The following is a 55,257-nucleotide window of genomic DNA, read 5'->3' as shown; positions in this document are numbered from 1 at the left end:
GGCCGATGATCTTTATCCCTGTGTCCTGCCAGCCCAGCACCTTGCCGGCCTGATGCTCGGAAACGACGCCGGTGATGTGGTCGTCGACCACCACCACCTCGTCGACAAGGCCGCGCCATTGCGTGGCGAACATGCCGATGGTCGCCGAGCCGCAGCCGACGCGCATGCGATGTTCCTGCTTGCCGTCGATGACAGGCGCTTTGCCGGCTTCGACTGTTATGGCGGCGCCGCCGTCGATGGCGAGTTCCACCGGCTTGCGGTTGCACAGATTGAGCAGCGCGTCGCAGGTGGCGCGTCCTTCGGCCTTCGAGCCGCCGGTCAGATGATGCACGCCGCCCAGCGACAGCATCTGCGAGCCATACTCGCCCGTCGTGACATGGCCGATTGCCTCGCCTTGCGATCGCACAATAGCCGTCTCGGGTCCGATATGCCGGTCGGTGTCGATCTTCACCTTGACGCCGCAGTACGAAAAAATGCCTTCCGTGACGACGGTGACGAGATCGACGCCTTCGACTTCCTGGCTGACGATGAACGGCGCCGGCTTGTAGTCGGGATAGGTGGTGCCGGCGCCGATTGCGGTGACGAAGCGACGGCCGGTGTTGACCAGTTCGCCGTCCCATTGTTCGCCCTCCGCGACGAAGGGCACGATTGCCGCGCCGGCCTCGGCCGCATGGTCGAGGATGGTCAGCGGGTCCATCCGCACGATCCTGCCGCCGACATTGCCGTAGCGGTCGCAGGCGCCGGTGCGCCCATCTGATATGTAGCACATCACCGGGCAGGCATCGCAGCGGATCTTCTCCGCCACCAGCTTCTCGCCGGGATCATGGGTCTCGAAGCGTTCGGCAAGCTCGCTCATCGGCGTGCCTCCTTTTCGCGGATGCCATCTTTTTCGCGGATGCCAGCGCGGATACGCGTCGGCGTCGCCGGAACCTTGGTGATCAGAACGCCGGTGGCGTGGCGGATGGCGTTGAGGATCGCCGGCGCAGTCGGGATCAGCACATGCTCGCCCAAACCCTTGGCGCCAAAGGGTCCTTCCGGATCCGGAACTTCTATCAGGATGGTCTCGATCGGCGGCACGTCGCCAATGGTCGGGATGAGATAGTCGTGCAGGTTCTCGGTGCGGCCGGGGATGTACTCTTCCATCAGCGCCATGCCGATGCCTTGCGCGATACCGCCCTCGATCTGGCCTTCGGCCAGCAGCGGGTTGATCGCCTTGCCCACATCATGCGCGGCGGTGATTTTGATCAGCTTCACCGTGCCGAGCTTGAGATCGACCTCCAGTTCGGCGATCTGCGCGCCATAGCCGTAAACGGCGTAGGGTTTGCCCTGGCCCTTGGCGTCGAGGGGCAGCGTCGGCGGGTCGTAGGTCTCCTCGGCGCGGAAGACGAAGCCTTCGGCATCCAGGTCCAACGTCGTGAGATCGATGCGGCGGGTGGCTTCGCCTTCGCGGATGACGATCGCCGGGCCGTCGAGTTGGAGAGCGGCTTTTTCCGAAACATTGGCGAAACGCAGGATCTTTTCACGCAAGGCGCGGCCGGCCTTTTCGGCCGCCTTGCCGGTGACGAAGGTCTGGCGCGAGGCCGATGTCTTGCCGGCATCGGGAGTAATTGATGTATCGGCGCTCTTCAGCTGGAATCTCTCCAGCGGCAGGCCGAGCGCGTCGGCGCAGATCTGGGCGATGACCGTGTTCGAACCCTGGCCGATATCGACCGCGCCCTGGTGCAGGATGACCGTGCCGCCGGCCGCGATGCCGACCCGAATGGTCGACGGATTGGGCAGCGAGGTGTTGCCGCAGCCATACCAACAGGACGCGATGCCGACGCCGCGCTTTCTATCTGTGTTGGCACTGTTGAATGCCTCCGCATCGGCCGCCGCGCGCGCCCAATGCGGCTGTAGCGATTCGAGGCATTCGGCAATGCCGACGCCGGAGTCCAGAAGCTGTCCTGTGACCGTTTCGGAGCCGTTACGAAGGCAATTCTTCAAGCGAAAATCGAGCCTGTCCATGCCGAGCTTGCCGGCCAGCTCATCATAGAGGGTCTCCTGCATGATCGTCGCTTGCGGCACGCCGAAGCCGCGGAAGGCGCCGGAGATCGGCCCATGCGTATGGATGGCGCGGCCTTCGGCGCGGTAGTTCGGCGTCGCGTAGGGTCCGGAGGCGTGCACCGGCACGCGGTTGGCCACGGTAGGGCCCCAGCTTGCATAGGCGCCGGTGTTGAAATCGCCTTCAAAAATCATGCCGGTGACAAGGCCGTCGGCATCGGCGCCGATGGTCGCTTTCATCTCGGCCGGATGGCGCTTGGTGGTCGACATCATCGATTCGGTGCGGGTGTAGGCAAGTGCCGCCGGCCGCCCTGTCTTCATCGCCACTAGGCCGATCAGCGGCTGCAGCGAGACGTCGAGCTTCGAGCCGAAACCGCCGCCGGTCGCGGTCGGCACGATGCGCACCTTGTCGACGGCAAGGCCGAGCACCTTCGCCGTCTCGTCGCGGTCCATATAGGGCGCCTGGGTGCAGGCGACGACGACCAGCGTGTCGCCGTCCACATAGGCATAGCCGGCTTCCGGTTCGATATAGGCGTGCTCGACATAGGAGGTGTCGATGACGCCGGAAACCGTGAACGCTGCACCGGCAAGGGCCCCTTCCGGATCGCCGCGTTCGACGAAGCCGGAGGTCAGCAGGTTTGCCGGTCTGTTCTCATGGATGAGCTTGGCACCGCCGGCGCGCGCTTCGCAGGATTGGAGAACATGCGGCAATTCGGTCCAGCGGATCGGAAAATCCGAGAGGTCGATATCGAGCATCGCCTCGCGCTCGCCAGCGACCAACGCCACCGCCTCACCGCGAAGGCGGGCAAACCCTTCGGCCAGTGCCGGCTGGTCGGCGAAGGGGCCGATGACGCCGAAACAGTTTTTTCCCGGAATGTCGGCTGCGGTGAAGACGCCGGCGACACCGGGCTGTGCCTTCGCCCAGCCATCGAGGTCACCGAAGGCGAAGCTGGCGTGATAATGCGGAGAGCGGATCACCAGTACCGCCAGCGCATCGGCGGGGAAGGAATCGCTGCCGAATTTCTCAGCCCCGGTGACTTTCGGCACGCCGTCGAGCCGGATGGGCGAGGAACCGATCGCGTGGCCTGACCGGGGCAAGCGGAAATCCAGGCTTGCTGCCTGCAGGGAGGCATCCATCACTGCGGCAATGATCTTCCGGTAGCCGGTGCAGCGGCACAGAATTCCGCCGAGCGCGTCCTGTACCTCGACCTCGGTGGGGCTCGCCTTCTTCTCCAGCAACGCCGTCGCCGCAACCAACAGGGCGGGCGTGCAAATCCCGCACTGCGCCGCGCCGTGGGCAAGGAAAGAGGCCTGCAACGCCGACAGCCGGCCGTTGGCAAGCCCTTCAACTGTCGTCACCGATACGCCGGCAGCGGACGCCGCCGACATCAGGCAGGCGCAGACGGGATCGCCGTCGACCAGCACCGTACAGGCGCCGCAATCGCCGGCATCGCAGCCGACCTTGGTGCCGGTCAGCCCCAGTTCGTCGCGCAGCACCAGGGACAGTCGGCGCAGCGGCGGCACATTGACCGATACGGCGCTGCCATTGACCTCGAAGGCGATGTCAACGCGCTCCGGGCCGCGAGCAGGCCGAACGGCGCCCAGGTCGGGCACTGCTTCACGCACGTCAGGTTGAACCTGGCTCATGCCGCCACCTCTTCGCCAGTCGTCCGCCCCACAGCCGCAAGCACGGCGCGGGCAACAATCTCGCGCACTGCATCGAGCCGGTATTCGGCGCTGCCGCGCACATCGGCGATCGGCGACAGTTCGCTCATCGGCGCGGACAGGACCGCATCGGCAAGCTCGCCATCCACCGGCAGCCCGCACAACGCGGCTTCGACGCCGGCCAGCCGCTTGGCCACCACCGAACAGGAGCCGGCCGCGACCGCCGCTTGCCGGACGGTGCCATTGTCGATGGCCAGACGTGCCGCCACCATGGCAATGGAAATGACGAGGTAGCGCCGGGCGCCGAGCTTGACGAAAGCCGACGTGCCGCTGGGCTTCGGCACGCGGATCGCCGTGACCATCTCACCGGGCAGCAGAGCCGTGCGGCGATTGCCGAGAATGAAGTCCTGCAACGGCAGGTGCCGCGTCGCTGCCACCGAGCGCAGCTCGACCTCGGCGTCGAGGACGAGCAGGGCCGGCACGCCGTCGGCGGCAGGCGAGGCGTTGCAGAGATTGCCGGCGACCGAGGCGACGTTCTGGATCTGCGCCGAGCCGACCTCTCGCGCCGCCTGCTTCAGCGCCTCGAAGGCCGGCGGCAAGGGATGGCGGACGATGTCGGTCCAGGTCGCGCGCGCGCCGATGACGAAATGGTCGCTCGTCTCGGCAATGCCGCAAAGCGCCGCCAGGCCGTTAATGTCGAGAACATTGTCGCGGATCGGTTTGCTGCCCTGTGCCGGATAGAAATCGGTGCCACCGGCAAGGATGCGCCAGGCGCCCTCGCCAAGCAAAGCGAGCGCTTCGTCGACCGAGGTGGGTTTCGCGTAACGGATCACGCTTTGCCTTCCCGAAAAGAGGCCTTCCAGAGCTGGTACTTCGAAAGATCCTTCCAGCACAGGGGTCGGAAAATTCATTCGTATGCAAATGATATCAAGCTGGCAGGATTTGTCAAAGCCGGAGTTTGCCGCGGCGCCGCCGGCACGCATTTGTTATGGCTTGAGAGGTTGACGCGGCCGGCCATCTGGTCAAGTTTCTGCGTCCGGTCGCGTCAGCGGCATTTTCCACTGGAGCCTGCATACGGAAGAGGAAAGCCCATGGCCGACGAAGCGCTTGTCGTCATCGACCTGCAGAACGATTTTTGTCCCGGCGGCGCGCTGGCGGTTGCCGGCGGCGACGAGATCGTGCCGCTGGTCAACGACCTGATCCGGCGAACCGACCATGTCGTGCTGACGCAGGACTGGCATCCCGCCGGTCACTCCAGCTTTGCTTCCAGCCATCCGGGCGCGCAGCCCTTCACCATGATCGAAATGCCTTACGGCCAGCAGACGCTGTGGCCGGACCACTGTATCCAGGGCAGCCTGGGCTCGGATTTCCATTCCGGCCTCGCCTGGACCAAGGCCGAGCTCGTCATTCGCAAGGGATTTCGGCCTGATATCGACAGCTACTCGGCCTTCTTCGAGAACGACCGCACGACCCAGACCGGCCTTGCCGGCTACCTCCGGGAGCGCGGCATCGACACGCTGACCCTGGTCGGGCTGGCGACCGATTTCTGCGTCGGCTTTTCGGCGCTGGATGCCGTCAGCCAGGGCTTCAAAACCACAGTGCGGCTGGATGCCTGCCGCGGCATCGATCTCAACGGTTCGCTCAATGCCATGCTGCAGCGCATGCGCGACGCCGGCGTGAGGCTCGAAGACCCTTTGTCGGACTGACGGATCGTGAGGCGCAAGAGGGGCTTTTTGTGGGTCGCGACGAAGGCGGCAATCGTTGTGGCCGTGCTGTTTCCGGCACAGGCTTTCGGGGCGGAGGAACACGGCCTGCCCGGCGCTTCGATGTCGCTGTGGTGGGCGCTGCCCTTTGCCGGGCTGCTGTTGTCGATCGCCACTGGTCCGCTGCTGTTTCTTCATGTCTGGGAGCATCACTACGGCAAGATCGCGGCCCTTTGGGGCGCTCTGGTGGTCCTGCCGCTGGCGGTTGCCTTCGGTGTCCCCACAGCGACCGAAGCGGTGCTGCATGCGTTGCTCACCGAATACATGTCGTTCATCATCCTGCTGTTTGCGCTGTTCACCATTTCCGGCGGCATTCTCCTTGCCGGCAACATTCACGGCACGCCGCTGGTGAATGCCGGCCTGCTGCTGGTCGGCGCGCTGCTGGCCTCGGTGATCGGCACGACCGGTGCCTCGATGATCCTGATCCGGCCGATCATCCGCGCCAACGATAACAGGCCGTTCAACGCCCATGTCGTCATCTTCTTCATCTTCCTGGTGTCCAACATCGGCGGCTCGCTGACGCCGCTTGGCGATCCGCCGCTGTTCGTCGGCTTCCTGCGCGGCGTCGACTTCTTCTGGACGACGACGAACCTCTGGCGCGAGACGCTGTTCGTCGGCGGTGTCGTGCTGGGCATTTTTCTGGTGATCGACAACATCCTGCACCGGCGCGAGGCTGGCGCGCCGAAGATCAAGGACCCGACACCGGATACCAAGGTGCGCCTGCGCGGCCTGGCCAACCTTCCGCTGCTGGGGGGGGTGATCGGCGCCATCCTGCTATCGGCGGCTTGGAAGCCGGGCGTCAGCTTCTCCGTGTTCGGCGTCAGCCTGGAACTGCAGAATCTGGTGCGCGACGCCATGATCCTGGCGCTCGCCCTCGTTTCACTTGTCATTTCGCGCAAGGAATACCGCGAGGCCAATGGCTTCAACTGGGGTCCGATAGCAGAGGTGGCCAAATTGTTTGCCGGCATCTTCATCTGCATCGTGCCGGTCATCGCCATCCTCAGGGCAGGCCATGAGGGTGCGCTGGCGCCGCTGGTGTCGCTTGTGAGTTCTTCCTCCGGCCAGCCCAACGATCTCGCCTATTTCTGGCTGACCGGGGCGCTGTCATCCTTCCTCGACAATGCGCCGACTTATCTGGTGTTCTTCGAGCTTGCCGGCGGTGACCCCCGGCACCTGATGACGGAGTTCGCTTCGACGCTTGCCGCGATCTCGGCCGGTGCGGTGTTCATGGGCGCCAACACCTATATCGGCAATGCGCCGAACTTCATGGTCTACGCCATCGCCCGACATCGCGGCGTGAAGATGCCGGGCTTTTTCGGCTATATGGCATGGTCGGGCCTGATGCTGATCCCGACATTTTTGGCAGCGGGTTTTCTGTTCTTCGGCTGATCAACCCACGCCGACATAACGGCGCACCGCTGACGGATCGGCGCGCAGTTCTTGGACATCGACCGTCTCGCGGTTGCGGCCGTTTTCGATGAAGGCGACGCGGTCGGCGACCGAAAGCACCGCATCGACACGCTGTTCGACGAGGATGGTCGAGACGCCCATGTCGCGCAGCTTCGCCACCGTCTCGCGGATCTTGGCGATCATCGACGGCATCAGCCCTTCGGTCGGCTCGTCGAGCAGCAGCACCTGCGGTTCAAGGCAGAGCGCACGCGCCATCGCCAGCATCTGCTGCTCGCCGCCGGACAGCGTACCGGAGCGCTGCCGCAGCCGTTGGCGCAGTAGCGGGAACAGGTCGAGCACGTTTTCACGCGTCGCCTTGCCCTTGCCGCGCGCCATCAGGCCGATCTCGATGTTTTCCGCCACCGTCATCTCGGCGAACAGCCGTCTTCCTTGCGGCACATAGGCAATGCCGGCCTTGGGCACCTCGTGCGCCGGCAACCCGGTCAACTCCTGGTCATCGAGCCTGATCGAACCGGCACTTGCGGGAACCAGCCCCATGATGGCTTTGAGCGTCGTCGTCTTGCCAGCGCCATTGCGGCCGAACAGGCACAGCACCTCGCCCTTGTTCAGCACCAGGTCGAGGCCATAGAGCACCTGGACCTCACCATAGAAGCAGTCCAGCCCCGCGATGGTGAGTGCTTGAGACGTCGCCTCGGCCTTGTTTGTCTCGGTCATGGGGCCGTCCCCAGATAAGCTTCCTGCACCGCGGCGTTGTCGCGGATCGCTTCAGGCGTGCCTTCGGCGAGGATCTTGCCGGCGTTGAAGACGGTGATGCGGTCGGCCAGTTGCATGACGACAGGCATGTTGTGCTCGATCAGGAGCACAGTGGCGTTTTTGGCGATATCGCGCACCAAGCTGATGAAATTGTCGATCTCGCTGTCGGCCAGGCCTTGCGTCGGCTCATCGAGGATCAGCAGGCGCGGCTTCAGCGCCAGGCCCATCGCCACTTCCAGCAGGCGTTGATGGCCGTAGGACAACTGCCCGGCCGGCATGTGGGCACGATCGGCCAGGCCGGTGCGTTCGAGCGCCGACATGACGCCAGCCCGCACCGCACCCTTCGAGCGACCATCGCTCAAGGTCCGCTGCACCGGCAGCGCGACATTGTCGTAGGCCGAGAGATTGGCAAACACGCTGGTGATCTGGAACGTGTAGGCGATGCCCCGGCGCACCCGGACACAGGCCGGCTGGGTGGTGATGTCGGTCCCGTCGAAGACGATCATGCCGGAAGACGGCTGGATGCGGCCGCTGACCAGGCTGACGAAAGTGGTCTTCCCGGCCCCGTTGGGGCCGATGACGGCGCGGATTTCGCCCGGCATCAAGGAGAAATCCACACTGTCGACGGCACGCAGGCCGCCGAAGTCGCGAGAAAGGCCCTTGGTTGTCAGCAGCGGCATCATGGCAGCCACCCAAGCCAGCGCTGCCTAATGCTGCCCAGAATGCCTTTGGGGAAGAACAGCACCAGAAGGATCAGCGCGATGCCGACGATCAGCAGATAGGCGGAGGTGTAGCCGCTGGTGATATCGATGACATAGTACATGAACAGCGTGCCGATCAGCGGCCCGAGCGTTGTTGCAGCACCGCCCAGCAGCACCCACAGCAGCGGCAGGATCGAATACTGCACCGACGCGAAGCTCGATCCGACATAGCCGAACAGCAGCGCATAGGCGGCACCCGAGGCCGCGCAGATGATGCCGGAGATGACGACGGCGGCGAGCTTGTTCGAAAACGTGTCGTAGCCGAGCATCTTCGTGCGCTCCTCATTCTCGCGGATGGCGACCAGCACGCGGCCATACCGGGAGCGGACGATGGCCAATGTGACGAGAAGCACGATCGAAAACAGCGCCAGCGCCGTCATGTAGCGAACGGTCGGATTGGTGAGCTCGAGCGATGTCGCGCCGAAGCTGAGCACCCGCGCCGGCTGCGGCACGACCATGCCCTGGTCGCCGCCGGTCCACGTCGCGAAGTAGAGGATGAGGAGGTAGAACACTTGCGCGAACATCATGGTGACGATCATGAAGGCGACGCCCGTGGTGCGCAGCGCCAGCAGGCCGATCACGAGTGACACAACAACACCACAGGCAAGCCCCGCGGCGAACGCCGCTGGTACGCTCCAGCCGAGCTGGATGACGGCAAGGCCGGCGCCATAGAGCCCGGCGGCAAAGAACATGGCATGGCCGAGGCTGAGCAGGCCGACATAGCCGAACAGCATGTTGTAGCCCATGGCGAACACTGCCAGCACCATGATGCGGGCGAGCAGGCCGTGATAGTATTCCGGCAGAAGGAAGCTCAGCACGAAAAGCAGCCCGACGACGCCGAGATGCAGGGCATAGGCTTTTACCGGCGAAGCTTCGCTCATCGCGACCTCGTCCCGAACAAGCCTTGCGGACGGAACACCAGCACCATGGCGACCAGCAGCGTGGCGATGATCTTGGCCAGCGTCGGCGAGAAGAACATCGAGATGATGCCGTCGGAGAGACCGATCAGCACGGCGGCGACGACCGTGCCGCGCAGCGAGCCGAGGCCGCCGATGATGACGACGATGAAGGAGAGCAGCAGCGGGTCCTGCCCCATCAGATAATGCGCCTGGCTGATCGGCACGATCAGCACTGCGGCAATGGCCGCCAGCATGGCGCCAAGCGCGAAGACGCCGCCATAGACGCGGCCGACGGGGATGCCGAAGGCCTGCGCCGTCTCGCTGTCATACTGCGTGGCGCGCATGACGAGGCCGATCCTGGTGCGCGTCAGCACCAGCCATGTCGCGGTGAGCAGCAGCGCGGAGGCGGCGATGACAGACAGTTTGTAGCCGGAGTAGCCGAACCACGGCAAAAGGATACGGTAGCTGAACGGCGGCTCCACCGGCCGCGCCTCCGGACCGTAGAAGGTCAGCGCCAGCTGCTGGATGATGTAAAGCATGCCGATGGTGGCGACGATGGTGGCTTCCGGATTGTAGTTGAGCCGGCGCAGCACCAGCCGTTCGGCGACCAGCGCAATGGCGCCGACGATCAGCGGAGCAATCACAAGTGCGGCCAGGAAGCCGAGCGCGGGGTGGCCGCCAATGGCTGTGGTGATCGCCCAGGCGAGCACGGCGCCCAGCATGAAGAACTCACCATGCGCGACATTGACGACACGCATGACGCCGAACACCAGCGATAAGCCCAGCGCCGTCAGAGCCAGCACGGCGGAGGTGACAAGGCCTTCGAGGGCGGCGAGGAGGAGGTGGGGTCCGAAGTGCATCGGCTAGACACCAGCGGATGCGCGAGGCACCCCCCTCTGCCCTGCCGGGCATCTCCCCCTCAAGGGGGGAGATCGGCTGACATCGCGGTTTTCGCCAATCTCTGCCGTAGCAAGACCGGGCGAAACGTCAAAACTGCCAATCTCCCCCCATGAGGGGGAGATGTCCGGCAGGACAGAGGGGGGCGGCTTGGCGCTCACGCTGATTGGCGCAGCTAAACCTACAGCGCCTGCGTCGTGTAATCCCCCTCGGCCTCGTAAAGTCCGTCCTCGATCTTGGTCTTGTGCACGACCTTGAGCTTGCCGCCTTCGATCTTGGAGATGTTCTGGATGCCAAAGCACTGGTGGATCTTGCCGTTGAAGGTCTTCGGTCCCTGCGGATGTTCCGGACCTTCGGCGAACTCGGTCAGCGCCTCGGTCGCCTCGACCAGCTTGGCGCGGTCTTCCGGTCCCTTGTAGCCGGCGTCCTCCATCGCCTTCTTGACGACGTAGAGCGTTTCCCAGCAGCCGAACATGTGGGCTGCGGTGGAGACGTCCTTGGGGTCGCCGACGGCGGCGCCATTGTCGTCGATGCCGACAGCAGCGCGATAGGCCTTCTGCGCCTCGGAATCATCGGCCTGCGCATAGCGCGGCGAACCTTCCCAGAAATGGCTGCCGTCGAGGAATTCGAGGCCGGGGCTGTTGATGTCGGTGGCCTCGAGCGAATCGATGAAGCCGAACAATTGCGGCCGGTTGGAGCCGTAGAACTCACCAAGCTCCTTGACGAAGGTGAGCACGGCCGGGCCGACCATGACGTGGTAGATCACCTCGGTCTCGGCCGGGATCTGCGGAAAATACTTGGTGAAGGACGATTCCGTCGGCGGGATGGCGATCTGCGCGATGACCTCGCCGCCTTGCGCCTTCAGCGCCGGCGGCAGGTAGTCGCGGTGGTCGTAGCCGAAGGCGAAATCCGGGAAGATCTGCGTCACCTTCTTGCCGGCGTTAGCCGCGATCCACGGCGCCATCGACTGGATCTGACTCTTCACGTCGGTGATGCCGGGCTGGAAGACATAGCGGTTCAGCTTGGTCGAGGCGACGTGATGGCCTTCGCTGACGACGAAATAGGGCATCTTGTTTTCGCCGGCGGCGGGCGCCGAGCCGATGACGACATGCGAGAACAGCGTGCCGAAGACGATGTCGGTCTTGTGCTGGGTGGCGAACTTGCCGACCACCTCGGCGCCACGGCCGGGATCGGTGCCGTCATCCTCGATGATCACCTCGACCTGACGGCCATTGATGCCGCCGGCGGCATTGATCGCCTTGACCGCGGCAGCCGTGGTCTTTTCGTACCAGCGGCCATAGGCAGCGCCGATGCCGGTGCGGTGCGACTGGAAGCCGATCTTGATCGGCGCCGAACTCTGCGCCTGGGAATAGCGGACGAAGCCAGGGGCAAGGCCGAGGCCGGCGCCTGCGGCCAGACCTTTCAGTGCGGTGCGGCGGGTGAGCGTGGATCTGGAGAGATCGAAAAACCCATTCTTGTCAGTCACGGCAGTTCCCCTGTTTTTGAGTTTTGACTGGCTGCAACGAGGCAAAAAATCGCATGTGTACAAACTAAATCACCAAAGCCCCGACGTGGCAAGCGGGCTTTCCCCGAAGGCATACTGGTCGCCTTTTCTCATCCGACAGTCGGCGTGGCAAGCAACCAGAGGCCGAAGACGGTGTAGGCGATCATCAGCAAGGTAAGCGGGAACTGGCTGAGGGCCGCGCGGGAGGGCTGTGGGTGCAGGCGCCAGGCGAAGCCGTGAGCGACGAGGACGGCGAGCACATGGCCCAGGATGATGGCGCCGGCCTGGATATTCCACAGCCACCACGCAGAGTCCGCCCCCGCAACGATGCCGGCCTCGATCTGCATATCGGCGGTGCCGAACAGGTTCCAGCCCATCGCGAACGGATCGGAAAGTGCCGCAAGCGCATATTGGCCGTCGACGAGCAGCGCCGTCAGATAATGCGCAATGTGATAGGCAAGCGCGATCGGCACGATCGACCACACCAGCTGACCGGCCGCCTGGTTAAGAATGTGGTCGCTGCCGGCAAGACGTTGGCCGAGCCAGACGGCAAGCAGGAACACCGCCGCCAGCAGCGCGAATGTCAGGATCAGCCCGAAAGTGCCGCTGCCGATCACCGCCGTGCGGCCGGGAAATTCGAGCGGGTTGATGCCGAACAGGCCGAGCCAGAAGAAGGTTTTCGACAGGCCGTCGAAGGACACCGACGACAGGGCGAGCAGCAGGAAAGCCATGCCGCTGGCCGGCAAGGGCTCCGCGGCCAGCAGCTTGGCGCCCGGCCAGCACAGGGCAAGCCGGCCATGTTCGTTCCGTACCACAATTGCGAAACGCGCCACCATGGAGAAGAAGACCGTCAGGAATTCGCCGCTGCGGCTCCAGCCGCGATAGCCGAACGCCAGCATGGCAATGAGGGTGAGCAGCCAATAGAAGCCGGCAGCATATGCCAGCCGCGCCGGATCGTCGGGCGCCGGATCGATGAGTTCGAACCAGGCAAAGGCGAAAAACAGGATGAACGCTGGCCAGCAACCGAGCCATCGGGGAAGCCGCGGTATCCCTTCATCGCCCGCGCGCAAGAGACGTGAGATCAGACGCCAGGGCCCGTACCAGGGATTGAGCCACGACCAGAGGTCGCCGAAGACGCCCTGCAGCAGCGTGAGGCCGGCCCACATCAGTGTCCAGATCAGCAGCGGCAGCGGATTGGAGAGTGGGTCGCGGCTGCCGAACAGGCCGGCGGCAATGAGATTTGCAAAGCCGGCAAAGGATATCAGACTGACGGCGGTGCGGGCGCCGTCGCTGATGGTGAAGAGTTGCAAGCGCCGACGCCAGAATTTGTCGAGAGCCACGGGCGGCAGCAGGGCCAGCACGAGGAAGCTGACGGCCACTGCAAAAGCGCCGCCGGCGAGATAATAGCCGGTCGGCAGCAGCAGGACATGACCACGGTCGGAGGCATGGGCGAAGGCTGGGGTGGGGAGGAGGGCAAACAGCGCCGCAGATAATAACGCCAACAGCTGATGGCAGTGCTCTACGAGGCCCCCCTCTGTCCTGCCGGACATCTCCCCCTCAAGGGGGGAGATCGGCAGAACGGCCTGTTGGCGCCATTCTTCAAGCGTTGGAGATTGGCGAAAGCAGAGACCAAGTCCAATCTCCCCCCTTGAGGGGGAGATGTCCGGTAGGACAGAGGGGGGCGCCAAGGAACTCGGCCTATCCAAGAACCCCGGCACCCTCACACCTTGACCAATTGCTCCACCCGGTCCTTCTCGCCAAAAATCCTGAGATACCGCTCGATCTCTTTCACATCGCCGGTCGCCTTGGCCGGATTGTCCGACAGCTTGACCGCTGGCCTGCCATTGGCCTCGGTGACCTTGCAAACCAGCGATATGGCGTCGAGGCTGTTGGTTTCCGTCGGCGCGCAGCCTTCGAAATCATTGGTCAGATTGGTGCCCCAGCCGAACGACATGCGCACCTTGCCCTTGAAGTGGCGATAGGTCTCCTCGATGGTCTCGACCTCGAGCCCGTCGGAGAAGATCAGCAGTTTCTGCTTGGGGTCCTTGCCCTTGTCGCGCCACCAGGACAGGATTTTTTCGCCGCCTTCGATCGGCGGCGCGCTGTCGGGGCGAAAGCCCGTCCAGTCGGCCACCCAGTCCGGCGCATCGCGCAGGAACGATGCTGTGCCGAAGGCGTCGGGCAGCACGATCAGCAGATTGCCGCCATAGTAGCGCTGCCAGTCCTGCAGCACCTTGTAAGGCGACTGTCTCAGCTCTTTTTCCGAGTCGGCAAGCGCGGCAAACACCATCGGCAGCTCATGTGCGTTGGTGCCGAGCGCTTCGAGGTCGTTGTCCATGGCCAGAAGCACGTTGGAGGTGCCGGTGAACGCCTCGCCGATGCCTTCCTTCAACGCTTCGACACACCAGCGCTGCCATAGGAAGGAATGGCGCCGGCGCGTGCCGAAGTCAGAGATGCGGATGCCGGGCAGCGCCTTCAGCCGCTCGGTCTTGGCCCACATCTTGGATTTGGCGCGGGCATAGAGCACGTCGAGCGCGAAAGGCCCGAACGCCCGCATCGCCGCGCGAGATCGGAGTTCATTGATGATGGCGAGCGCCGGGATTTCCCACAGCGTGGTGTACATCCACGGCCCGCTGAAGGTCAGTTCATACTGCCCGTCGCACTTCGACAGCTCGTATTCGGGCAGCCGGAAGCCTTCCAGCCAGGCGAGGAATTCCGGTTCGAAGATCTGCTTGCGGCCGTAGAAATTGTTACCGCCGAGCCAGATCATCTCCTTCTTGGAGAAGCGCAAGGTGCGGGCATGGTCGAGTTGTTCGCGCAATTCGCCCTCGTCGATCTCGTCGGCAAGGCGCACCGAGGTCGTGCGGTTGATCAGCGAGAAGGTTGCGTCGACCTTGGGATACATGCCCCAGATCATCTGCAGCATCAAAAGCTTGTAGAAATCCGTGTCGAGCAGGCTGCGCACGATCGGGTCGAGCTTCCAGGTGTGGTTGTAGACGCGCCGCGCAATATCGGTCTTAGCCATGTTTCAACACCGCCTTCGCTGCCTGCCATCCACAATTGCGACAGGCCTCATAGCATCGAATCGGCCGCAACGCTGCCCGCTTTCAGGCTGGCCCGACAAAAAGAGCTGCCTGCATGCGGCGGCGCGCAGCCCGGCATCAGCTTGCGGATTTGCCGCCCATCACCCTGAGCGCCGGACGCTTGCGGCGGCTGACGATGCGGCCGGCCACAGGGGCGTCGGCGCGCCCGTCGTCCGCCGCTTTCTCGGCAAACAGCCAGTCGATGAACACCTGCACGATCGGCGTCGCCCGCATCTCGTTGCGGCAGACGACATAGAAATCGTCGACCGCCGGCACCGACAGGCTGAATGGCGCGACCAGCATGCCCCTGGCCAGCAGCGCGCTTGCCGTCACCGAGTCGCCCAGCGCCACGCCATGGCCGTGCACCGCTGCCTCGGTCGCCATACGCGCATCGCCGAGGTGATGGCGGCGGCCCCGCTCCAGGTCCAGCGCATCGGCGGCAGCCAGCCAGGTGTGCCATTCGCGGCCGTCATCGCCATGCAGGAAGACATGATCGGCGAGATCCCTGACGCTGCGGATCGGCCGGTTGTTGATCAAGGTCGGGCTGACCACGGGGAACAGTTCGAGGCCCGACCATTTGCGCATCCAGCAATCGGTCCAGCTGCCGTCGCCATAATGCACGCAGACATCGATATTGGGCGCCCGCAAATCCTTGGGATCGTTGGACGGAATAAGCGTCAGCCTTATGTCGGGATATTGCGCCATGAAACTGCCGAGCCGCGGTGTCATCCACAGCAACAGTAGCGCCGGCACGCAGGAGACCGAAAGTGTGCCGCTGCTCGCCGGCCTTGTCATGCGCTGGGTGGCGGCGGCGATGCCGTCGAACGCGGTCGACACCGCCGGCAGAAGCTCCGCGCCATGCGGTGTCAGCTTGACCCGCTGGCCGACCCGCTCGAACAGCTTGACACCGAGCGACTGCTCGAGCGCCTTGATCTGGTGGCTGACGGCGCCATGCGTGACGTTCAGCTCAGTGGCCGCCTTGGTCAGTGAACCATGGCGAGCCGTTGCCTCGAAGGCGCGCAGCGGATTGAGCGGTGGCAGGCGCTTGGTCATGGTACCACTTTGTTGTGAGATTTTCTCACAGAAAACACCCTAACAATATCAATTGATTTTTCAATGCCACTGCCAGACACTCGAGTTCAGAACAGCATCAAGACATGAAATCTGCAGGCAGCCAGCGGGACAGCGGCCCGGCCGGATGACGGTCGGTTCGCAGGCGTCACCCGCGCCGGCACTGCATCAGCCCAGGAGGAGCGGACATGGGATACGATCGCGGCAAGCTCGATGCGTTGCGTCGCAAATATGGTGAAAGCCATGGCGGCGAGATGTTCGACCCGAAATTCCGCAAGGTCGCCGACAAGATCTTCTCCAAGAGCGGCACGCGGCTGGCGCCCTATTCAGGCATCCCGACCTTTCTCGCCGCGCCCTACCGCGAAATATCGGCCGACAATCCGGATTTCGGCGATTTGCAGGTGGCGATGATCGGCGTGCCGATGGATCTCGGCGTCACCAACCGCCCAGGCTCGCGCTTCGGGCCAAGGGCGTTGCGCGCCATCGAGCGCATCGGGCCCTACAATCACGTGCTGGAATGCGCGCCGACGCATGAGCTCAGGGTCGCCGACATTGGTGACACGCCGTTCCGCAGCCGCTACCGGCTCGAGACCAGCCATGAGGATATCGAGCGCCGCACCAACCAGATCGTCGATGCCGGGGTCATTCCGCTGTCGATCGGCGGCGACCATTCGATCAGCCATCCAATTCTGAAGGCCGTCGGCAAGAAAGCTCCGGTGGGGTTGATCCATATCGACGCCCACTGCGACACCAGCGGCCTGTTCGACATGACCAAGTTCCACCATGGCGGCCCGTTCCGCAACGCGGTGCTTGACGGCGTGCTCGACCCGACGCGCACGATCCAGATCGGCATCCGCGGCTCGGCCGAATATCTGTGGGAGTTCACCTACGAGTCCGGCATGACCGTGGTGCATGCCGAGGAGGTGACCGGCCTCGGCATTCCGGCGATCATCGAGAAGGCGCGCAAGATCGTCGGCGACGGCCCGACCTATGTGTCCTTCGACATCGACAGCGTCGATCCGGCCTTCGCGCCGGGCACCGGCACGCCGGAGGTCGGCGGGCTGACGACGCGCGAAGTGCTTGAACTCCTGCGCGGCCTCAAAGGTCTCAACATCGTCGGCGGCGACGTCGTCGAGGTGGCGCCGCAATACGACTCGACCACCAACACGGCGCATGCCGCCGCACAGGTGCTGTTCGAGATACTGAGCCTGATGGTGTTCAGCCCGGCGATAACAGGCAAGGGCGCCTGACGTCTAGAAAAGCAAAGGCAGCCGCCGCGCTGGAGCCGGCGGCCGACCCGAACAAACAAAGCTTCCAGACAGGGGAATGACAATGACAATCCGTAAGACATTTGCCTCCATCGCCGCCGTGCTGATGCTCGGCACGGCCGGTTTCGGCCTCGCAGTTCAGGCCGCTAGCGCCGATGCGCTGGCGGACATCACCAAGGCCGGCACCATCAATGTCGGCGTCTTCGCCGACTTTCCGCCCTTCTCCTCGGCCAGCGCCGACATGAGCCTCAAGGGCTATGACATGGATGTCGCGCAATACATCGCCGATACGCTCAAGGTGAAGCTCAATCCCATCGCCGTCACCGGCCAGAACCGCATCCCGTATCTGAACGATCATCGCGTCGACCTGCTGATGAGCGTCGGCTATTCGAAGGAACGCGAGCAGGTCATCGACTTCGCCGCTGCCTACGCGCCCTACTACATCGCCGTGATCGGTCCGGCAGCGCTTGCCGTCAAAGGCAAGGAAGACCTCGCCGACAAGTCGATCGCCGTCAATCGCGGCACGCTGGAAGACACCTCGCTCACCGAGGCAGCACCGGCATCGGCCGACATAAAGCGCTTCGACAACTACAATTCGGTGATCCAGGCCTTCATCTCCGGCCAGACGCAGCTGATGGTCGTCGGCAACGACGTCGGCGCGCAGGTGCTGGCCAAGCAGGACGCACTGAAGCCGGAGCAGAAGTTCCAGCTTCTGACCTCGCCTTCGCATATCGGCCTCAACAAGAACGAAGACGGCCTGAAGAAGGCCGTCAACGATGCGGTCGCCAAGATGCTGGCCGACGGCAAGCTGGACGAAAGCTCGAAAGCCTGGCTGAAGACGCCGCTCAATCCCGACAATCTCAAGGATTGAGTTTCCGTGGCCTTTGGCTGGCTCCCGGGTGCCCTGGGCGACATCGCGCATGGCGCGGCCACGACGATCCTGCTGATCGCCGTGACCACGCTGGCCGGAACGCTGCTCAGCATCCTGGGTGCCGCGGGGCGGCGAAACGGCCCGGTGCTGCTCAAGCGGGCAATCGCCTGCTATGTCGAGGTGATGCGCAACACGCCGTTCCTGGTGCAGTTGTTCTTCATCTTCTTCGGGCTGCCCAGCCTGGGCGTCCGGCTCGACCCGCTCCTGGCCGCGATGCTGGCGATGACGCTCAACATGGCGGCCTACACCATCGAGATCGTCGGCGCCGGGCTTGACGCCGTGCCCGGCGGGCAGACGGAAGCAGCGCTGGCCCTTGGGCTGCGGCCACGCCAGGTGTTCGTCAAGATCGTGCTGCCGCAGGCGCTCAAGATCATCTACCCCGCGCTCACCAGCCAGATCGTCATCATGATGCTGGAGTCCGCCGTCGTGTCGCAGATCGCCGTGCGTGAGCTGACCTACGAGGCCGACATGCTGCAGGCACGCACCTTCCGCTCCTTCGAGACCTATTTCGTCGTGACGCTGGTCTATCTCGCTCTGTCGATGGCCTTGCGCCGGCTGCTGATGTCAGGCGGGCGCCGCGCGCTCGGAGCCGGTGTGTCATGATCGAGTTCACCTTCTGGGACATCGTCCGCAACCTACTGCTCGCCGCCCGGTGGACGGTGCTGCTATCGCTGGCCGCCTTTATCGGCGGCGGCATCGTCGGCATGATCGTGCTGTTCTTCAGGATCGCCAAGAATAAGTGGAGCAGGCGTGTCGCCTCCGGCTACATCGCCCTGTTCCAGGGAACGCCGCTCTTGATGCAGCTGTTCCTGATGTTCTTCGGCCTACCGATGCTCGGCCTGCGCATCGAACCCTGGACGGCGGCGGCGCTCGGCCTCACCTTCTTCGCCAGCGCCTATCTTGCCGAAATCTGGCGCTCCGGCGTCGCGGCGCTGCCCCTCGGCCAATGGGACGCCGGCGCCAGCCTCGGCTTGCACTATCTGCAGGAGCTGAGGCTGATCATCCTGCCGCAGGCGTTTTCGATCACCCGCGCACCCACGGTCGGCTTCCTGGTGCAGCTCATCAAATCGACGGCGCTGACCTCGATCATCGGCTTCGAGGAGCTGGTGCGGACCTCCAACGCCATCAACAATGCGACCTTCGAACCGTTCAAGGTATACGGGCTGGTGGCGCTGATCTTCTTCGTCATGTGCTTTCCGCTGACGCAATACGCCCGCAGGCTCGAGAAACAGGCGGCTGCTCGCTGACGCGCCAAGGCAGCGCCCGATTTCAGACCGGCAACCCAAGCTGCTTGCGCAGGCTCTTGTCGAATGCGGATGCGGGGACGAAACGGCGCAGGAAACTGACCTGGCGCGCCATTTTTCCCGCCGCATAGCGTTTCTTCGGCGCGGGATCGGTCGCTGCTGCCAAAATGGTCTTGGCGACCACTTCGGGCGCATCGCCTTTTTCCATCGATTTCCGCACTGACATAGTCATCCCGGCGCGCGCGGAGTCGTAGATTTCGAGCGACCGGTCGGGGGCGGCAAGATTGTCCTCGAATGATGTGCGGGTATAGGCGGGCTCCACCAGCGAAACGCGAATGCCGAAGGGGCGCAATTCGTGATCGAGCGACTCGGAATACCCTTCGATGGCGTGTTTGGTCGACGAGTAAAGCGCGAAATAGGGAGCGGGGATGAACCCCTGTACCGAGCTCAAATTTACGATTCTGCCCTTCCCTTGGCGCCGCATTGCCGGCAGCACCGCGTTGGTCACGCGCAAGACGCCGAAGACGTTCACGTCGAACAGCGCCTTGGCCTGGGCGGTCGAGGACTCCTCCGCGCCGCCAAACAGCCCCATGCCGGCATTGTTGACAAGCACGTCGATGCGTCCGGCCGCGGCCAGAACGTCATCGACCATTGTCGCGACGGACGCGTCGTCGGTCACGTCGCAGGTCAGCATGGTCACGCCGGCGGATTGCTGTGAGGCCGTGCGACGGCTGGTTCCGAAGACGCGAAAGCCGGCGCCTAGCAAGGCGTCGGCGGTAGCGCGCCCGATGCCGGAGGATGCCCCTGTGACAAGGGCGACGCCGGGATTGGTCTTGTTCATGGATTCATATCCTTCTTTGCGTTGGATCGGATTGGGAAAAGCATTGAGAGAGGCCGGGGCAAAGGGCGTCGGTCATGACTGCGTCTGGCCACCGGTTAGTTCCAGCGTCTGAACAGGGCGCTGGCATTCACGCCGCCAAAGCCGAAGCCATTGGAGATCGCGTACTCCATCTCCATGGGCCGGGGCGCGTTGGCGACGAAGTCGATTCCGTCGCCGGCCGGATCGGCCTCGCCCAGGTTGAGGGTTGGCGGGGCGACCTGATCCCTGAGCGCCAGGATTGCGAAGATCGCACCAAGCCCGCCGGCCGCTCCGAGCAGGTGTCCGGTCGCCGATTTCGTGGCACTGACAGCTATCGCGAAATCGCGCCCGAACACGCTCTTGATCGCTTCGATCTCACCCAGGTCGCCGACTGACGTGGAGGTCGCATGCGCATTGAGATGACGAACGTCGCGTGGCGAAATCCCTGCCTGGGCAATCGCGATCTGCATGGCCCGGCGCGCGCCGTCGCCGTCCTCTGGCCCGGAGGTGACGTGATGGGCATCCGCCGTCGTGCCGTAGCCGACGAGCTCAGCAATCGGTTTTGCGCCGCGCGCCAACGCGTGGCTCAACGCCTCGATGACCAGCACGCCGGCCCCTTCGCCCATGACGAAGCCGTCCCGCGATGTGTCGAAAGGGCGCGAGGCTTGGGCCGGCGCCCAATTGAAGCCGGTTGAAAGAGAACGAGCGGCGGCGAAACCGCCGAGACTGACGGTATTGATGCACGCTTCCGTTCCGCCGCACACGGCGATGTCGGCTTCGTTGGCGCGGATCAGGCGGGCGGCGTCGCCGATCGCCTGGATGCCCGCCGCGCACGCCGTCACCGGTGCGCCGAGTGGACCTTTGAAGCCATGACGGATCGAGATGTGGCCCGCCGCGAGGTTCACCAGGAAGGACGGCACCGTAAAGGGAGACAGGCGGCGGGCGCCACGCAGGTCCACCGTGCGCACCGCCTCGGTGATGGCCGGGAACCCGCCGACACCTGAAGCGATGATCGTGGCCGTGCGCAGGCGATCCGTCTCCAAGGCAGGCTTCCATTGCGCCTGCGCAAGCGCCTCTTCCGCCGCCGCCAGCGCGAAGAGAATGAACCGGTCTACCTTGCGCTGATCCTTCGCGGACAGGACGGCATCGGCATCGAAACCAGCCTCGGGGTCTTCGCCCAGGGAGGGAACCACGCCGCCAATCTTAGCCGGCAGCTCTCCCACCACATCGTCAGGAAGCCTGCGAACGCCAGACCGGCCGGCAAGCAGGCGTGACCAGGACGCTTCGACATTGGCGGCAAGGGGCGTGACCGCACCCATGCCCGTGACGACAATCCGTTCCATCTGCTCTCCTATCCTTGCTGTGCTGGCGCTGCTCGCGCCGTTCAAGTAGCGACTGCTTCGCGAACCTGATCGGCCGCCGCATCCAGAAAAGCCTGCGCAAGGTCGGGGTCGTTGACGACCCGCGACAACACGACCGCGCCGACCATCGTCGAGAGAACGGCCATTGCCTTGTTGCCGGTCTTTTCGCTGTCGCCCTCGCCAACCCAACCGCCGAGCATCCCGAGGTACGCCTTGATGCCGGCTTCGAATGATGCCTTCACCTCGGCACCTTGCCTGGCCGCATCCGAGCCGAGCGCAACGACCGGGCAGCCGTCCATCTTTTCTCCGCGATGATCCATGCTGAGGTAGAATGAGATCACCCCGTCGAGCGGGTTCCCGGGATTTGCCGCGGTCGCGGCCGACCATTTGTGGGTGGCGCTTTCCATAGCCCGCCTGGACGCCAGCGCCGCCAGATCGTCCTTCGACTCGAATTGCTTGTAAAAGGCGCCCTGGGTCAGCCCGGCCCCTTTCATCAGATCCTTGAGGCCGATGCCGTCGAACCCGCGCTCCCGAAAAAGCCGGCTTGCCACATTGATCACGGTCTCACGGTTTTCCGCGGCCTGAGTGCGACTTACACGCATCGTCATCTCCTTTTTTAGATTGCATTCGTAATCTATACCCTATATAGAGGGTGAACGCAATCTAAAAAAGGACAAATGAGATGATCCGCAAAACCTTGGGCGCCTCGCTGCTGGCGGCGCTGTTTCTTGCAACCCCGGCTCTTGCCGAGGAAGCCACCATCGGGCGCCCGATCGAAGGCGGTAGCCTGCACCAGGGACACCTGGACATGGTGGCCTACTACGTTCCGCGCGGCGACCTGCTTGAGGTCACCGCCACTTTCGCACCGAAGGCCGGGGGTGATCCGCTGCGGGTTGTCATGGGCCTCGCCAACAGTGACTCCGTGGCGTTTTCCATACCTGGCCACCCGGGCTCGCTCTACGCGTTCTCAAGGTCCGGTGAGGAGGTGACGGTCTCGACCGAGACGGACACATCCCTGCGAGCCGACGCGACAATGCCCTGACCTGACGCGCAGGCCGCGGCCGAGCGATGCTGGCCGGGGTCTCGCGTCGGAACGGCGCGCCACCGATAAGTTTGGAGAGAGGTCACATGCTTTACAGCTATTTTGTCGAGAAATCGATCCGGCAGAGCTTCGACGACGTCAACAACCATCGCTGGGATGCGGCGGTGAAGGCCATCGCGCCGCATGTCCATCACCGGGTTGGTGGCGCACACGCGCTTGGTGGCGAGCGTCACGACAAGCAAGCCCTGCGCCGGTGGTTCGAGCGCCTCGGCCGTGTTCTGCCCACTCTCCATCTCACGGTCAACCACGTGTGGGTGAAGGGCTGGCCCTGGCATACCACCGTGTTTGCCCAGTGGGATGGCACCGCTACCCTGCTCAATGGCGATACGTCCTACGTCAACCGTGGTCTCCACGTGTTCACGCTGCGGTGGGGCAGGGTTCATGCGCTCGAGGAATTCTACGATTCACAGGCGGCGGCGCGCGCTCTCGCCGCCCAGGCCGCAGCCGGCCTCGAAGAGGCTGTCGCCGAACAGATAACAAGCTAGCACAAGCGCGGTCCGAGGACGCCCAAGGTCTACGGGCCGGTGGCGCCGATCGTCTTCGTCTCGTGCCTTGCGCCCACGCACTATGCGCGCAGGCTCGAGAAGCGAGCGCTGGCGCGCTGGACTGCAGGCCCTGCATCGATGCCGGTGCTGTCGCGGCAACGGTCGAGCCGAGGCAGGCATACAGCTTTCCTCTTGGGAATAGGACTTGACATCTTGCCGTTCGAATTGTCCATTTGAAGCTTGACCGGGCCGAACGGGGCGGCGAGGGACAGGGGCAAACCGGCGGGTGGATAGACAGTCGAGTCGAGTGCTGTTGAGGACGGTCGGGCTGACAAAAGCCTTTCGAGGGCTAGTTGCCCTGCGTGATCATTCCATCGAGCTCCACGAACGTGAAATCATTGGGGTAATCGGGCCGAATGGCTCGGGCAAGAGCACGCTTTTCAACCTGATCACCGGCTTCTCCCAGCCGAATTCCGGTAGCATCGAGATGGAGGGCCGGTCGATCGTCGGCCTGCGCACATCGCAGATCGTCGCGATGGGCATCGCCCGCACCTTCCAGGGCTCTCGCCTGTTCGGCAGCCTCAGCGTCGCGCAGAACGTGCTGACGGCGGCGCAGTTGCGCCATCCTGTCGGCGCCGCCGATACCGTGCTGCGCGGTCGGCGTTATCGCGAGCGGGTGGCCGCGACCCGGCAGAAGGCCGACGAACTCCTCGACCTCATGGGCCTGACAGATCAGGCCGGCAGGGTCGCCGCGGATCTTCCCTACGGCGATCAGCGGCGGCTGGAGATTGCGCGTGCGTTGGCGACCGGCCCGCAACTGCTGTTGCTCGATGAGCCCGCTGCCGGTCTTGATTCCAACGAGACCAAGGTGTTGGCAGCGCTGATCCGGACGATCCGTGACCGCTATGGCGTAACGGTGGTCGTTGTCGAGCACGACATGGACCTGATCATGGCGCTGTGCGAACGCATCCAGGTGCTGGCGACTGGCGAGGTGATCTGCGTCGGAACACCGGAGCAGGTACGCGAACACCCGAAAGTGCGGGAGGCGTATCTTGGCCACGCCTAGCCCCGTTCTGCTCAGTGTCGAGAACCTCGAGGTCAATTTCGGCGCGGTGCGTGCGCTGAAGGGCATTTCGCTCGACGTCCATGCCGGCGAGGTGGTGGCGTTGGTGGGCGCCAACGGCGCCGGCAAGAGCACGACCTTGCGCACCATTTCCGGCCTGTCGCGGCCGCGCGGCGGCAGGATCATCTTCGATGGCAAGCCGATTGGAGGTGTCGCTCCGTCGCGCATCGTAAGTCTGGGCATCGCGCAGAGCCCGGAGGGCAGGCGCCTGTTCGGCGGCCTGACGGTGGCTGACAATCTGCGGCTCGGCGCCTGCACCCGCACCGACAAGGATGCCATCCTCAGAGACAGCGAGCGCATGTTCATGCTGTTCCCGATTCTCAAGCAGCGGCTGAAGCAGCTGGCCGGGACGCTGTCGGGCGGCGAACAGCAGCAGCTTGCTTTGGCGCGCGCGCTGATGGCGGCGCCGCGCCTGCTGCTGCTCGACGAGCCTTCGCTCGGCGTTGCGCCGCTGCTGGTGCGCCACATCTTCAGCGCGCTTGCCGAACTGAAGCGCCAGGGCATGACGATGCTTCTGGTGGAACAGAACATCACGCTCGCGCTGGACCTCGCCGACCGCGCCTATGTGCTGCGCACGGGCCAGGTGGCGCTGTCTGGCCGGTCCGCGGAACTGCGCGACAGCGAACGCGTGGCGCAGGCATATCTCGGGGCGGCAACATGACCCAGCTGGACTATATCCTGCAGCAGATCGTCAATGCGGTGAGCCTCGGCAGCCTCTACGCACTGGTGGCGGTCGGTCTGTCGATCGTCTTCGGCGTCCTCAAGCTCACCAATTTCGCGCATGGCGACGTCATGATGGTAGGTGCCTTCGGGGTTGCCTTGCTGGTCGGCATCGGCGTTCCGTTCCCGGTCGCCGTGATCTGCGGCATCGCCGCGGCCGCCGTCGCCGGCTTCCTCATCGAACGCATCGCCTATCGCCCGATCCGCGACGCGCCCGACGTCGCGCGACTGCTGACCAGCCTCGCCGTCACCTACATCATCGAGAATGTCGGCATCCTGGTGTTCACCTCCTCGCCGCGCAATTTTCCACTCCCCGATATTCTCAACACCTCCTGGGAAATGTCGAACGGCGCCATCACCTTCACCAGCATCAATCTCCTGACCATCGCGCTGACCTTCGTGTCGCTGCTGCTCCTCGGCTGGTTTATCACGCGCACCACGACTGGGCTCGGCATGCGCGCCGCAGCCGAGGACATGTCGGCGGCACACCTTGTCGGTCTGAACGTCAACCGGCTGATCATCGTCGCCTTCATCGTCGCATCCGCCTATGCCGGCCTCGCCGGCATTTTGTGGGCGGCGCAGGCCGGCGTGGTGCAGCCGCAGATGGGCTTCACGCCGCTCCTGAAGGCTTTCGTGGCGGCAATCATCGGCGGCTTCGGGTCGATCGCGGGCGCCCTGGTCGGCGGCTACATATTGGGCGCGCTGGAGATCTTCATCGTCGCATTCCTGCCGAGCAGCGTCTCGTCTTATCGCGACGCAATCGTCTTCGCCGTGCTGATCGCCTTTCTCCTGGTGCGCCCGGGCGGGCTGCTCCAGCCAAACCGGGAGATAAAGCTGTGAGCCGGGAAGCGCGGATCACACTCCTCGTCCTCGTCGCCGTGGTGGCGGGAGCAGTTGTCGCTTTCGGTGCGCCGCACGTGCTGAGCGACTATTTCGTCCGGATTATCCTGCTGATCGCGCTGAATGCAATCCTGGTGCTGGCGCTGTCGCTGAGCAACGGTTTTACGGGCGTGTTTTCGCTCGGTCATGTCGGCTTCATCGGCGCCGGCGCGTATATTTCGGGGATCCTGTCGATCCCGGTGCAGCAGAAGATGGCACTGCTGCCGCATCTGCCGGGGTTTCTGCATGCTTTCAGCCTCCCCTTCCTGCCGGCGACGCTGGTGGCAGGCGTTCTGACGGCACTGCTTGCGGTGGTCGTCGGTTATCCCTTGATGCGCCTGTCGGGCTATTTCGTTTCGGTGGCGACGATGGGATTCTTGATTATCGTCAACGTGGTGCTGATCAATGCGTCGGATTTCACCCGAGGCGCCCGCACGTTTACCGGCGTGCCGCTGGAGACGACGTTGCCCTGGGTGATGGGTTGGCTCGCCATCACGGTGTTCGTTCTGGCACGCCTGGTTTATTCGCCTTTCGGGCGCGCCATGAAGGCGGTGCGCGACGACACGATCGCGGCCAGCGCTGTCGGAATCGGCGTGTTGCGGACCAGACTGATCGCCTTCGTCATCGGCGCGTTCTTCTCGGGCGTCGGCGGGTCGCTCTATGCGCATTATCTCGGCTCGTTTTCGCCGAACACGTTCTACTTCGCGCTGACGATGAGTCTGATCACAATGCTGGTGCTGGGCGGCATGGGCTCCCTGACCGGCGCGGTGGTCGGCGTCATCTGCGTTTCGCTGTTGTCGGAGGTCCTGCGCTCGGTCGAACGCGGCTTCACGATCGGCGATTTCGCGGTGCCGGCCCTGTTTGGCGCCAGCCAGATCGTGCTCGGCTTCATCTTCATTCTAGTCATGATCTTCCGGCCGAAGGGGATCATGGGGGACCGGGAACTTACGTTCGGATCAACCCAAAGATCGGCAACGGTGAACCAGACAGAGGAACGAAAACGATGATCAAACTCACTCGACGCGGTACCATCGGCCTGGGACTGGGCGCATTCTTCGCGCTTGCCTCGGCCAGCACGGCACTTGCTGCCGACACCATCAAGATCGGCTATCCGGCAAACCTGACCGGCATCCAGGCCTCGCTCGACGGTCCGATGCTGAATGGCGCCAAGCTGGCAGCGAGCGAAATCAACGCCGCCGGCGGCGTGCTCGGCCAGCAGATAGAACTGGTGATCTACGATTCCAAGAGCGATTCGACGACGATCTCGACCGTCGCCAGCCAGTTGATCGACAGCGACAAGGTCGTCGGCATCATCGGCTTCGCCGATTCCGACTCGGTGCTGGCCATCGGACCGCAGGTCCAGACGGCGCAGATACCGTTCATAACGCCAGGCGCGACCTCGCCGAAATTGCCTAGCCAGCTCGGCAACGAGATCTTCCTCGCCGCCTTCGGCGACAACGTTCAGGCTGCGGTTGGCGCGGAATTTGCGCTGAACAAGCTGAACGGCAAAACCGCCTACCTGCTGACCGACATCGGCACTGAATACACAACGCTGCTGTCGGACTACTTCGTCACCGCCTACGAGCATGGCGGGGGCAAGATTTTGGAGCGCGACACCTACAAGATCGGCGACAAGACCTTTACCGCGCAGATCGCCAAACTGAAGGCGCTGTCGCCGCAGCCCGACTTCGTCTATGCCTCGTCGAATGCCGAGGAAATCGGCCTGATCTTGAAGCAGATGCGCCAGGCCGGCATCAACCTGCCGGTGGTCGGCGGCGACGGCTACGACACGCCCTTGCTGATCCAGGTCGGCGGCGACGCGGCCAAGGACACCTACTTCACCACCCACGCCTACATCGGTGAGGGCGCCACCCCGAAGGTGCAGGCCTTTATCGACGCCTACACCAAGTCGGTCGGCAATGCCCCGGAGAACGCGTTCGCTGCGCTCGGCTACGACTCGGTCAAGCTGATGGCCGACGCGATCAAGCGTGCCGGTGCGCCGGATCCGGCCAAGATACGTGACGCGCTGGCCGCTACGTCCGGGCTCGACGGCGTGACCGGCACGATCACCTACCGCCCGGGCATTTCGGTGCCGGACAAGTCGGTTTCGGTCATTGGTGTCAAGGACGGCAAGCTTGTCCTGGCAAGTGAAGCGGCACCGACCTTCGTCGCGGAGCCGTGATCTTGTCCACTCCGGGCTCGCTTTGGGACATCTACAGGTCGCGGCTCTCCGCCGCGACCTTCACCGACCTGACGCATGCGTTTCATCCGGGTCAGCCGCATTTCCCGGCCTTCCCGGACGAGGAGCGCAGTGCGTTGCTCGATTTTTCGAAGGGCGATGCCTTCCAGGTCCACCACTACGCCTTCGTCGGACAGTGGGGCACCCATGTCGATCCACCGGTGCACTTCATCGACGGCGGCCGCTCGATCGACCAACTGCCGGTGGCGGAGATGCTTCTGCCGCTGGTCATCCTCGACATCAGCGACAGGGTCGCCGCCGATCCCGACGCGACGCCGACGCTCGACGATATTTCGGCCTGGGAGACGCGGAACGGCCGTATCCCGGAAAAGTGTTTTGTCGCACTTCGCACCGGCTGGTGGCCGCGCTGGCCGGACCCCGTGGCATTTCGGAACAAGTCGGCCGACGGTATCTCCCATGCGCCGGGTTGGTCGAAGCCGGTGCTGGAGGAACTTTTGGAACGCCGCGGTGTCGCTGCGATCGGGCACGAGGGCATGGACACTGATCCCGGCCGTGCCACTTCCGCAGGTGACGCAAGCCTGGAATACTATGTGCTGTCGCGCGACTGCTGGCAGATCGAGCTCTTGGCCAATCTCGACAAGGTGCCCGAAGCCGGCGCGTTGATAATGGCAAGCTGGCCAAAGCCAAAGGCCGGATCTGGCTTCCCGGCTCGCGCTGTCGCCATCCATGAAGCGGCCGGCTGAACGCGTGAAGCCGCTGCTGGCGACGGTCTAGGGGCCGCCGCACAACGATCATCAGACACGGAATTCAGACATGGATATAGATACAGTCCGCGATGCTTTTCCGGCGATGGCGAGAGGTGCCGAGCCGAAGAAGCGGATTTTCTTCGACAATCCCGCGGGAACCCAGATGGCGAGCCGTTCGATCGAGCGTATGACGCGTGCCATGATCGAAACCAACGCCAATCTTGGTGGCTATTTCGAAACCTCACTCGCGGCCCAGGCGATGGTCGACGACGCGCATCAGGCGATGGCCGATTTCTTCAATGCCGCCGACCGGCGTGAGGTGGTGTTCGGCCAGAACATGACAACTCTGACTTTCGCCGTCTCGCGCGCCATCGGCCGCGATCTGAACGCCGGCGACGCCATCGTGCTGACGCGCATGGATCATGACGCCAACGTCGCACCCTGGCTGATGCTGGCGGAGGATCGGGGGCTTGAAGTACGCTGGATCGACCTCGATCCAAAAACCTTCGAACTCGACCTGTCGACGCTGGAGGCGACTATCGACGAGGACGTCAAGCTGGTCGCTGTCGGCTATGCCAGCAACGTTACCGGCACGATCAACGACGTGAAGCGGATCGCGCAGCGCGCCCGCGCGATCGGGGCGCTGAGCTATATCGACGCGGTGCAGTTCGCGCCGCATGGGGTGATCGACGTCCAGGAGATCGGCTGTGATTTCCTGGTTTGCTCGGCCTACAAATTTTTTGGACCGCATCACGGGGTGTTGTGGGGCCGTTTCGATCTGCTGCAGGCGCTGACCGCCTATAAGGTGCGCGCGGCTTCCAATACGCCACCTGGAAAATTCGAGACGGGAACGACAAGCCGCGAGGCGCTTGCCGGGGTGCTTGGCGCCGTCGAGCACTATGCCTGGCTCGGACAGTCCTTCGGCAACGTCCACCCGCAGGCGACGCGGCGGGAGCGAATCGTCGCCGGCATTGAAGTCGCCGACCGTTATGAGCGTGTCCTGACAGCACGGCTGATTGCCGGATTGTCCAGAATTGATGGCGTCTTGATCCAGGGCATATCCGATGTGGCGGCGCTGGCGCGCCGTGTGCCTACCGTGTCGATCACCGTTGACGGAACCGATCCCGCGGACATCGCCAAGGCGATGGCAGAGGAAGGCATCTATCTCTGGCACGGTCACAATTACGGTTTGGAGCCAATCAAGCGGCTGGGGCTTGCGGACCGCAACGGTGTCGTCCGCATCGGGCTGGCTCATTACAACACCGAGGCGGAAGTCGATTTCCTGCTGGCGAAGCTGGCGGACTGGATGAAGACGCGGACCTGACATGCGCGACAGAAACGGAACCCCGAGGATCGGCGTCAAGCTGCGCCATGCCAGACAGGTGCTTGGCCTCAGCCTGGAAGAGCTCGGCGCCCGCATCGGGCTGACAGAGGGTTATCTCTCGAAGATCGAAAACGACCGCGCTACGCCGTCCATGGCGGCTCTGCACCGGCTGGTGCAGGCACTGGGCATCAACATGAACGCGATGTTCGGCACGCTGCAGCACAATGCCTCGGAAGTATTCGTTTTGCGGCAGAACGAGCGTCCGCACATGGAGACGGGACATCGGCGTTCGGGCAACCATGTCGTGCTCGAGCAATTGGTGCCGTCCGGTCCGGAATATCTGCTGCAGATCAACGTTCATGTGATCGAGGCCGGCGGCGGCAGCCCCGAGTTGATCAGCCACAAGGGACAGGAGTTCGGCTACGTGCTCGAAGGTTCCGTCGAATTGCTGGTCGAGGCGAACGTGGTGGCGCTCGAGGCAGGCGACGCGTTCTATTTCAACTCCGAACTCGGCCACGGCTACCGCAATATCGGTTCGACCACGGTCCGCATCCTCTGGGTCAACACGCCGCCGACATTCTGACCGCCTCCAGCGCGGCGCCGGATTTCGAGGGAGTTCTGAAGACGTCGTTCAATGAGCCAACGTCCACAGGACAACAGCCGCCGAGCCCAACCGTCCTGTTCAATGCCCGAACGCGAGCGGCGGCGCCAGTCGGTCGCGCCGCAGCCAGCGCGCCAGCAGCAGCGCGGCCACCACGGCCAGCCCCGTCGACAGGCCGATCCAGATGCCGACGCCATGCAGGCCGAAATGGAAGGCGAGCAGCACCCCAAGCGGCAGGCCGACGCCCCAATAGCCGATCGCGGCATAGATCATCGGCACCTTGGTGTCGTGCAGGCCGCGCAGCATGCCGGCGGCCACCGCCTGGGCGCCGTCGAAGACCTGGAACAGCGCCGCGAAGACCAGGAACGACACGGCAAGTTCGATCACCCTGGCATTGGCCGGATTGCTCAGATCGATGAAGGCGCTGATCAGCGGATGCGGCCACAGGATCATCACCAGCCCCATCAGCGCCATGAAGGAAACGCCGATGACGAAGGCGGTCCAGCCGGCGCGCGACACGCCTTGCGGATTGCCGGCGCCATGCGCAAGGCCGACGCGCACCGTCACCGCCTGGTTGAGGCCAAGCGGCACCATGAAGGAGATCGAGGCGATCTGGATGGCGATCGCGTGCGCGGCCAGCGAATCCGCGTCGATCAGGCCCATCAGCAGGGCGGCCGCATTGAAGATAGTCACCTCGAAGGCGAGAATGCCGGCAATCGGCAGGCCGAGCCGCAACAGGCCCTTGAAGCGTGGCCAGTCCGATCGCCAGAACCGTCCGAACAGACGATAACGGCGGAACTTCTTCTCCAGCATCACCACGGCAGCCAGGCCGATGAACATCAGCGTTGAGGACAGCGAGGTGGCAAGGCCCGACCCGGCAATGCCCATCGACGGCACGCCGAGATTGCCGAACATGAACACCCAGTTGAAGAAGGCATTGCAGGCGACGGCAACAAAGACGATGACCAGCGCCCAGCCCGGCCGCTCCAGCGCCGAGATGAACGAGCGCAGCACGATATAGAAGTAGAAGGGCAGCACCGCCCATTCGAGCCAGCGCAGATAGATGCCGGCCTGATGCGCCAGTGCCGGTTCCTGGCCCATGGCCAGCAGAATGCCTTCGCCGTGCCAAAGCACGAGCCAGATCGGGATCGAGATCAGGATCGCCAGCCACAGGCCCTGGCGCACGGTGCGGCGCAGGTCGCGCACCGAATAGCGGCGGCGGCCAAGCTCGGTGGCGATCATCGGCGATGTCGCCAGCATCAGGCCGAGGCCGAAGATCAGCGGCATGAAATAGAGGTTGGCGCCAAGCGCGCCACTGGCCAGCGTATCCGGCCCCAGCCGGCCCATCATCATGACGTCGGTGGCCGTCATCGCGGTCTGACCGAGATTGGTCAGCACCATCGGCCAGGCGAGCGCCAGCGTCGCCCTGATTTCCTGACGCCAAAGATTTTCCGGCGCGCGAGCGCCGGCTTCGATCGCAGACATTGTTCCGCTCTTTCCAGCTACGGCGCGTCGGCCAGAGCCGGAAGCCGCATGTCAAACGGCAAAACCTTCGGTTTCGCGGCGTTTGCGTCAGCTTCTGGACGAAACGCGACATGAAGGCAAGAGAGGAGGGACGGGAACGGATTGAGCCAGGGACCGGCCCCGATGCTCTAGCGGATCGCGTCCAGCATCCGCCGCTGGCGGTGCATCTCGAGGAAAACCTTGTAGTCGCGGTCGAAACGCCCTGATGATTTCGGGTTCGACGCGCGCTTCCTGCCGCCTTGCTGCATGGCAAGACAGGCCGCGTTGAGGTCGGGAAACAGCCCGGCCGCGGTGGCGGCGATCATGCCGGTGCCGAGCAGCACCGCCTCGTCGGCCAGCGGCTCGATCACCGTGCAGCCGGTGGCGTCGGCATAGAGCTCCATCAACAGCGGGTTCTTGGTGTGGCCGCCGGTGACGTGCAGCGTATCGATCAGATAGCCGTTCTCGTTCAGCGCCTCCAGCACGTGGCGCACGCCGAGCGCGATGCCGACGGCGGTGCGCCAGTAGAGCTTGCACAGGCTGTCGAAGGAGGAGTCCAGCGTCAGCCCGCTGACGACGCCGACGGCATGCGGATCGGCGAGCGGTGAGCGGTTACCATGAAAATCGGGCAGCACATGCAGCCGCGCGGCAAGGTTGTCGCCCTCGGTGGCGCGCAGCTCGGCGACACGCCTGGCGATCTTCGCATGCATGGCGGCATCAGGCTCGCCGCCGGCGCCGTGCCAGCGGATGATGTGGTCGAGCAGGGCGCCGGTCGCCGACTGGCCGCCTTCCGACAGCCACAGCCTGGGCAGCGCCGCGCCGTAATAGGGACCCCAGACGCCGGCGAAGGGCTGCGGATCCGGTGACATCGCCATGACGCAGCTCGACGTGCCGGCGATCAGCGCCAAATGCCGGCCGATGTCCTGTTGGTCGCCGGCAAAGCCGCCGAGCACGCCAAGCGCACCGGCATAGGCATCGATGACGCCGGCGCCGACCCGGCATTTCTCGCTCAGCCCAAGCTCGGCCGCTGCCTGGGCGGTCAGTTGGCCAATATAAGCGCCGACCGGGCTGGCCTTTTCCGGCAAATTGCCGTGCTCGAAAAGATCGCCGAGGCCGACGAGCGCAAAGAAGTCGCGCCGCCAGCCGGCCTCTTCATGCGCCAGATAGGTCCATTTGGCGGTCAGCGTGCATTGCGAGCGGGCCAGCGAACCTGTCGCTTGCCAGGTCAGGAAATCGGTGAGATCGAATAAATAGCCGGCTTCATTCCAGGTCTCCGGCAAATTGCGCTTCAGCCACATCAGCTTCGGTGTCACCATTTCCGGCGACATGACGCCACCGACGTAATTCAGCACGGCATGGCCGCTTGCCGTGCATTCGTCGGCCTCCGCGATGGCGCGGTGGTCGAGCCAGACGATGGTGTCCCAGCGCTTGTCGCCCGTGGTCGAGACGCTGAGCTGGCCGCCTTGCCGGTCGCGCACCACCAGCGAACAGGTGGCATCGAAGGAGATGCCGACGACCTCCTCGGCAGCTATGCCGGCCTTTTCGCGGGCAGCGCGCACGGCGGCGCAGACGGCCGACCAGATATCGCGCGAATCATGTTCGGCGTGATCGGGCTTCGGCTGGTTCATGGCGATCGGCCGCTCGGCGCGGCCGAGCAAGGTGCCGTTGGTGTCGAGAATGCCCGCGCGAGCGCTCCCGGTGCCGACATCGACCGCGCAAACGAACTGTTTCGTCAAGATGCTCTGTCTCTCGCTCCCAGGCCTGCAATCAGATCGGGCAATTGCAGCATGTCAGCGAATATAAAGTCCGGTTCACTCGACGCAAGCCGCGCTTTCAAGGTTGGGTTGCCGGCATGCGAGCCGCCGGTGAAGGCAAACACGCGCATCCCCGCCGCCCGCGCGGCAATGATGCCGGCCGGGCTGTCCTCGATGACGAGGCATTTGCGTGGATGGGCCCGCATGCTGGCGGCGGCATGCAGGAACAGGTCCGGCGCGGGCTTTCCCTTGGCCACCATGGTGGCACTGAACAGATGCGGTTCCATCAGCCCAAGCAATCCGGTGACGTCGAGCGCGTAGCGGATGCGGTCGAGCGTGCCCGAGGACGCGACACAGAACGGCAGCCCAAGCTTCGGCAGCATCTTCTTGACACCGGCGATCGGCTTCAGCTCCTCGCGGAATTTGCGCATCAATTCGACGCGCATCTCGGTCAGGTGCAGGTCGGTGATATCGAGCCCGAAGTCGCGGCCGAGGATCTCGCGCACGCTTTTCATGCTCCTGCCGAGGAAATGCTCGTAGGCGGCATCCTCACTGACGCTGCCGCCGGCAAGCCTGACCATGCCGAGCAGCGCCGAGACGGAGAGCGCCTCGCTGTCGACCAGCACGCCATCGCAGTCGAAAATGACCAGTTCAGGCGTCATGGCCGAGAATGGCTCTCAGAGCTTGCCGGCGAGGTAGCGCGTCAGCGTGGCGCGCGCGCCATTCGCCCACAGCACGTTGAGCGCATGGGCAAAGGCCTCGACAAACGCCGTTGCGCGGCCGACATCGCCATAGATGTCCTCCATGGCGAGCCAGGCGGCGGGAGCGTCCTTTGCTGCCTTTGCCGTCGCCTGCAGCCGGTCCCAACTCGGGTCGTTGGGCTCGATGACGGCGCCGCTGTCCGTCGTGCCGAAGCAATAGCGGCACCACAATGCCGATTCCAGCGCCAGGCCGGCGACGCCTTTCCCGACCTTCAGCCGGTCGGCGATGGTCGGGATGATGAACTTCGGCTGGCGGTTGGAGCCGTCGAGGCAGAGCCGGCGCACCGTGTCGCCGATCTTCGGGTTGGAGAAGCGGCTCTCGATGAGCTGGTAATAGTCTTCCAGAACCGTGTCCGGCACCGGCGGCACCGTCGGGATGATTTCGTCCCGTTCGAGCTTGGCCAGAAAACCGCTCACCAGCGGCTCCTGCATCGCCTCATGCACGAAATGAATATCCATCAGGCCGGCCGGATAGGCGATTGCTGCATGGCCGCCATTGAGGATGCGGATTTTCATCAGTTCATAAGGCGCAACGTCCTTGACGAACTGCACGCCGACCTTTTCCAGCGGCGGCCGGCCATCGGTGAAATGGTCCTCCAGCACCCACTGCCGGAACGGCTCGCAGAACACCGGCCAGTTGTCCTCAAGGCCGAAATCCTTGGCCAGGATGCCGCGCTCGCGGTCGGTGGTGGCCGGCGTGATGCGATCGACCATGCCGTTCGGAAAGGCGACATGCTCGCTGACCCAGTTCGCCAGATCCTCGTCGATCAAACGGGCCAGGCCGATGACGCCATCCGAGGTGACATGGCCGTTGTGGGGAATGTTGTCGCACGACATCACGGTGAACGGCACGGTGCCTTCATCGCGGCGGCGCATCAGCCCAGCAAGAATGATGCCGAACACCGTCTTCGGCGTGGCGCCGGCCTGCGCGTCGGCGACGATGTCGGGATGGATCGGGTTGAACACGCCGGAGGCCGGATCGATAAAGTAGCCGCCTTCGGTGATGGTCAGCGAAACGATCTTGATCGCCGGGTCGGTAAGCCGTTCGATGATAGCGGCCGCATCGCCGGGCATCAGGAAGTCGATCATCGCGCCGGTCACACGGGCATTCATATGGCCAGAGTCCTGCTCGACCACCGTGGTCAGCCAGTCCTGCTCTTCCAGCTTGGCGCGGCCGATCTTTTCACCGTCGAACACGCCGGCACCGATCAGCGCCCAGTCATGGCCGATGCCCGCATTGAACAGATCGTCGAGATAGACGGCCTGATGCGAGCGGTGGAAATTGCCGACGCCGAAATGCACGATGCCGGCCTTCAGCGTCGCGCGGTCATACTTCGGACCTGCGACGTTGGCGGGCAGCTTGGAGAGGTTAGAGGACGAGAGTTTCACGGTCATCTGTTTTACCCTTTGGCCGGGTTTCGGCCTTCGTTACGCTCCTCTCCCCGTCGGGGAGAGGATAAGGGGTGGCACTTGCTACGCGCCCGCTGAAGTCGGCCTCTGCTCCCCGCGGAGGGACGAGGAGCAGAGGCCGTCCCCCGCCCTCAACTCATCCACTGGCCGCCATCGACATTGTAGGTCTGGGCGACGATGTATTCGGCGTCGCTGCTGGCGAGAAACACAGCCATGCCGGTGAGGTCCTGCGCCGTGCCCATGCGGCCATACGGCACTGCCTCGCCGACCAGTTTCTTCTTCTCGCCCCTCGGCCGGTTCTCATATTTGGCGAACAGCGAATCGACGTGATCCCAGTGCTCGCCGTCGACGACGCCAGGGGCAATCGCGTTGACGTTGATGCGGTGCTTGATCAGGTCGAGCCCCGCCGACTGGGTCAGCGAGATGACGGCGGCCTTGGTGGCGCAATAGACGCCGACCAGCGCCTCGCCGCGCCGTCCGGCCTGGCTCGCCATGTTGATGATCCTGCCGCCCTTGCCTCGCGCGATCATCGAGCGGGCGGCTGCCTGCAGCATGAACAGCGTGCCGGCGACATTGACGGAAAACAACTTGTCGTAGCTTGCCCTGGTGATTTCGACGATCGGCGCCAGGTCGAACAGGGCGGCGTTGTTGATCAGGATATCGAGGCCACCGGTCTTCGTCTCGACGGCTTTCACTGCCGCCTCGATCGAGGCGAGGTCGGTGACGTCGAGCTTGACCGCATAGGCCTTGCCGCCAATCTCTGCGGCGGTCTTCTGCGCAGCCTCGAGATTGATGTCGGCGATGGCGACGGTTGCGCCTTCGCCGGCATAGGCTTCGGCGAAGGCTCTGCCGATGCCGCGGGCCGAACCCGTGATCAGCGCGGATTTGCCGGCCAGTCGCATGTTCAGATTGCCTTTCCGTCGGCGCCAAAGCGATGCAGCTTGGCCTTGTCTGGTGTCAGGTAAATGGTGTCGCCGTGATGGACGCCGAGTTCGCCGTCGGCGCGCACGGTCAGCGGACCGACGCCGTCGGCCTGGACGTGCAGGAAGGTGTCGGAGCCGAGATGCTCGGCGACGCCGACGACCGCCTTCCATTCGCCCGCCGTGGTCGAGATCTCCAGGTGTTCGGGACGGATGCCGATGGTCTTGGCGCCGTTTTTGGCAGCCGGCGCGCCCTCGATCAGGTTCATCTTCGGCGAGCCGATAAAGCTGGCGACGAACAGGTTCTTCGGCGTCTTGTAGAGCTCCATCGGCGAGCCGACCTGCTCGATGTTGCCGGCGTTCAGCACGACGATCTTGTCGGCCATGGTCATCGCTTCGACCTGATCGTGGGTAACGTAGATCATGGTGGTCTTGAGCTGATGGTGCAGCTCGCTGATCTCCAGCCGCATGGTGCCGCGCAGTGCCGCATCGAGATTGGACAGCGGTTCGTCGAACAGGAAGGCGGTCGGCTGACGCACGATGGCGCGGCCGATCGCGACGCGCTGGCGCTGGCCGCCTGAAAGCTGGCCGGGCCGGCGTTCGAGATAGTTGGTCAGGTTGAGCACGCGCGCCGCGTCTCCCACCTTCTTGTCGATGGTCGCCTTGTCCTCACCGGCCATCTTCAGCGGGAAGCCGATGTTCTTGGCCACCGTCATGTGCGGATAGAGCGCGTAAGACTGGAACACCATGGCGAGCTTGCGCTTGGCCGGTGCCTCGCCGGTGACGTCGCGGCCGTCGATGTTGATGGAGCCGCCGCTGGTGTCCTCGAGCCCGGCGATCAGGCGCAGCAGCGTTGACTTGCCGCAACCCGACGGGCCGACAAAGACGACGAACTCGCCATTCTCGATCACCAGGTCGAGACCGGGGATGATGGACGTCGCTCCGAAGGATTTCGAGACGTTCTTGAGCGTGATGTTTCCCATGGTTTCCTCCCCGAGGGGTTATTTCTGCCGATTGCTTCGGGCAATTCCGTTATTTCACCGCACCAAATGTCAGGCCGCGCACCAGCTGCTTCTGGCTGAACCAGCCCATGATCAGGATCGGCGCGATGGCCAGCGTCGAGGCGGCCGAAAGCTTGGCCCAGAACAGGCCTTGCGGGCTTGAGAACGAGCTGATGAAGGCGGTCAGGGGTGCGGCTTCCGTCGTCGTCAGCCGGATCGTCCAGAACGCCTCGTTCCAGGCCAGGATGATGTTGAGCAGCATTGTCGAGGCGATGCCCGGCACCGCCATCGGCGTCAGCACATAGACGATCTCGTTCCACAGCGATGCGCCGTCCATGCGCGCCGCTTCCAGGATCTCGCCAGGGATTTCGCGGAAATAGGTGTAGAGCATCCACACCACGATCGGCAGGTTGATCAGCATCAGCATGATCATGAGGCCGATGCGGCTGTCGAGCAGGCCTGTGTCGCGGAAGATCAGGTAGATCGGGAACAGCACCGCGACCGCCGGCATCATCTTGGTGGACAGCATCCACATCAAGATGTCCTTGGTCCGCTTGGTCGGCGAGAAGGCCATCGACCATGCCGCGGGTATGGCGACCAGCAGGGCCAGGATGGTCGAGCCGACCGAGAGCAGCACCGAGTTGAAGAAGAACTTGAAGTAGCCGCTCTGTGCCTGGACCTCGGTATAGCTCTCGAACGTTCCCGACGGGATGATGCTGAAGCCCTGGATGGCTTCCTGCTCCGACTTGAACGAGGTGATGATCGTGTAGAGGATCGGGAAGAAGATCAGCAGGGCGACGATCCAGGCGGCAACCGTCGCGATCGTCTTGTGCCGGGTGGTGACTGAGCGTGCCATCGTAGCCTCCCTTACTTGTCCAGGTTCTTGCCGACGGCGCGCATGGCGAAGAAGGCAACGATATTGGCGAGAATGACGGCGATCACACCGCCGGCGGATGCCTGGCCGATTTTGAACTCCAGCAACGCCTTCTGGTAGACGAGGAAGGGCAGGTTGGTGGAGGCGTATCCCGGGCCGCCATTGGTGGTGACGAGGATCTCGGCATAGACCGAGAGAAGGAAGATCGTCTGGATCAGGATGACGACCGTGATGGCGCGCGACATGTGCGGCAGCGTCAGATAGATGAAGCGGCTGATGAAGCCGGCGCCGTCCATCTCGGCGGCTTCCTTCTGCTCGCCGTCGAGCGACTGCAGCGCGGTCAGAAGAATGAGCGTCGCGAAGGGCAGCCACTGCCAGGCGACGATGATGATGATCGCCAGCATGGGATGTTGCCCGAACCAGTCGATCGGCTGGGCCCCGAAGAAGCGGGCTATGTCGGCGAACACCCCGTATTGCGGGTGCATGATCATGTTCTTCCAGACCAATGCGGCCACCGGCGGCATGACGAAGAACGGAGAGATGACGAGGATGCGCACGATGCCCTGGCCCCACATCGGCTGGTCGATCAGCAGCGCCAGAAGGATACCGCCGATCACCGTGATCAGGAGCACGCTGACCACCAAGGTGAGCGTGTTGAGGATCGACTGCAGGAAGGCCGGGTTGGAATAGAACAGCGCGTAATTCGAGAAGCCGACGAAGCCGTCGCGGATCGGATTGAGCGGGTTGTACTGCTGGAAGGAGAACCAGATGGTGATGACCAGCGGCACGATCATCCAGACGAACAGCAGCACCACGGATGGCGCCATCATGAAACGGGCAAGCGAACGGGTCTGCTGAGTAGCCATGACGGTCACCCTTCACTGGTCAGACGGAATTTTCAAAGGCGTTAAAGGCGGCCGCCCGAACTGGGAACTCGGGCGGCCGTTGCCGGTCAAGGAGGCGACCGGCAGTCGGCACCGGGAGGAGCCTTACTTGATGTATCCGCCCTCGGTCATTGCCGCGGTGGCAGCGTCCTGGGCCTGCTTCAGCGCGTCGTCGACGCTCGACTGGCCGGCAAGAGCCGCCGAGAAGAGCTGGCCGACCGTGGTGCCAAGGCCCTGGAACTCAGGGATGGCGACGAACTGGACGCCGACATAGGGCACCGGCTTGACCGTCGGATGCGTCGGGTCGGCGGCGTTGATGGAGTCCAGCGTCATCTTGGCGAACGGAGCCGCCTTCTGGTACTCGGCATTGGCGTAGAGCGAGGAGCGCGTGCCCGGAGGAACGTTGGCCCAGCCTTCCTTCGAAGCGACGAGCTCCGCATAGTGCTTGCTGGTCGCCCAGGAGACGAACTTCTCGGCGGCATCCGCTTTCTGCGTGCCGGCGGGGATGGCCAGCGACCAGGCCCACAGCCAGTTGCCGCGCTTGCCCAGGCCATTGTCGGGCGCCAGCGCATAGCCGACCTTATCGGCGACAGTCGAGTTCTTCGGGTCCGAAACGAAGGACGCGGCGACCGTGGCGTCGATCCACATGCCGCATTTGCCCTGCTGGAACAGCGCCAGGTTTTCGTTGAAGCCGTTGGAGGAAGCCCCCTCGGGGCCGTCGGCCTTCATCAGGTCGACATAGAACTGCAACGTGTTCTTCCATTCCGGCTGATCGAACTGCGGCTTCCAGTTCTCGTCGAACCAGCGGGCGCCGAAGGAGTTCGACATGGCGGTCAGGAAAGCCATGTTCTCGCCCCAGCCGGCCTTGCCGCGCAGGCACACGCCGTTCACGCCATTGGCGCGGTCGGTCATCTTGTCGGCGGCCTGCTTGATGAAGTCCCAGGTCGGCGCGTCGGGCATCTTCAGCCCGGCCTTGTCCATCAGGTCCTTGCGGTACATGACGAAGGAGCTTTCGCCGTAGAAGGGCGCGGCATAGAGCTTGCCGTCGACCGAAAGGCCGCCAGCAATGGCCGGGATGATGTCCTTGGCGTCGTAGTCGTCGCCGAGCTTGTCGAGCGGCAAAAGCCAGCTCTGCTTGGCCCAGATCGGAACCTCATAGGTGCCGATGGTCATCACGTCGTACTGGCCGCCCTTGGTGGCGATGTCGGTGGTGACGCGCTCGCGCAGCACATTCTCTTCGAGCGTAACCCAGTTGAGCTGGATGTCGGGGTTCGCCTTGGTGAAGTCCTCGGTCAGCTTTTGCATGCGGACCATATCGCCATTGTTGACGGTGGCGATGGTGATGGATTCGGCATGTGCGGCGAACGCAAGCGTGCTGGCCGACAACAAGCCCAGGGTGAGCGTGCGAAGTTTCATCAAATTCCTCCCTTGAACCAAGATGAGCATTTGCCTTGGCTTTGGGCAATTACTCACTTGGCGTGAATTATGTCAAGTCGGATTCGATGCTGCAGCGCAGCACCCGGGCGACACCGCAGGCCGGGACGAGCGGAAATTGCCAGGACGAAGAGCGTCCCGGCCGGATACAGTGCGGCAACAGCGGATAGATCTGTGAGGCCAGGTGCAGCCCGCAAGCCTGCCGGTCAGCAGGCGATCTCGGCCAGCAGCCAGTCGCGGAAGGCACGGATCTTCGGCACGTTGCGGCGCGCTTCGGGGTAGACCAGCCAAAAGGCATGGCCGTCGTCGCCAACCAGATCGAAAGGCTGGATCAGGCGCCCACCGGCAAGTTCCGCCTTGAACAGCGCCCTGGTCAGGATCGCGACGCCATGACCGGCGATCGCCGCATTGGCCTCATAGGCCTGCGCGCCCATGCTGCTGCCGGGCCGTTTGGCGAGATCGTGCGAGTGCACGCCGGCAGCCTCGAACCATTGCGTCCACCAGATGTCGCCGGGATCGAGGATCGGCAGCCGCAACAGGTCCGCCGGTTCCCTGACGCCGCCGATGCTTGCCGCGAGCTTCGGGCTCAGCATCGGCGTGAAATCGGCATCGAGCAGCTTGTAGGCTTCCAGCCCCGGCCATTTGCCGCCGCCCGACCGGATGGCGAGGTCGACATCCTCGCGGGCGAAATCCGTCAGCCGGCTCGATGTTTCGAGCCGCACGGCAAGGGAGGGATGAGCGATCTGGAATGAGCCCAGATGGTGCGCCAGCCAGTTCGAGGCAAAGGTCAGCACCGTCGTGACGCACAGCAATCCGTCGGCGCCGCCACGCGCCGCCGCATAGGCCTGGCCGAGAATGGCGAAGGCCTCGCTGACCGCTGGCGCAAGGCGCTGTCCAGCCTCGGTGAGTGCGATCTGGCGCGGCCGGCGCAGGAACAGCGGCGCGCCGACCCGTTCCTCCAGCACCTTGATCTGATAGCTGACCGCCGCTTGCGTCATGGCAAGTTCCTCGGCCGCCTTGGTGAAGGAAAGATGCCGCGCCACCGCTTCGAACACCCGGATCGCCTGCAGCGGCGGAAGCTGTGAAACCTGCCGAGAGCTGAGGTCCGGCATAAAGCCTCCTTATGGGTCCTTATCGACGTTCGATTGGCAAAGGCCGCCGTCAAGACCGACATTTCCAGTCAACCCGTCATTCGGGTTCAGGATAGCGAAGGTTGACGATCATGACCATGGCGCAGCAAAAATGCACTTCCGCACCCGATCATCGCTGGTTTTCGTGGCTGACGGATGGATTCGGCTGGTTCGCAGCCAAAAAACGGGCACATCTCGACATCAGGGACCTGTCGCCGCATCTGCAGCGCGATCTCGGTTTTCTCGATGGCAACGACCCTTTCGGGCGGCACAGCTAGCGCGGTTGGTTTTATCGCAGATCAGTTGTGCTTCCGGTCAGATGCTGGCGAGCAGCGCGGCGGCGGTCCGTTCATCGGTGATGAGGCCGTTGATCAGCCGCCGGTTCGCGGCCGCCAGAATGCCCGGCAGCTTTCGTTCTCCCATCGCCAGTGCGATGACCAGCGATTTCTCGCGTGACGGCAGCGACGCCGACGACACCCGGTCGTTGGTGATCCCCTCGATCATGCGGCCTTCCCTATCGAACACCCAGCCGACGATCTCGGCGATGCCGCCGGCCTTCTGCAGCGCCTTCAATTCGCTCTCCGAAATGAAGCCGTCCTCGTAGAGCGGCGCCTTGGGGCCGAGGTCGCCGATGCCGATGAAGGTGACGTCGGCCTCGGCCGCAAGCGCAAGCGTCGGCTGGATCATCGGCTGGTTGAGCAGCATCTCGCGCTCCTCCGGCGACGAGGCGATGACCGGCAGCGGCATCGGGAAAGAACGTGCCTTGACCCTGTCGGCCATGGTGAAGATGACGTTGTAGAAGGCGGCCGAGCCGTCCGGCGAGATGTTGCCGGTCAACGACACCACCTTGTGCTGCGGGCATTCCATCGGCGGCAGCTGCTCGATCGCCGCCTTCAGCGTGCGCCCGGTGCCGATCGCCATGACGATCGGCGTCGGTGAACGCAACCGTCGCTCGATCTCGGCGGCAGCCGCCTCGGCGATGCCGATCGTGGTCGAGGACGAGTTGGGATCGCTCGGCACCACTTCGACCAGATCGAGCGCAAAGCGCGATCTCAGCCGTGCCGCCAGATCGAGGCAGTTGGCGATCGGATGGTCGACGCGAACCTTGATCAAGCCCTCCGACACCGCCAGCGATACCAGCCGCTGCGCCGTTTGCCGCGAGATGCCAAGCGTCGAAGCGATCTGGTCCTGTGTGTTGCCGGCAACATAATAAAGCCAGCCGGCGCGTGCCGCATCGTCCAGCCTGTTGCTGCCACCATCCTGCCGGCTATTCAAAGTACTGCCTCCCGAGACCGCCGGTCATGAGAGCGGCCCATGCCCACTTTCGCAGGGAACGGCCTGCTGCGCAATTGTCAAATCTCGGGGGCAATTGCTTGCTGTCCCTCGGCGTAGGCACGGCCCAGTTTCTCGTCTCCCCACGATGTCTGTCTCGCCAAGAGACTTGGCTGCGGTCCCGGCAGGCGGCACGTTCTTGCGCTCCGAAGGTTTATCTCCCGGCTCAAACCCTTTAAGGGATGGCAAAAAGGAGCCTCGCATGACGCCGAAAGCGGTTTTCTGGGACATGGACGGCACGCTGGTCGACAGCGAACCGCTGCACGAAGCTGCCCTGGTGGCGGCGATGCGCAATGTCGGCCTTGTCCCGCCGGACGATCTGCATGAGCGCGTGCTCGGCGTCGCCGCCTGGCCGGTCTACGAGATGATGCGCGACGAGTTCGGCCTGAACCTGCCTTTCGACGACTGGATCCTGCGCAAATACGAACACTACCTGCCGCTGGTGGAGAGCTTGAAGCCGCGCCCCGGCGCGATCGAGATCTTCAACGAACTGCGTACAAGAGGCATCCAGCAGGCCGTGGTCTCGAATTCGGACCGGATGATCGTCGACGCCAATTTGAGCATGGTCGGCCTGATCTACCCCGGCATGAAGACGATCAGCCGCAACGACGTGCGCGAAGGCAAGCCGCATGCCGAGCCATTCCTGCGCGCCGCGTATCTGGCCGATGTCGACCCCGCGCAGGCGGTGGCGATCGACGATAGCTGGCCGGGCGCCATGGCAGGGCTGGCGGCGGGAATGAAGACGATTTTCTGGCCGGAAAAGCCGATGGAAGGCCCGCCCGGCGCCGTCGTCATCAACAGCGCCGAGGAATTGGGGAAAGAGCTGGGGCTCTGAGGAAAACCGCCCAGGTCGGCGCCGTCCCTCATCCGCCTGCCGGCACCTTCTCCCCGTATAGTGACGGCACGGGGAGAAGGACGCTCAATTCCGGTAGACCGGTTCCTGCTCGTCGAGGATCGCCTTCAACTCGCTGAGATGGCGTTCGGCCTGGCCGGGATAATCGTCCATCTCGCTCGCCGCCTTTTCGGCGATCGCGTCGGACAGCGTGCGCAGCGGGCGGCCGGTCCACAGCGCCTTGATGTAGGTCTCGGCGGCGCGTTCGAAATAGAACATGCGGTTGAAGGCATCGGCGACCGTGTCGCCGATGACCAGCACGCCGTGATTGCCCATCACCATCACCTTGACCTTGGGATCGACGAGAAGCTGCGAGCAGCGCTCGCCCTCCTCCTCGAAGGCCAGCCCGCCATAGTGCGCGTCGACGACATGGCGGTTGAAGAACATAGCCGAATTCTGGTCGATCGGCGGCAATGTCGAGTCAGCGAGCGATGCCAGCACCGTGGCGTGGATCGAGTGCACATGCATGACACAGCGCGCGTGGCGCACATTGCGATGGATGGCGCCATGCAGCCCCCACGCCGTCGGGTCGGGCGCATTGGGGCCGGAGAGCGTTTCCGAATCGTTGGCGTCGATCATCAGAAGGTCGCTCGCCTTGATGCGCGAGAAATGCACCTGGTTGGGGTTCATGAGGAATTGTGTGCCCTCATCGTTGACGGCCAGCGAGAAATGATTGGCCACCGCCTCGTGCATGTTGAGCCGCGCCGTCCAGCGGAAGGCGCAGGCGAGATCGACGCGCTCCTCATAGTAGGGCAGGTTGGTCAGCGTTTCCTTTTGCAGGCGGGCGATGCTCATCGAAAAATCCTCCGGTTTCGGCAAGAATGCCGTGGCCAGTCGATCCCCGCAACCGGTTTTGGTTGGTGCAGGGATGCTCACGCCGCCGTGCTGGCAGCGGCAGCGCCGGCTCGCAGGCCGCCATGCTCGATGATGAAATCGATCACCTCCTGCAGTCCCTTGCCGCGCGACAGGTCGGTGAAGCCGAACGGCCGCTTGCCGCGCATGCGGCCGGCGTCGCTCTCCATGACATCGAGATTGACGTTCACGTAGGGAGCCAGATCGCTCTTGTTGATGACCAGGAAATCGGAGCGGGTGATCGCCGGCCCGCCCTTGCGCGGAATCTCCTCGCCCTGGCAGACCGAGATGACATAGAGCGTCAGGTCGGCGAGATCCGGCGAGAAGGTGGCGGCAAGGTTGTCGCCGCCGGATTCGATGAAGACGATGTCGAGGTCCGGGAACTTCCTGTTCATCTGCGCGATCGCCTGCAGATTGATCGAGGCATCCTCGCGGATCGCGGTATGCGGGCAGCCGCCGGTCTCGACACCCATGATGCGGTCCTCGGGCAGCGCCTGCAGCCGCGCCAGCATCATGGCGTCTTCCTTGGTGTAGATGTCGTTGGTGACGACGGCGATGGAAAACTCGTCGCGCAGCGCCTTGCACAGTTTTTCGGTCAGAGTCGTCTTGCCCGAACCGACCGGGCCGCCAATGCCGACGCGCAGCGGACCATTTGTCTGTGTCATGCGGGAAACTCCGTGATGGCGAGGATGGCAAAGCCGAGCCCGATCAACAGGCACAGCGGCGAATAATAGCGGACATCGAGCCGCGCGAAAGGCTGTTCCGGCGTCAGCCGCTGCCACCATGGCGTGAAGCCGGCTATGCCGCGCCCCAGGAACACCAGACCGATGAGCAGCGACGTGGCGGCGAGACCCTCCTTGGGGAAGGGTGAAGCGAAGACTCCCATGAGCGCCAGCGGCCATAGTGTCGCCAGGCACAAGCACGCGGCAACGGCGAAACTGGCAAACGGCGTTGGCATCTCATCGACGCCGCGAAAGCCGACCACGGCGCGAGCGCAGGAGGCTGCGTCCTGGCCCGGCCAGATGCCGCCAAGGCCCCAATAGACATGCAGAACGGTGATCAGCAGCAGGACAAAGGATAGCGAGAAGGCGAGAAACATCATGAGCGGAACAGTCGCGAATATTGGGTTTCATGCTTCATCGCCATGACATCGGAGACGAAGGCGCAGCCACCGAGATCGTCGAGTGTCGAGCGCGCGGCGCGGCTTGCGGTCGCCAGGGCCAGCGGCTCGAAGCCGGCTAACAACGTGGTCGCGCCGCTCTGGCCGACGATGCCAAGCCGGATCGCTGCCTGCACAAGGTTGGAGAAGAAGGTTTGCAGGAAGGCTGACAGCGCATCCTGAAGCGCGATGCCGTTGCCACCCGCAATGGCGCCGACGGCGACGCAATAGGCGCATTCGGCCGGCAGGCGCTCCAGCACCGGATTAGGCCAGGCGGCCGCCGCTTTGAGGAAGGCTCCACCCTGCAGCATGGTCTCGGTATGGCGTTCGCGCGAGCCGGCCAGGGCTTCGGCGAGTGCCGCCACTTCATCGAGATCACCGGTGCCGCATGCTCGGCGCCAGCTCTCGGCGAACAGCACGGCGTCGTTCCAGCCCGAGCCCATCTCGACCAGCGTCTCCAGCCAGCCGGCGAGGCTCCCGGCATCGGCAACCAACCCGTCATGCACCGCCCGCTCGAGACCATGGCTGTAGGAAAAGCCGCCGACCGGAAAGGCAGGCGACAGCCACGCCATCAGCCGCAGCAGGGCGATGTTCGAAGGCTGGTCAGTCATGATCGTGGTGATGGCCGGCATGACTGTGCGAATGGGAATGCGCTTCGCCATGAGAATGGCTGTGCGCTTCGGCGTGGCTGTGGGCATGCGCATGGCCGTGATCGTGGCTTTGCCCGCCATGCCCGGAATAGGCGCCGCGCACCGGCTTGAACGGTTCGGAAACGTCGCTCACCGTGGCGCCCAGCCCCTCCAGCATCGCCTTGATGACATGGTCGCGCAGGATGAGGATGCGTCCGGCCTCGATGCCTGCCGCGAGATGGCGGTTGCCGATATGCCAGGCGAGCTCGGCCAGATGCACGCCATCGCGGGCGCGGATGTCGTAGACCTCTTCCGGTGCCGCGATGATCTCGATATGGCCGCCATTCTCCAGCACCAGCCGGTCGCCATCGTTCAAGGCGACGGGTTCGGGCAGGTCGACCAGCACCTTGCCGCCGTCGGCAAGTTCGATGGCCCGGCGGCGCAGATGCCGCTCGTCATGGGCGAGAATGGCCCGGCCGGACGGTAGGGTGGTTCCGGCAGCGCCGGCGGACAGCACCGAGACGGCGCGCGGGAATTTGGTGAAGTCGGTGTTGAGGTTGAGTTTCATTTCATGGATTTCCCATTTGCTTGTGCCCGCACACGCGCAGGCCGCGCCAGCGGTCGAAATAAGCGTTGACGCGCGGCTGACCCGGGATCCACGCGGATCCAACGGCCTTGTACATGTCGAACCCTGCCTTTCCCCAACAAGCTAGATCATCGCGTTCGTTCAGACGATGGTGTCGAAGAGCCGCAGGATGAACGATATCTGGTAGATAAGCGCCGCCGTGACAAAGGCGATGTGGAAGCGGCGGTCGCGCACCAGGATCGCGATGATGCAGAGCGCGACGAAGACCGGCGTGCGGAACAGATACTCGCTGCCGAAGCGGGCGAAATGCTCCGGACCCTTCAGCAGCGTGTCGACCACGTCGAGCAGATAGGTCGCCGCCAGCAGGCCGAAGAACCACGCCCGGCGCGAATAGAAGAAATCCTCGTAGCTGGTGTAGTCCAGCATCGAATCGGGAAACAAAAGCGCGCACAGCAGGAACAGCGTGATCGCGTAGAAAATGATGAACAAATATTTGCCGAAGGTCCAGGTCTCGACGGCGTAGAGGCCGAACTCCCACCACCAGAAATGCACCAGCATCAGGAGCACCGAGACGACCCAGGCCAGATGCACGGTATAGAGCTTGTACTGGCCGGGATGCTGGACGATGCGCGCCACCCCCGACAGCAGGCGGGCGACACCAAGCCCGATCACCATGCCCATGACGATGCGGATGTGCGGGAAGATGTCGTGGGCGGAAGCGATTTCGGTGGTCATGCTCGATCACAATGCAGCTGTTGGTTGGCCGCATAGTGCTGCCTTCCACCAAGGGCTGCAACGGATAATGCTCGCCCGGTGGAAGCGCCGCTTCAAAACAGAAAATACCGTTGCGCCATCGGCAGCACCGTCGCCGGCTCGCAGGTCAGCAACTCGCCGTCGGCGCGCACCTCGTAGGTTTCCGGATCGACCTCGACATGCGGCGTTGCGTCGTTGAGCACCATCGAATGCTTGCCGATGCCGCCGCGGGTGTTTTCGACGGCGACGAACTGCTTGTCGACACCGAGCCTGCCATGCAGTCCCGACTCGAGCGCTGCTTTCGAAACGAACGTCACCGACGAGTTGGTCCTGGCCTTGCCATAGGCGCCGAACATCGGCCGGTAATGCATCGGCTGCGGCGTCGGGATCGAGGCGTTGGGGTCGCCCATCGGGGCTGCGGCGATCATGCCGCCGATCAGCACCATGTCCGGCTTGACGCCGAAGAAGGCCGGGTTCCACAGTACCAGGTCGGCGCGTTTGCCAACCGCGATCGAGCCGATGTCTTTCGACAGCCCATGCGCGATGGCCGGGTTGATCGTGTATTTGGCGATGTAGCGGCGGACGCGGAAATTGTCGTTGTTGCCGGTCTCCTGCGGCAGCGAGCCGCGCTGGCGTTTCATCTTGTCGGCGGTCTGCCAGGTCCGGATCGCGACTTCGCCGACGCGGCCCATGGCCTGCGAATCCGACGAGATGATCGAGAAGGCGCCGATGTCGTGCAAAATGTCTTCCGCCGCGATGGTCTCCTTGCGGATGCGGCTTTCGGCAAAGGCGATGTCTTCGGGGATCGACGGCGACAGATGATGGCAGACCATCAGCATGTCGAGATGCTCGGCCAGCGTGTTGACCGTGTAGGGCCGCGTCGGATTGGTCGAAGACGGAATGACGTTGGGCAGGCCGCAGACCTTGATGATGTCGGGCGCGTGGCCGCCGCCGGCGCCCTCGGTGTGGAAGGCGTGAATGGTGCGGCCCTTGATGGCGGCGACCGTGTTCTCGACAAAGCCGGATTCGTTCAGCGTGTCGGTGTGGATCATCACCTGCACGTCGTAATCGTCGGCGACCGACAGGCAGCAATCGATGGCCGCCGGCGTCGTGCCCCAGTCCTCGTGCAGCTTCAGCGAGCAGGCGCCGCCCAGCACCATTTCCTCGAGCGCGGCGGGCAGCGAGGCATTGCCCTTGCCCGACAGGCCGATGTTCATCGGAAAGGCGTCGAAGGACTGGATCATGCGGGCCATGTGCCATGGCCCCGGCGTGCAGGTGGTGGCCAGCGTGCCGTGCGCCGGACCGGTGCCGCCGCCGAGCATGGTGGTGATGCCTGACATCAGCGCTTCCTCGATCTGCTGCGGGCAGATGAAGTGGATATGCGCGTCGAAGCCGCCTGATGTCAGGATCTTGCCTTCGCCGGCGATGATCTCGGTGCCGGGGCCGATGATGATGGTGACGCCATCCTGCGTGTCCGGATTGCCGGCCTTGCCGATGGCCGCGATGCGCCCGTCCCTGAGGCCGATGTCGGCCTTGAAGATGCCGGCGCTGGCGTCGACCACCAGCGCGTTGGTGATCACGGTATCGACGGCGCCTTGCGCCCTGGAAACCTGGCTCTGGCCCATGCCGTCGCGGATCACCTTGCCGCCGCCGAATTTCACCTCTTCGCCATGGATGGTGAGATCCTTCTCGACCTCGATGAACAGTTCGGTGTCGGCAAGCCGTACTCTGTCGCCGACCGTCGGGCCGTACATCTGCGCGTAGGCGGCGCGGGTAATTCTGGCCATCAGCGATTGCTCCCGAAATGCGGTTTGCCGAAATGCGGTTGGATTGAAGCGCGGCTGCACATTGCTGCCATCCTATGGTCACGCAATGACCTGCTGGGCGACACCTTCTGATCCCATTTGGCGGTTGAGGTTAGGGGGTCACCCCAGACCGACCGTTTGCCAATCGATGGAAAGGAAAATCCATGCGCAAAACGATAGTTCTTGCCGCCGCAGCCAGCCTGATGCTGGCGGGCGCCGCCAGTGCCCAGCAGCAACCCGCGCCACAGCCCGCTCCGGCGCCGGCAACGCCTGCTCCAGCCACGCCCCAGGCTCAGCCGGCCGTTCCGACGATCCAGAGCGTCAACATCGTCGACATCACGGAGCTGCCAAAGGACACCCAGACGCAGGTCAACCAGGTGATCGCCCAGCGCGGCGATGACGGCTTGAAGAAACTGCGCAGCTCGATCGACGCCACACCCAAGGTCAAGTCGGCGCTCGAAGCCAAGGGAATGACCTCGGCGCAGGTGGTCGCAGCCAGTATGGAACCCAATGGCGCACTGACCCTGATCACCAAGAAGGCGAGCTAACGCCACGGCATGGCGGGCCGGCATCCGGCCGGCCGGCCGCATCGGGAAAGGAACCTTCGCCGGGCCGGATTCGTTTTGTTCTTTTCGCGCTAACCCGCGCCCCGAAACGATTTCTCTCAGGAGCGAGCGATGGCGATCTCTTCTTTCTCGACCAGAATGCAGGCAGTCGCCGCCGTGGCGTTCCTGGCGGCGGCTGGTCCTGCTGCCGGACTGAAGGCGCAAGGACTGGAAAGCACGGAGACCGTCAATCGCATCGTTGGCTCGCAGGTCAAGCAGGAAGAGGCCAAGGCCAACACTGAGGCCGGCAACGTCAACACGGCGATCGACCGCACGCGTGAAAACATCGGCACGGTGCGCAAGACATCCAAGCTCGACAAGGTCGACATCGTGTTCCTCACCGACGCCGCGCGCAGCGAAGGCGGCCCGCCGCCGGAGATCGAGGCCAAGGTCAAGCAGCATCAGGACGACATTACGGAGCTGCGCAAGGAGATCGAGGCCAACGCGCTGCTGTTCAACGCCATCGAATCGCGGCGCGTGCAGGCGCAGGATGTCCTCGCCGTCGAATTCGACAATCCCGGAAAGATCGTCATCTACGCCGCGGCCAAGCCATCGAACTGAGCTGAGCGCGCCGGAAGATTTCACAGCTTGCCCATCACCTTCTGCTGAAATCCGTAGACCTCGCGCTTCCCGCCGAGCGGCACCAGCGTGACGTCGCGCTCCTGGCCCGGCTCGAAGCGCATGGCCGTGCCCGCGGCAATGTCGAGGCGCATGCCACGCGCCCGTTCGCGGTCGAATTTCAGCCCCTCATTGGTTTCGAAGAAATGGTAGTGGCTGCCGACCTGGATCGGCCGGTCGCCGCTGTTGGCGACTTTCAGGGTGACGGTCTGCAGGCCCTTGTTGAGCTCGATGTCGCCGCCCACCGTGATGATTTCACCGGGGATCATGGTCACCCTCACACGATGCCGAAGGCGAGACCGATGCCGATCGCCGCGCAGGCGGCACCGGCAGCGCGGGCCAGGCCACGAAACCGGATGCCGAGACCGAGACCGGCGGCGATGCCGGTGGCATGCAGCAACAGCGTGGCGATGGCAAAGCCGGCCATGTATTCAAGCCCGCCGGCATTCTCCGGCACCTCGGTGCCATGCGCGTGGCCGTGGAAAAGTGCGAACAGGCCGATGATGGCGACGCCGGCCGAGACCGGCAGATCGATCGCCAGCGCCACCAGCAGTCCGAGTGTCACGACCGATGCCAGTATGCCCGGTTCGACGAAGGGCAGCGGCATATGCAGCATGCCCAGCGCGCCGCCGACCAGCATGACGCCGACAAAGGCAGCCGGCCAGGCAAGAACCGCCTTGCCGCCCTTGAGCGCCGCCCACAGCCCGACCGCGATCATCACCGTCATGTGATCGAGGCCGGAGAGCGGGTGCATGAAGCCGGCCGTGAAGGAGGAGGTGGTACCCAGGCCGACATGGGCATAGGCCGGCAGGGCGGCGGCCAGCAGCAGGATCGCCGACAGGCAGAGGCGTTTGGCGGATATCATTCTGTTTGCCTTTCGTTTTGCTCGGTCTGGTGTTCACGCCGCCTTGCGGGGGCCGCAGCCTTCGGCCTTGAGAACGCGTTTGGCTGACGCCGGATATTTCTTCAGCATCGCTGCCGGGCGGATCGGCCGCGCCGAAAAACCACCGCCGCAATTGGGGCAGATGCCGCCCAACACCTGTTCCACGCATCCGGCGCAAAAGGTGCACTCGAAGGTGCAGATCAGCGCATCCGTCGCCTCGGGCGGCAGGTCCTTGTCGCAGCATTCGCAGTTGGGACGCAGCTCCAGCATCCTGTCCTCCTCAACGGATCGGTTCGTGCACGGTCACCAGCTTGGTGCCGTCGGGAAACGTCGCCTCGACCTGCACGTCATGGATCATCTCGGCGATGCCTTCCATGACTTGCGCGCGGCTGACGACATGAGCGCCGGCTTCCATCAGTTCGGCAACCGGACGGCCGTCGCGGGCGCCTTCGACGACGAAATCGGTGATCAGCGCAATCGCTTCCGGATGGTTGAGCTTGACGCCGCGTTCGAGCCGCTTGCGCGCCACCATCGCCGCCATGGCGATCAGCAGCTTGTCCTTTTCCCTCGGCGTCAGGTTCATGCGTTTCCCTGGATTGGTAGAGGCAGGCCTATAGTGACCATAATTTGGGCAACCCCGCCCTTCCGTTGAGCAATTCGACGAGTGGAACCAGCCGCTGGCGCAGCCGGTAGCCATCCCCGGCGTAGAGCCTCGCAAGAAGCTTGCCAGATTTCTTCACGCGCCAGGCGCTGGCGCTGCCCTGGTCGCCGACGATCTCCAGAACCGGATCGAGCAGGGCTTCGGCGCGCGGCGACACCAGAAGCAATGTCGCCACCGCGATCGCGCCGCCGGCAACCGCCGGGCGATCGAGCGTTGCGGCGATATCGGGCCCGATGCGGAAATCCTCGGCATGAACGAGGGCGCCATCCTGACGCACACGCCAGCGGTCATGGAAGTTGCCCTGCGTGGCGCGTTCGCCCATCGCCAGGCGGCCGAAGACGGCGGCTTCCAGCACCAGCGCCTCGGCGCCGACGGCAAGCTCGACGTCGAGCGTGCGGGCAAAGGCCGCCCGGTCGAAGACGATGGTTTCCTGCGGCAGCCAGGCGATGCGGCCGTTTTCGCCTACCGACAAATTGACCCGCACTTCGGCATGGTCGGATGCCGCCCGGTAGATCTTCTCGCAGGCCTGCGTGGTGATCGATGCCGAAGCGGCCGCGCCGACATTCACGTCCCAGGCGATACGGTCGCCGCCCGTCATTCCGCCGGCGGTGTTGATCAGCACCGCTTCGAGCGGATCGGCCGAGACGGCCGGCATTCTTATCTTGGCGGCGCCGTCCTGATAGAGGCGCCGCAGGCGCGTGCGGCCCTCGCCAAGCGCACAGGAAAGCCGCGCCACGCCCGCAACGCGCTGCGTCGAAATCCCGCCATGTTCGCCCATATCCATGCCTGCACGTTAAGCACTCCGGCGGCTTTGTCGATATGGAGTTCGATATAGCTTGTTGCTTGACAACGTTTCGGTTTCTATAGAGGGAACCACCTTGGTACGGTCATGCTGCGCTTGGCGGGGGTATTAAACGACGACGGCGGCTTGATACCAGGAGAAAAAGGGGCGCTGCTCAGTCGGCGTCGGGAAACGCGAGATAGTGGGGAAGGAACCGAATGGCCGACCAGCTGGCAACGGATATCATCGCGAAGATCAAGGCTCATGCCGAGCCGGGCGGCGAAGAAATCACCACCACCACCGAATTGACCTCGCTTGGCATCCATTCGCTCGAGCTGACGGAGATTATCTTCGATCTTGAGGAAGAGTATGGCATCGAGATCGAGATGAACACGGTCGACGCCTGGAGCAATCTGAAGAACGTCGGCGACATGGTCGAAGCTGTGCGCGCGCTGATCGCGAAAAAAGCCTGAACTGAATGCGGCAGCGCGTTGTCATCACCGGCATGGGCGGCATTTGCGGGCTCGGCACCAGCGCGCCCGCGATCTGGAATGAGATGCGCGCCGGCCGCTCGGCCATAGGCCAGATCACAAGTCCCCAACTGCATGATTTGAAGGTCAAGGTCGGCTGCGAAATCAAGACGCTTCCCGATCACGGCATCGACCGCAAGCAGACCGTGTCGATGGACCGCTTCAGCCTGCTGGCGACGATCGCAGCCAGGGAAGCCATGCAGCACGCCGGCCTGGTTTCGAATGAAGCCACCACTTATCGGATGGGCACCGTCGTCGGTGTCGGCGTCTGCGGCTGGGAGGCGATCGAGGAGAGCTATCGCGCCATCCTGGTCGAGGGCAAGAACCGCGCCGGCATCTTCACCGTGCCAAAGGTCATGCCAAGCGCGGCCTCCGGCCACGTCAGCATGAATCTGGGCCTGCGCGGCCCGGTCTTCGGCGTCACCTCGGCCTGCTCATCGTCCAACCACGCCATCGCCTCGGCCGTCGACCAGATCAGGCTTGGCCGCGCCGACGTGATGGTCGCCGGCGGCACCGATGCGCCGCTGGTCTGGGGCATCCTGAAGGGCTGGGAAGCACTGCGCGTGCTGGCGCCCGACACCTGCCGCCCATTCTCGGCCGACCGCCAGGGACTGTCGCTCGGCGAGGGCGCCGGCATGGCGGTCCTGGAGACGTACGAGCACGCCATGGCGCGCGGCGCCACCATCCTTGCCGAGGTCGCCGGCGCCGGCCTCTCCGCCGACGCCTCCGACATTGTCGCGCCGACCGTCGAAGGGCCGACGGCGGCCATGCGCGCCTGCCTCGCCGATGCCGGCTTCAATCCCGAGGATGT

At 64.0% G+C, this 55,257-nt stretch carries 59 protein-coding genes (2 of these 59 only partly in view); 22 read left to right on the top strand and 37 right to left on the bottom strand.

Features of this window, described 5'->3' with window-relative positions; genetic code table 11:
- The 3 genes in view from MESCI_RS02905 to MESCI_RS02895 are tightly spaced (each overlapping or abutting the next) and all read right to left on the bottom strand, a layout consistent with a single transcriptional unit that may run on beyond the window.
- Positions 1-856 carry the 5' portion of a hypothetical protein gene (locus MESCI_RS02905; protein WP_013528451.1) on the bottom strand. It extends 686 nt beyond the left edge of the window, so the window shows 856 of its 1,542 coding nt (coding positions 1-856); the start codon lies at positions 854-856; its stop codon lies off the left edge, out of view.
- The gene (locus MESCI_RS02900; protein WP_013528450.1) at positions 853-3,687 is read right to left on the bottom strand and encodes a molybdopterin-dependent oxidoreductase; all 2,835 of its coding nucleotides are present in this window, start codon (positions 3,685-3,687) and stop codon (positions 853-855) included. The genes MESCI_RS02905 and MESCI_RS02900 overlap by 4 nt, the downstream gene beginning before the upstream one ends.
- On the bottom strand, positions 3,684-4,538 hold the full coding sequence (locus MESCI_RS02895; RefSeq protein WP_013528449.1) for an FAD binding domain-containing protein: 855 nt from the start codon (positions 4,536-4,538) through the stop codon (positions 3,684-3,686). Before MESCI_RS02895 ends, MESCI_RS02900 begins: the two co-directional genes overlap by 4 nt.
- A 258-nt stretch (positions 4,539-4,796) precedes the next feature.
- Here MESCI_RS02895 and pncA point away from each other — a divergent pair, with 258 nt between their 5' ends.
- Positions 4,797-5,411: a bifunctional nicotinamidase/pyrazinamidase gene (gene pncA, locus MESCI_RS02890; RefSeq protein WP_013528448.1), complete on the top strand. Its 615-nt coding sequence runs from the start codon at positions 4,797-4,799 to the stop codon at positions 5,409-5,411.
- Between the two features lie 27 nt (positions 5,412-5,438).
- Positions 5,439-6,857: a sodium:proton antiporter gene (locus MESCI_RS02885; protein ID WP_013528447.1), complete on the top strand. Its 1,419-nt coding sequence runs from the start codon at positions 5,439-5,441 to the stop codon at positions 6,855-6,857.
- Here MESCI_RS02885 and MESCI_RS02880 read toward each other — a convergent pair whose 3' ends face one another.
- The 8 genes from MESCI_RS02880 to gcvA (MESCI_RS02845) all read right to left on the bottom strand — a co-directional run bounded on the left by MESCI_RS02880 (position 6,858) and on the right by gcvA (MESCI_RS02845) (position 15,828).
- Positions 6,858-7,592, bottom strand: coding sequence for an ABC transporter ATP-binding protein (locus MESCI_RS02880; RefSeq protein WP_013528446.1), 735 nt, complete (start codon positions 7,590-7,592; stop codon positions 6,858-6,860). It lies immediately after the preceding gene.
- The gene (locus tag MESCI_RS02875; protein WP_013528445.1) at positions 7,589-8,314 is read right to left on the bottom strand and encodes an ABC transporter ATP-binding protein; all 726 of its coding nucleotides are present in this window, start codon (positions 8,312-8,314) and stop codon (positions 7,589-7,591) included. Before MESCI_RS02875 ends, MESCI_RS02880 begins: the two co-directional genes overlap by 4 nt.
- Positions 8,311-9,273, bottom strand: coding sequence for a branched-chain amino acid ABC transporter permease (locus MESCI_RS02870; protein WP_013528444.1), 963 nt, complete (start codon positions 9,271-9,273; stop codon positions 8,311-8,313). The genes MESCI_RS02875 and MESCI_RS02870 overlap by 4 nt, the downstream gene beginning before the upstream one ends.
- Positions 9,270-10,151 carry a branched-chain amino acid ABC transporter permease gene (locus MESCI_RS02865; protein ID WP_013528443.1) on the bottom strand — a complete coding sequence of 294 codons (882 nt, stop codon included), beginning with the start codon at positions 10,149-10,151 and terminating at the stop codon, positions 9,270-9,272. Before MESCI_RS02865 ends, MESCI_RS02870 begins: the two co-directional genes overlap by 4 nt.
- Before the next feature lie 218 nt (positions 10,152-10,369).
- Positions 10,370-11,674 (bottom strand): ABC transporter substrate-binding protein, encoded by a 1,305-nt coding sequence (locus tag MESCI_RS02860; RefSeq protein ID WP_013528442.1) that lies wholly within the window; start codon positions 11,672-11,674, stop codon positions 10,370-10,372.
- 128 nt (positions 11,675-11,802) lie between these two features.
- On the bottom strand, positions 11,803-13,242 hold the full coding sequence (locus tag MESCI_RS02855; RefSeq protein ID WP_013528441.1) for a hypothetical protein: 1,440 nt from the start codon (positions 13,240-13,242) through the stop codon (positions 11,803-11,805).
- Positions 13,243-13,412: 170 nt separating this feature from the next.
- Entirely contained in the window at positions 13,413-14,717 is a 1,305-nt protein-coding gene (gene pncB / locus MESCI_RS02850) for a nicotinate phosphoribosyltransferase (protein WP_013528440.1), read from the bottom strand.
- A gap of 136 nt (positions 14,718-14,853) precedes the next feature.
- Complete coding sequence (gcvA, locus tag MESCI_RS02845) at positions 14,854-15,828, bottom strand: transcriptional regulator GcvA (RefSeq protein ID WP_013528439.1); 975 nt, start codon at positions 15,826-15,828, stop codon at positions 14,854-14,856.
- 206 nt (positions 15,829-16,034) lie between these two features.
- Here gcvA (MESCI_RS02845) and speB point away from each other — a divergent pair, with 206 nt between their 5' ends.
- The 4 genes from speB (at position 16,035) to MESCI_RS02825 (ending at position 19,292) form a co-directional block, all read left to right on the top strand.
- Positions 16,035-17,096 carry an agmatinase gene (gene speB / locus MESCI_RS02840; RefSeq protein WP_013528438.1) on the top strand — a complete coding sequence of 354 codons (1,062 nt, stop codon included), beginning with the start codon at positions 16,035-16,037 and terminating at the stop codon, positions 17,094-17,096.
- An 82-nt stretch (positions 17,097-17,178) separates the two neighbouring features.
- Positions 17,179-17,985 (top strand): transporter substrate-binding domain-containing protein, encoded by an 807-nt coding sequence (locus MESCI_RS02835; RefSeq protein ID WP_013528437.1) that lies wholly within the window; start codon positions 17,179-17,181, stop codon positions 17,983-17,985.
- Positions 17,986-17,991: 6 nt separating this feature from the next.
- Complete coding sequence (locus MESCI_RS02830) at positions 17,992-18,648, top strand: amino acid ABC transporter permease (protein WP_013528436.1); 657 nt, start codon at positions 17,992-17,994, stop codon at positions 18,646-18,648.
- A complete protein-coding gene (locus MESCI_RS02825; protein WP_013528435.1) occupies positions 18,645-19,292 on the top strand; it encodes an amino acid ABC transporter permease in 648 nt (215 codons plus the stop codon). The genes MESCI_RS02830 and MESCI_RS02825 overlap by 4 nt, the downstream gene beginning before the upstream one ends.
- Before the next feature lie 22 nt (positions 19,293-19,314).
- Here MESCI_RS02825 and MESCI_RS02820 read toward each other — a convergent pair whose 3' ends face one another.
- The 3 genes from MESCI_RS02820 to MESCI_RS02810 all read right to left on the bottom strand — a co-directional run bounded on the left by MESCI_RS02820 (position 19,315) and on the right by MESCI_RS02810 (position 22,111).
- Positions 19,315-20,130 carry an oxidoreductase gene (locus tag MESCI_RS02820; RefSeq protein ID WP_013528434.1) on the bottom strand — a complete coding sequence of 272 codons (816 nt, stop codon included), beginning with the start codon at positions 20,128-20,130 and terminating at the stop codon, positions 19,315-19,317.
- A gap of 95 nt (positions 20,131-20,225) precedes the next feature.
- Complete coding sequence (fabF, locus tag MESCI_RS02815) at positions 20,226-21,491, bottom strand: beta-ketoacyl-ACP synthase II (RefSeq protein ID WP_013528433.1); 1,266 nt, start codon at positions 21,489-21,491, stop codon at positions 20,226-20,228.
- Positions 21,492-21,532: 41 nt separating this feature from the next.
- On the bottom strand, positions 21,533-22,111 hold the full coding sequence (locus MESCI_RS02810; RefSeq protein ID WP_013528432.1) for a TetR/AcrR family transcriptional regulator: 579 nt from the start codon (positions 22,109-22,111) through the stop codon (positions 21,533-21,535).
- A gap of 80 nt (positions 22,112-22,191) precedes the next feature.
- Between MESCI_RS02810 and MESCI_RS02805 the strand changes: the two genes are divergently transcribed.
- The 10 genes from MESCI_RS02805 to MESCI_RS02760 all read left to right on the top strand — a co-directional run bounded on the left by MESCI_RS02805 (position 22,192) and on the right by MESCI_RS02760 (position 30,671).
- Complete coding sequence (locus tag MESCI_RS02805; RefSeq protein WP_013528431.1) at positions 22,192-22,551, top strand: hypothetical protein; 360 nt, start codon at positions 22,192-22,194, stop codon at positions 22,549-22,551.
- Between the two features lie 86 nt (positions 22,552-22,637).
- Complete coding sequence (locus MESCI_RS02800) at positions 22,638-23,096, top strand: nuclear transport factor 2 family protein (RefSeq protein WP_013528430.1); 459 nt, start codon at positions 22,638-22,640, stop codon at positions 23,094-23,096.
- A 307-nt stretch (positions 23,097-23,403) separates the two neighbouring features.
- Complete coding sequence (locus MESCI_RS02795; protein ID WP_224620866.1) at positions 23,404-24,162, top strand: ABC transporter ATP-binding protein; 759 nt, start codon at positions 23,404-23,406, stop codon at positions 24,160-24,162.
- Complete coding sequence (locus MESCI_RS02790) at positions 24,149-24,880, top strand: ABC transporter ATP-binding protein (protein ID WP_013528428.1); 732 nt, start codon at positions 24,149-24,151, stop codon at positions 24,878-24,880. Before MESCI_RS02795 ends, MESCI_RS02790 begins: the two co-directional genes overlap by 14 nt.
- Complete coding sequence (locus MESCI_RS02785; RefSeq protein WP_013528427.1) at positions 24,877-25,779, top strand: branched-chain amino acid ABC transporter permease; 903 nt, start codon at positions 24,877-24,879, stop codon at positions 25,777-25,779. Before MESCI_RS02790 ends, MESCI_RS02785 begins: the two co-directional genes overlap by 4 nt.
- Positions 25,776-26,825: a branched-chain amino acid ABC transporter permease gene (locus tag MESCI_RS02780; protein WP_013528426.1), complete on the top strand. Its 1,050-nt coding sequence runs from the start codon at positions 25,776-25,778 to the stop codon at positions 26,823-26,825. Before MESCI_RS02785 ends, MESCI_RS02780 begins: the two co-directional genes overlap by 4 nt.
- Positions 26,822-28,000 (top strand): ABC transporter substrate-binding protein, encoded by a 1,179-nt coding sequence (locus MESCI_RS02775; RefSeq protein ID WP_013528425.1) that lies wholly within the window; start codon positions 26,822-26,824, stop codon positions 27,998-28,000. The genes MESCI_RS02780 and MESCI_RS02775 overlap by 4 nt, the downstream gene beginning before the upstream one ends.
- 2 nt (positions 28,001-28,002) lie before the next feature.
- Positions 28,003-28,761 carry a cyclase family protein gene (locus MESCI_RS02770; protein ID WP_013528424.1) on the top strand — a complete coding sequence of 253 codons (759 nt, stop codon included), beginning with the start codon at positions 28,003-28,005 and terminating at the stop codon, positions 28,759-28,761.
- Positions 28,762-28,831: 70 nt separating this feature from the next.
- Positions 28,832-30,088, top strand: a complete 1,257-nt coding sequence (locus MESCI_RS02765; RefSeq protein WP_013528423.1) for a cysteine desulfurase-like protein — start codon at positions 28,832-28,834, stop codon at positions 30,086-30,088.
- Between the two features lies 1 nt (position 30,089).
- Entirely contained in the window at positions 30,090-30,671 is a 582-nt protein-coding gene (locus MESCI_RS02760; RefSeq protein WP_013528422.1) for a cupin domain-containing protein, read from the top strand.
- A 99-nt stretch (positions 30,672-30,770) separates the two neighbouring features.
- On the opposite strand, the gene MESCI_RS02755 is transcribed toward MESCI_RS02760, so the two are convergent.
- From MESCI_RS02755 to gcvA (MESCI_RS02710), 10 genes are all read right to left on the bottom strand, one after another.
- Positions 30,771-32,174 (bottom strand): MATE family efflux transporter, encoded by a 1,404-nt coding sequence (locus MESCI_RS02755; RefSeq protein ID WP_013528421.1) that lies wholly within the window; start codon positions 32,172-32,174, stop codon positions 30,771-30,773.
- 167 nt (positions 32,175-32,341) lie between these two features.
- Positions 32,342-33,928 carry an FGGY-family carbohydrate kinase gene (locus MESCI_RS02750; RefSeq protein WP_013528420.1) on the bottom strand — a complete coding sequence of 529 codons (1,587 nt, stop codon included), beginning with the start codon at positions 33,926-33,928 and terminating at the stop codon, positions 32,342-32,344.
- On the bottom strand, positions 33,925-34,608 hold the full coding sequence (locus MESCI_RS02745; protein WP_013528419.1) for an HAD family hydrolase: 684 nt from the start codon (positions 34,606-34,608) through the stop codon (positions 33,925-33,927). Before MESCI_RS02745 ends, MESCI_RS02750 begins: the two co-directional genes overlap by 4 nt.
- A gap of 15 nt (positions 34,609-34,623) precedes the next feature.
- On the bottom strand, positions 34,624-36,102 hold the full coding sequence (locus tag MESCI_RS02740) for a mannitol dehydrogenase family protein (RefSeq protein ID WP_013528418.1): 1,479 nt from the start codon (positions 36,100-36,102) through the stop codon (positions 34,624-34,626).
- 146 nt (positions 36,103-36,248) lie between these two features.
- Positions 36,249-37,019 (bottom strand): L-iditol 2-dehydrogenase, encoded by a 771-nt coding sequence (locus MESCI_RS02735; protein WP_013528417.1) that lies wholly within the window; start codon positions 37,017-37,019, stop codon positions 36,249-36,251.
- A 2-nt stretch (positions 37,020-37,021) separates the two neighbouring features.
- The gene (locus tag MESCI_RS02730) at positions 37,022-38,020 is read right to left on the bottom strand and encodes an ABC transporter ATP-binding protein (protein WP_013528416.1); all 999 of its coding nucleotides are present in this window, start codon (positions 38,018-38,020) and stop codon (positions 37,022-37,024) included.
- Positions 38,021-38,069: 49 nt separating this feature from the next.
- Positions 38,070-38,894, bottom strand: coding sequence for a carbohydrate ABC transporter permease (locus MESCI_RS02725; protein WP_013528415.1), 825 nt, complete (start codon positions 38,892-38,894; stop codon positions 38,070-38,072).
- An 11-nt stretch (positions 38,895-38,905) separates the two neighbouring features.
- Entirely contained in the window at positions 38,906-39,778 is an 873-nt protein-coding gene (locus tag MESCI_RS02720; RefSeq protein WP_013528414.1) for a carbohydrate ABC transporter permease, read from the bottom strand.
- Positions 39,779-39,901: 123 nt separating this feature from the next.
- On the bottom strand, positions 39,902-41,212 hold the full coding sequence (locus tag MESCI_RS02715) for an ABC transporter substrate-binding protein (protein ID WP_013528413.1): 1,311 nt from the start codon (positions 41,210-41,212) through the stop codon (positions 39,902-39,904).
- A 224-nt stretch (positions 41,213-41,436) separates the two neighbouring features.
- Positions 41,437-42,342: a transcriptional regulator GcvA gene (gcvA, locus tag MESCI_RS02710; protein WP_013528412.1), complete on the bottom strand. Its 906-nt coding sequence runs from the start codon at positions 42,340-42,342 to the stop codon at positions 41,437-41,439.
- A 110-nt stretch (positions 42,343-42,452) separates the two neighbouring features.
- Between gcvA (MESCI_RS02710) and MESCI_RS02705 the strand changes: the two genes are divergently transcribed.
- Positions 42,453-42,638: a hypothetical protein gene (locus MESCI_RS02705; RefSeq protein ID WP_013528411.1), complete on the top strand. Its 186-nt coding sequence runs from the start codon at positions 42,453-42,455 to the stop codon at positions 42,636-42,638.
- Positions 42,639-42,675: 37 nt separating this feature from the next.
- Here MESCI_RS02705 and MESCI_RS02700 read toward each other — a convergent pair whose 3' ends face one another.
- On the bottom strand, positions 42,676-43,635 hold the full coding sequence (locus tag MESCI_RS02700) for a sugar-binding transcriptional regulator (RefSeq protein ID WP_013528410.1): 960 nt from the start codon (positions 43,633-43,635) through the stop codon (positions 42,676-42,678).
- A gap of 259 nt (positions 43,636-43,894) precedes the next feature.
- Here MESCI_RS02700 and MESCI_RS02695 point away from each other — a divergent pair, with 259 nt between their 5' ends.
- Positions 43,895-44,527, top strand: a complete 633-nt coding sequence (locus MESCI_RS02695; RefSeq protein ID WP_013528409.1) for an HAD family hydrolase — start codon at positions 43,895-43,897, stop codon at positions 44,525-44,527.
- A gap of 84 nt (positions 44,528-44,611) precedes the next feature.
- On the opposite strand, the gene MESCI_RS02690 is transcribed toward MESCI_RS02695, so the two are convergent.
- From MESCI_RS02690 to ureC, 7 genes are all read right to left on the bottom strand, one after another.
- Positions 44,612-45,379 (bottom strand): class II aldolase and adducin N-terminal domain-containing protein, encoded by a 768-nt coding sequence (locus MESCI_RS02690; RefSeq protein WP_013528408.1) that lies wholly within the window; start codon positions 45,377-45,379, stop codon positions 44,612-44,614.
- Between the two features lie 77 nt (positions 45,380-45,456).
- Positions 45,457-46,101: an urease accessory protein UreG gene (ureG, locus tag MESCI_RS02685; protein WP_013528407.1), complete on the bottom strand. Its 645-nt coding sequence runs from the start codon at positions 46,099-46,101 to the stop codon at positions 45,457-45,459.
- Complete coding sequence (locus MESCI_RS02680) at positions 46,098-46,538, bottom strand: DUF3995 domain-containing protein (RefSeq protein ID WP_013528406.1); 441 nt, start codon at positions 46,536-46,538, stop codon at positions 46,098-46,100. Before MESCI_RS02680 ends, ureG begins: the two co-directional genes overlap by 4 nt.
- Complete coding sequence (locus MESCI_RS02675; protein WP_063170432.1) at positions 46,535-47,206, bottom strand: urease accessory protein UreF; 672 nt, start codon at positions 47,204-47,206, stop codon at positions 46,535-46,537. Before MESCI_RS02675 ends, MESCI_RS02680 begins: the two co-directional genes overlap by 4 nt.
- The gene (ureE, locus tag MESCI_RS02670) at positions 47,199-47,792 is read right to left on the bottom strand and encodes an urease accessory protein UreE (RefSeq protein WP_013528404.1); all 594 of its coding nucleotides are present in this window, start codon (positions 47,790-47,792) and stop codon (positions 47,199-47,201) included. The genes MESCI_RS02675 and ureE overlap by 8 nt, the downstream gene beginning before the upstream one ends.
- 159 nt (positions 47,793-47,951) lie before the next feature.
- Positions 47,952-48,545, bottom strand: a complete 594-nt coding sequence (locus tag MESCI_RS02665; RefSeq protein ID WP_013528402.1) for a hypothetical protein — start codon at positions 48,543-48,545, stop codon at positions 47,952-47,954.
- A 92-nt stretch (positions 48,546-48,637) separates the two neighbouring features.
- Positions 48,638-50,350, bottom strand: a complete 1,713-nt coding sequence (gene ureC, locus MESCI_RS02660; RefSeq protein ID WP_013528401.1) for an urease subunit alpha — start codon at positions 50,348-50,350, stop codon at positions 48,638-48,640.
- Between the two features lie 182 nt (positions 50,351-50,532).
- Between ureC and MESCI_RS02655 the strand changes: the two genes are divergently transcribed.
- Both MESCI_RS02655 and MESCI_RS02650 read left to right on the top strand, forming a co-directional pair.
- Positions 50,533-50,916, top strand: coding sequence for a hypothetical protein (locus MESCI_RS02655; protein ID WP_013528400.1), 384 nt, complete (start codon positions 50,533-50,535; stop codon positions 50,914-50,916).
- Positions 50,917-51,045: 129 nt separating this feature from the next.
- A complete protein-coding gene (locus tag MESCI_RS02650) occupies positions 51,046-51,534 on the top strand; it encodes a hypothetical protein (protein WP_013528399.1) in 489 nt (162 codons plus the stop codon).
- Positions 51,535-51,554: 20 nt separating this feature from the next.
- Here the strand turns inward: MESCI_RS02650 and MESCI_RS02645 are convergent, their stop codons facing one another.
- The 5 genes from MESCI_RS02645 to MESCI_RS02625 are packed head-to-tail and all read right to left on the bottom strand — an operon-like array spanning position 51,555 to position 53,919.
- Positions 51,555-51,860: an urease subunit beta gene (locus MESCI_RS02645; protein ID WP_013528398.1), complete on the bottom strand. Its 306-nt coding sequence runs from the start codon at positions 51,858-51,860 to the stop codon at positions 51,555-51,557.
- A gap of 8 nt (positions 51,861-51,868) precedes the next feature.
- The gene (locus tag MESCI_RS02640) at positions 51,869-52,456 is read right to left on the bottom strand and encodes a HupE/UreJ family protein (RefSeq protein ID WP_013528397.1); all 588 of its coding nucleotides are present in this window, start codon (positions 52,454-52,456) and stop codon (positions 51,869-51,871) included.
- Between the two features lie 33 nt (positions 52,457-52,489).
- Positions 52,490-52,744 (bottom strand): DUF1272 domain-containing protein, encoded by a 255-nt coding sequence (locus MESCI_RS02635; RefSeq protein ID WP_013528396.1) that lies wholly within the window; start codon positions 52,742-52,744, stop codon positions 52,490-52,492.
- Positions 52,745-52,754: 10 nt separating this feature from the next.
- Positions 52,755-53,057, bottom strand: a complete 303-nt coding sequence (locus MESCI_RS02630) for an urease subunit gamma (protein ID WP_013528395.1) — start codon at positions 53,055-53,057, stop codon at positions 52,755-52,757.
- Between the two features lie 28 nt (positions 53,058-53,085).
- Positions 53,086-53,919 carry an urease accessory protein UreD gene (locus MESCI_RS02625; protein WP_164919840.1) on the bottom strand — a complete coding sequence of 278 codons (834 nt, stop codon included), beginning with the start codon at positions 53,917-53,919 and terminating at the stop codon, positions 53,086-53,088.
- A gap of 215 nt (positions 53,920-54,134) precedes the next feature.
- Here MESCI_RS02625 and MESCI_RS02620 point away from each other — a divergent pair, with 215 nt between their 5' ends.
- Positions 54,135-54,389, top strand: a complete 255-nt coding sequence (locus tag MESCI_RS02620; RefSeq protein ID WP_013528393.1) for an acyl carrier protein — start codon at positions 54,135-54,137, stop codon at positions 54,387-54,389.
- A gap of 5 nt (positions 54,390-54,394) precedes the next feature.
- Positions 54,395-55,257, top strand: partial view of a beta-ketoacyl-[acyl-carrier-protein] synthase family protein gene (locus tag MESCI_RS02615; protein WP_013528392.1) — the 5' portion only. It continues 346 nt past the right edge of the window; 863 of the gene's 1,209 nt are visible here — the first part of the coding sequence; the start codon lies at positions 54,395-54,397; its stop codon lies beyond the right edge, outside the window.

It is taken from the genome of Mesorhizobium ciceri biovar biserrulae WSM1271 (assembly GCF_000185905.1).
Lineage (GTDB): Bacteria > Pseudomonadota > Alphaproteobacteria > Rhizobiales > Rhizobiaceae > Mesorhizobium > Mesorhizobium ciceri.
This window is presented reverse-complemented; position numbering and strand designations above follow the sequence as displayed.

Excerpts from the sequence above, each read along its gene's own strand:
- MESCI_RS02900 (WP_013528450.1), bottom strand. The coding sequence starts at position 3,687 with ATGAGCCAGGTTCAACCTGACGTGCGTGAAGCAGTGCCCGACCTGGGC.
- pncA (WP_013528448.1), top strand. The coding sequence starts at position 4,797 with ATGGCCGACGAAGCGCTTGTCGTCATCGACCTGCAGAACGATTTTTGT.
- MESCI_RS02880 (WP_013528446.1), bottom strand. The coding sequence starts at position 7,592 with ATGACCGAGACAAACAAGGCCGAGGCGACGTCTCAAGCACTCACCATC.
- MESCI_RS02875 (WP_013528445.1), bottom strand. The coding sequence starts at position 8,314 with ATGATGCCGCTGCTGACAACCAAGGGCCTTTCTCGCGACTTCGGCGGC.
- MESCI_RS02870 (WP_013528444.1), bottom strand. The coding sequence starts at position 9,273 with ATGAGCGAAGCTTCGCCGGTAAAAGCCTATGCCCTGCATCTCGGCGTC.
- MESCI_RS02865 (WP_013528443.1), bottom strand. The coding sequence starts at position 10,151 with ATGCACTTCGGACCCCACCTCCTCCTCGCCGCCCTCGAAGGCCTTGTC.
- MESCI_RS02855 (WP_013528441.1), bottom strand. The coding sequence starts at position 13,242 with ATGTCCGGCAGGACAGAGGGGGGCCTCGTAGAGCACTGCCATCAGCTG.
- pncB (WP_013528440.1), bottom strand. The coding sequence starts at position 14,717 with ATGGCTAAGACCGATATTGCGCGGCGCGTCTACAACCACACCTGGAAG.
- gcvA (WP_013528439.1), bottom strand. The coding sequence starts at position 15,828 with ATGACCAAGCGCCTGCCACCGCTCAATCCGCTGCGCGCCTTCGAGGCA.
- speB (WP_013528438.1), top strand. The coding sequence starts at position 16,035 with ATGGGATACGATCGCGGCAAGCTCGATGCGTTGCGTCGCAAATATGGT.
- MESCI_RS02835 (WP_013528437.1), top strand. The coding sequence starts at position 17,179 with ATGACAATCCGTAAGACATTTGCCTCCATCGCCGCCGTGCTGATGCTC.
- MESCI_RS02825 (WP_013528435.1), top strand. The coding sequence starts at position 18,645 with ATGATCGAGTTCACCTTCTGGGACATCGTCCGCAACCTACTGCTCGCC.
- MESCI_RS02820 (WP_013528434.1), bottom strand. The coding sequence starts at position 20,130 with ATGAACAAGACCAATCCCGGCGTCGCCCTTGTCACAGGGGCATCCTCC.
- fabF (WP_013528433.1), bottom strand. The coding sequence starts at position 21,491 with ATGGAACGGATTGTCGTCACGGGCATGGGTGCGGTCACGCCCCTTGCC.
- MESCI_RS02810 (WP_013528432.1), bottom strand. The coding sequence starts at position 22,111 with ATGCGTGTAAGTCGCACTCAGGCCGCGGAAAACCGTGAGACCGTGATC.
- MESCI_RS02805 (WP_013528431.1), top strand. The coding sequence starts at position 22,192 with ATGATCCGCAAAACCTTGGGCGCCTCGCTGCTGGCGGCGCTGTTTCTT.
- MESCI_RS02800 (WP_013528430.1), top strand. The coding sequence starts at position 22,638 with ATGCTTTACAGCTATTTTGTCGAGAAATCGATCCGGCAGAGCTTCGAC.
- MESCI_RS02785 (WP_013528427.1), top strand. The coding sequence starts at position 24,877 with ATGACCCAGCTGGACTATATCCTGCAGCAGATCGTCAATGCGGTGAGC.
- MESCI_RS02775 (WP_013528425.1), top strand. The coding sequence starts at position 26,822 with ATGATCAAACTCACTCGACGCGGTACCATCGGCCTGGGACTGGGCGCA.
- MESCI_RS02765 (WP_013528423.1), top strand. The coding sequence starts at position 28,832 with ATGGATATAGATACAGTCCGCGATGCTTTTCCGGCGATGGCGAGAGGT.
- MESCI_RS02760 (WP_013528422.1), top strand. The coding sequence starts at position 30,090 with ATGCGCGACAGAAACGGAACCCCGAGGATCGGCGTCAAGCTGCGCCAT.
- MESCI_RS02755 (WP_013528421.1), bottom strand. The coding sequence starts at position 32,174 with ATGTCTGCGATCGAAGCCGGCGCTCGCGCGCCGGAAAATCTTTGGCGT.
- MESCI_RS02745 (WP_013528419.1), bottom strand. The coding sequence starts at position 34,608 with ATGACGCCTGAACTGGTCATTTTCGACTGCGATGGCGTGCTGGTCGAC.
- MESCI_RS02740 (WP_013528418.1), bottom strand. The coding sequence starts at position 36,102 with ATGACCGTGAAACTCTCGTCCTCTAACCTCTCCAAGCTGCCCGCCAAC.
- MESCI_RS02735 (WP_013528417.1), bottom strand. The coding sequence starts at position 37,019 with ATGCGACTGGCCGGCAAATCCGCGCTGATCACGGGTTCGGCCCGCGGC.
- MESCI_RS02730 (WP_013528416.1), bottom strand. The coding sequence starts at position 38,020 with ATGGGAAACATCACGCTCAAGAACGTCTCGAAATCCTTCGGAGCGACG.
- MESCI_RS02725 (WP_013528415.1), bottom strand. The coding sequence starts at position 38,894 with ATGGCACGCTCAGTCACCACCCGGCACAAGACGATCGCGACGGTTGCC.
- MESCI_RS02720 (WP_013528414.1), bottom strand. The coding sequence starts at position 39,778 with ATGGCTACTCAGCAGACCCGTTCGCTTGCCCGTTTCATGATGGCGCCA.
- MESCI_RS02715 (WP_013528413.1), bottom strand. The coding sequence starts at position 41,212 with ATGAAACTTCGCACGCTCACCCTGGGCTTGTTGTCGGCCAGCACGCTT.
- gcvA (WP_013528412.1), bottom strand. The coding sequence starts at position 42,342 with ATGCCGGACCTCAGCTCTCGGCAGGTTTCACAGCTTCCGCCGCTGCAG.
- MESCI_RS02705 (WP_013528411.1), top strand. The coding sequence starts at position 42,453 with ATGACCATGGCGCAGCAAAAATGCACTTCCGCACCCGATCATCGCTGG.
- MESCI_RS02695 (WP_013528409.1), top strand. The coding sequence starts at position 43,895 with ATGACGCCGAAAGCGGTTTTCTGGGACATGGACGGCACGCTGGTCGAC.
- MESCI_RS02690 (WP_013528408.1), bottom strand. The coding sequence starts at position 45,379 with ATGAGCATCGCCCGCCTGCAAAAGGAAACGCTGACCAACCTGCCCTAC.
- ureG (WP_013528407.1), bottom strand. The coding sequence starts at position 46,101 with ATGACACAGACAAATGGTCCGCTGCGCGTCGGCATTGGCGGCCCGGTC.
- MESCI_RS02680 (WP_013528406.1), bottom strand. The coding sequence starts at position 46,538 with ATGATGTTTCTCGCCTTCTCGCTATCCTTTGTCCTGCTGCTGATCACC.
- MESCI_RS02675 (WP_063170432.1), bottom strand. The coding sequence starts at position 47,206 with ATGACTGACCAGCCTTCGAACATCGCCCTGCTGCGGCTGATGGCGTGG.
- ureE (WP_013528404.1), bottom strand. The coding sequence starts at position 47,792 with ATGAAACTCAACCTCAACACCGACTTCACCAAATTCCCGCGCGCCGTC.
- MESCI_RS02665 (WP_013528402.1), bottom strand. The coding sequence starts at position 48,545 with ATGACCACCGAAATCGCTTCCGCCCACGACATCTTCCCGCACATCCGC.
- ureC (WP_013528401.1), bottom strand. The coding sequence starts at position 50,350 with ATGGCCAGAATTACCCGCGCCGCCTACGCGCAGATGTACGGCCCGACG.
- MESCI_RS02655 (WP_013528400.1), top strand. The coding sequence starts at position 50,533 with ATGCGCAAAACGATAGTTCTTGCCGCCGCAGCCAGCCTGATGCTGGCG.
- MESCI_RS02650 (WP_013528399.1), top strand. The coding sequence starts at position 51,046 with ATGGCGATCTCTTCTTTCTCGACCAGAATGCAGGCAGTCGCCGCCGTG.
- MESCI_RS02645 (WP_013528398.1), bottom strand. The coding sequence starts at position 51,860 with ATGATCCCCGGTGAAATCATCACGGTGGGCGGCGACATCGAGCTCAAC.
- MESCI_RS02640 (WP_013528397.1), bottom strand. The coding sequence starts at position 52,456 with ATGATATCCGCCAAACGCCTCTGCCTGTCGGCGATCCTGCTGCTGGCC.
- MESCI_RS02635 (WP_013528396.1), bottom strand. The coding sequence starts at position 52,744 with ATGCTGGAGCTGCGTCCCAACTGCGAATGCTGCGACAAGGACCTGCCG.
- MESCI_RS02630 (WP_013528395.1), bottom strand. The coding sequence starts at position 53,057 with ATGAACCTGACGCCGAGGGAAAAGGACAAGCTGCTGATCGCCATGGCG.
- MESCI_RS02625 (WP_164919840.1), bottom strand. The coding sequence starts at position 53,919 with ATGGATATGGGCGAACATGGCGGGATTTCGACGCAGCGCGTTGCGGGC.
- MESCI_RS02620 (WP_013528393.1), top strand. The coding sequence starts at position 54,135 with ATGGCCGACCAGCTGGCAACGGATATCATCGCGAAGATCAAGGCTCAT.